Source organism: Micropepsis pineolensis, assembly GCF_055392125.1.
Map to the genome: position 1 here is coordinate 173,015 of NZ_AP042408.1, position 55,727 is coordinate 228,741.

Annotated in this window: 61 protein-coding genes (2 of these 61 running past the window's edge); 29 read left to right on the top strand and 32 right to left on the bottom strand. The window is 60.2% G+C overall.

Annotated elements, in window-relative coordinates; genetic code table 11:
• From ACZ5RI_RS00735 to ACZ5RI_RS00755, 5 genes are all read left to right on the top strand, one after another.
• Positions 1 to 41: the end of a BtaA family protein gene (locus ACZ5RI_RS00735; RefSeq protein WP_464514203.1), read on the top strand. It extends 1,174 nt beyond the left edge of the window; only the last 41 of its 1,215 coding nucleotides appear in the window; its start codon lies beyond the left edge, outside the window; the stop codon is at positions 39 to 41.
• Between the two features lie 10 nt (positions 42 to 51).
• Positions 52 to 732: a class I SAM-dependent methyltransferase gene (locus ACZ5RI_RS00740; RefSeq protein ID WP_464514204.1), complete on the top strand. Its 681-nt coding sequence runs from the start codon at positions 52 to 54 to the stop codon at positions 730 to 732.
• 159 nt (positions 733 to 891) lie between these two features.
• A complete protein-coding gene (locus ACZ5RI_RS00745; protein WP_464514205.1) occupies positions 892 to 1,989 on the top strand; it encodes an OmpA family protein in 1,098 nt (365 codons plus the stop codon).
• 113 nt (positions 1,990 to 2,102) lie between these two features.
• Entirely contained in the window at positions 2,103 to 3,128 is a 1,026-nt protein-coding gene (locus tag ACZ5RI_RS00750) for an aldo/keto reductase (RefSeq protein WP_464514206.1), read from the top strand.
• A gap of 28 nt (positions 3,129 to 3,156) precedes the next feature.
• The gene (locus ACZ5RI_RS00755; protein WP_464514207.1) at positions 3,157 to 3,543 is read left to right on the top strand and encodes a hypothetical protein; all 387 of its coding nucleotides are present in this window, start codon (positions 3,157 to 3,159) and stop codon (positions 3,541 to 3,543) included.
• Positions 3,544 to 3,583: 40 nt separating this feature from the next.
• Here ACZ5RI_RS00755 and ACZ5RI_RS00760 read toward each other — a convergent pair whose 3' ends face one another.
• Complete coding sequence (locus tag ACZ5RI_RS00760; RefSeq protein ID WP_464514208.1) at positions 3,584 to 3,916, bottom strand: DUF1491 family protein; 333 nt, start codon at positions 3,914 to 3,916, stop codon at positions 3,584 to 3,586.
• Between the two features lie 72 nt (positions 3,917 to 3,988).
• On the opposite strand from ACZ5RI_RS00760, the gene ACZ5RI_RS00765 reads away from it, so the two are divergent.
• The gene (locus tag ACZ5RI_RS00765; RefSeq protein ID WP_464514209.1) at positions 3,989 to 5,299 is read left to right on the top strand and encodes an ArsB/NhaD family transporter; all 1,311 of its coding nucleotides are present in this window, start codon (positions 3,989 to 3,991) and stop codon (positions 5,297 to 5,299) included.
• A 36-nt stretch (positions 5,300 to 5,335) separates the two neighbouring features.
• On the opposite strand, the gene motA is transcribed toward ACZ5RI_RS00765, so the two are convergent.
• On the bottom strand, positions 5,336 to 6,208 hold the full coding sequence (gene motA / locus ACZ5RI_RS00770; RefSeq protein ID WP_464514210.1) for a flagellar motor stator protein MotA: 873 nt from the start codon (positions 6,206 to 6,208) through the stop codon (positions 5,336 to 5,338).
• Positions 6,209 to 6,324: 116 nt separating this feature from the next.
• Entirely contained in the window at positions 6,325 to 6,837 is a 513-nt protein-coding gene (locus ACZ5RI_RS00775) for a response regulator (RefSeq protein ID WP_464514211.1), read from the bottom strand.
• Positions 6,838 to 7,166: 329 nt separating this feature from the next.
• On the opposite strand from ACZ5RI_RS00775, the gene ACZ5RI_RS00780 reads away from it, so the two are divergent.
• The 4 genes from ACZ5RI_RS00780 to ACZ5RI_RS00795 all read left to right on the top strand — a co-directional run bounded on the left by ACZ5RI_RS00780 (position 7,167) and on the right by ACZ5RI_RS00795 (position 9,469).
• Positions 7,167 to 7,646, top strand: coding sequence for an NUDIX domain-containing protein (locus tag ACZ5RI_RS00780; RefSeq protein WP_464514212.1), 480 nt, complete (start codon positions 7,167 to 7,169; stop codon positions 7,644 to 7,646).
• Positions 7,647 to 7,686: 40 nt separating this feature from the next.
• The gene (locus tag ACZ5RI_RS00785; protein WP_464514213.1) at positions 7,687 to 8,238 is read left to right on the top strand and encodes a GNAT family N-acetyltransferase; all 552 of its coding nucleotides are present in this window, start codon (positions 7,687 to 7,689) and stop codon (positions 8,236 to 8,238) included.
• Between the two features lie 4 nt (positions 8,239 to 8,242).
• On the top strand, positions 8,243 to 8,713 hold the full coding sequence (locus ACZ5RI_RS00790; RefSeq protein ID WP_464514214.1) for a tRNA (cytidine(34)-2'-O)-methyltransferase: 471 nt from the start codon (positions 8,243 to 8,245) through the stop codon (positions 8,711 to 8,713).
• 87 nt (positions 8,714 to 8,800) lie between these two features.
• A complete protein-coding gene (locus ACZ5RI_RS00795) occupies positions 8,801 to 9,469 on the top strand; it encodes a YjbE family putative metal transport protein (RefSeq protein WP_464514215.1) in 669 nt (222 codons plus the stop codon).
• A 46-nt stretch (positions 9,470 to 9,515) separates the two neighbouring features.
• Here the strand turns inward: ACZ5RI_RS00795 and ACZ5RI_RS00800 are convergent, their stop codons facing one another.
• Positions 9,516 to 10,070 carry a tRNA nucleotidyltransferase/poly(A) polymerase family protein gene (locus tag ACZ5RI_RS00800; RefSeq protein WP_464514216.1) on the bottom strand — a complete coding sequence of 185 codons (555 nt, stop codon included), beginning with the start codon at positions 10,068 to 10,070 and terminating at the stop codon, positions 9,516 to 9,518.
• Entirely contained in the window at positions 9,991 to 10,734 is a 744-nt protein-coding gene (locus ACZ5RI_RS00805) for a CCA tRNA nucleotidyltransferase (protein WP_464514217.1), read from the bottom strand. The genes ACZ5RI_RS00800 and ACZ5RI_RS00805 overlap by 80 nt, the downstream gene beginning before the upstream one ends.
• A gap of 295 nt (positions 10,735 to 11,029) precedes the next feature.
• On the opposite strand from ACZ5RI_RS00805, the gene ACZ5RI_RS00810 reads away from it, so the two are divergent.
• The 9 genes from ACZ5RI_RS00810 (at position 11,030) to ACZ5RI_RS00850 (ending at position 18,124) form a co-directional block, all read left to right on the top strand.
• Positions 11,030 to 12,049 carry an AAA family ATPase gene (locus ACZ5RI_RS00810; RefSeq protein WP_464514218.1) on the top strand — a complete coding sequence of 340 codons (1,020 nt, stop codon included), beginning with the start codon at positions 11,030 to 11,032 and terminating at the stop codon, positions 12,047 to 12,049.
• Entirely contained in the window at positions 12,049 to 13,005 is a 957-nt protein-coding gene (locus ACZ5RI_RS00815; protein WP_464515516.1) for a DUF58 domain-containing protein, read from the top strand. The genes ACZ5RI_RS00810 and ACZ5RI_RS00815 overlap by 1 nt, the downstream gene beginning before the upstream one ends.
• Positions 13,002 to 13,535: a BatA domain-containing protein gene (locus ACZ5RI_RS00820; protein WP_464514219.1), complete on the top strand. Its 534-nt coding sequence runs from the start codon at positions 13,002 to 13,004 to the stop codon at positions 13,533 to 13,535. The genes ACZ5RI_RS00815 and ACZ5RI_RS00820 overlap by 4 nt, the downstream gene beginning before the upstream one ends.
• A gap of 118 nt (positions 13,536 to 13,653) precedes the next feature.
• Positions 13,654 to 14,169 (top strand): hypothetical protein, encoded by a 516-nt coding sequence (locus ACZ5RI_RS00825; protein ID WP_464514220.1) that lies wholly within the window; start codon positions 13,654 to 13,656, stop codon positions 14,167 to 14,169.
• Between the two features lie 25 nt (positions 14,170 to 14,194).
• Entirely contained in the window at positions 14,195 to 14,659 is a 465-nt protein-coding gene (locus ACZ5RI_RS00830) for a hypothetical protein (protein ID WP_464514221.1), read from the top strand.
• A complete protein-coding gene (locus ACZ5RI_RS00835; protein WP_464514222.1) occupies positions 14,574 to 15,164 on the top strand; it encodes a hypothetical protein in 591 nt (196 codons plus the stop codon). Before ACZ5RI_RS00830 ends, ACZ5RI_RS00835 begins: the two co-directional genes overlap by 86 nt.
• Positions 15,109 to 15,690 (top strand): DUF4159 domain-containing protein, encoded by a 582-nt coding sequence (locus tag ACZ5RI_RS00840; protein WP_464514223.1) that lies wholly within the window; start codon positions 15,109 to 15,111, stop codon positions 15,688 to 15,690. Before ACZ5RI_RS00835 ends, ACZ5RI_RS00840 begins: the two co-directional genes overlap by 56 nt.
• A 2-nt stretch (positions 15,691 to 15,692) precedes the next feature.
• Positions 15,693 to 17,750 carry a hypothetical protein gene (locus ACZ5RI_RS00845; RefSeq protein WP_464514224.1) on the top strand — a complete coding sequence of 686 codons (2,058 nt, stop codon included), beginning with the start codon at positions 15,693 to 15,695 and terminating at the stop codon, positions 17,748 to 17,750.
• A gap of 170 nt (positions 17,751 to 17,920) precedes the next feature.
• The gene (locus ACZ5RI_RS00850) at positions 17,921 to 18,124 is read left to right on the top strand and encodes a hypothetical protein (protein WP_464514225.1); all 204 of its coding nucleotides are present in this window, start codon (positions 17,921 to 17,923) and stop codon (positions 18,122 to 18,124) included.
• Positions 18,125 to 18,134: 10 nt separating this feature from the next.
• Here the strand turns inward: ACZ5RI_RS00850 and ACZ5RI_RS00855 are convergent, their stop codons facing one another.
• The 4 genes from ACZ5RI_RS00855 to ACZ5RI_RS00870 form a co-directional block, all read right to left on the bottom strand.
• Complete coding sequence (locus tag ACZ5RI_RS00855) at positions 18,135 to 19,553, bottom strand: sensor histidine kinase (protein WP_464514226.1); 1,419 nt, start codon at positions 19,551 to 19,553, stop codon at positions 18,135 to 18,137.
• Positions 19,554 to 19,832: 279 nt separating this feature from the next.
• Entirely contained in the window at positions 19,833 to 20,630 is a 798-nt protein-coding gene (locus ACZ5RI_RS00860) for a DUF6456 domain-containing protein (protein ID WP_464514227.1), read from the bottom strand.
• Positions 20,627 to 20,989, bottom strand: a complete 363-nt coding sequence (locus tag ACZ5RI_RS00865; RefSeq protein WP_464514228.1) for a helix-turn-helix domain-containing protein — start codon at positions 20,987 to 20,989, stop codon at positions 20,627 to 20,629. Before ACZ5RI_RS00865 ends, ACZ5RI_RS00860 begins: the two co-directional genes overlap by 4 nt.
• A 283-nt stretch (positions 20,990 to 21,272) precedes the next feature.
• A complete protein-coding gene (locus ACZ5RI_RS00870) occupies positions 21,273 to 22,997 on the bottom strand; it encodes a tetratricopeptide repeat-containing sulfotransferase family protein (protein ID WP_464514229.1) in 1,725 nt (574 codons plus the stop codon).
• Between the two features lie 128 nt (positions 22,998 to 23,125).
• On the opposite strand from ACZ5RI_RS00870, the gene ACZ5RI_RS00875 reads away from it, so the two are divergent.
• The gene (locus tag ACZ5RI_RS00875; RefSeq protein WP_464514230.1) at positions 23,126 to 23,452 is read left to right on the top strand and encodes a hypothetical protein; all 327 of its coding nucleotides are present in this window, start codon (positions 23,126 to 23,128) and stop codon (positions 23,450 to 23,452) included.
• 23 nt (positions 23,453 to 23,475) lie between these two features.
• Here ACZ5RI_RS00875 and ACZ5RI_RS00880 read toward each other — a convergent pair whose 3' ends face one another.
• A complete protein-coding gene (locus ACZ5RI_RS00880) occupies positions 23,476 to 25,686 on the bottom strand; it encodes a tetratricopeptide repeat-containing sulfotransferase family protein (RefSeq protein WP_464514231.1) in 2,211 nt (736 codons plus the stop codon).
• A gap of 40 nt (positions 25,687 to 25,726) precedes the next feature.
• Positions 25,727 to 26,185: a MerR family transcriptional regulator gene (locus ACZ5RI_RS00885; RefSeq protein ID WP_464514232.1), complete on the bottom strand. Its 459-nt coding sequence runs from the start codon at positions 26,183 to 26,185 to the stop codon at positions 25,727 to 25,729.
• 257 nt (positions 26,186 to 26,442) lie between these two features.
• On the opposite strand from ACZ5RI_RS00885, the gene ACZ5RI_RS00890 reads away from it, so the two are divergent.
• From ACZ5RI_RS00890 to ACZ5RI_RS00910, 5 genes are all read left to right on the top strand, one after another.
• Positions 26,443 to 27,228: a DUF1499 domain-containing protein gene (locus ACZ5RI_RS00890; RefSeq protein ID WP_464514233.1), complete on the top strand. Its 786-nt coding sequence runs from the start codon at positions 26,443 to 26,445 to the stop codon at positions 27,226 to 27,228.
• 41 nt (positions 27,229 to 27,269) lie between these two features.
• A complete protein-coding gene (locus ACZ5RI_RS00895) occupies positions 27,270 to 27,896 on the top strand; it encodes a hypothetical protein (RefSeq protein WP_464514234.1) in 627 nt (208 codons plus the stop codon).
• Between the two features lie 321 nt (positions 27,897 to 28,217).
• A complete protein-coding gene (locus tag ACZ5RI_RS00900) occupies positions 28,218 to 28,415 on the top strand; it encodes a hypothetical protein (RefSeq protein WP_464514235.1) in 198 nt (65 codons plus the stop codon).
• A gap of 207 nt (positions 28,416 to 28,622) precedes the next feature.
• A complete protein-coding gene (locus ACZ5RI_RS00905; RefSeq protein WP_464514236.1) occupies positions 28,623 to 29,909 on the top strand; it encodes an adenylosuccinate synthase in 1,287 nt (428 codons plus the stop codon).
• 25 nt (positions 29,910 to 29,934) lie between these two features.
• Positions 29,935 to 30,318: a YkgJ family cysteine cluster protein gene (locus ACZ5RI_RS00910; RefSeq protein ID WP_464514237.1), complete on the top strand. Its 384-nt coding sequence runs from the start codon at positions 29,935 to 29,937 to the stop codon at positions 30,316 to 30,318.
• A 71-nt stretch (positions 30,319 to 30,389) separates the two neighbouring features.
• On the opposite strand, the gene ACZ5RI_RS00915 is transcribed toward ACZ5RI_RS00910, so the two are convergent.
• From ACZ5RI_RS00915 to ruvC, 18 genes are all read right to left on the bottom strand, one after another.
• Positions 30,390 to 31,106, bottom strand: a complete 717-nt coding sequence (locus tag ACZ5RI_RS00915) for a methyltransferase domain-containing protein (protein ID WP_464514238.1) — start codon at positions 31,104 to 31,106, stop codon at positions 30,390 to 30,392.
• Positions 31,099 to 31,770 (bottom strand): alpha/beta fold hydrolase, encoded by a 672-nt coding sequence (locus ACZ5RI_RS00920; RefSeq protein ID WP_464514239.1) that lies wholly within the window; start codon positions 31,768 to 31,770, stop codon positions 31,099 to 31,101. Before ACZ5RI_RS00920 ends, ACZ5RI_RS00915 begins: the two co-directional genes overlap by 8 nt.
• Positions 31,761 to 32,948, bottom strand: a complete 1,188-nt coding sequence (locus ACZ5RI_RS00925) for an aminotransferase class I/II-fold pyridoxal phosphate-dependent enzyme (RefSeq protein WP_464514240.1) — start codon at positions 32,946 to 32,948, stop codon at positions 31,761 to 31,763. The genes ACZ5RI_RS00920 and ACZ5RI_RS00925 overlap by 10 nt, the downstream gene beginning before the upstream one ends.
• Before the next feature lie 6 nt (positions 32,949 to 32,954).
• Complete coding sequence (gene thiD, locus ACZ5RI_RS00930; RefSeq protein WP_464514241.1) at positions 32,955 to 33,752, bottom strand: bifunctional hydroxymethylpyrimidine kinase/phosphomethylpyrimidine kinase; 798 nt, start codon at positions 33,750 to 33,752, stop codon at positions 32,955 to 32,957.
• Positions 33,749 to 35,098: a phosphoglucosamine mutase gene (gene glmM, locus ACZ5RI_RS00935; RefSeq protein WP_464514242.1), complete on the bottom strand. Its 1,350-nt coding sequence runs from the start codon at positions 35,096 to 35,098 to the stop codon at positions 33,749 to 33,751. Before glmM ends, thiD begins: the two co-directional genes overlap by 4 nt.
• Before the next feature lie 101 nt (positions 35,099 to 35,199).
• A complete protein-coding gene (gene folP / locus ACZ5RI_RS00940) occupies positions 35,200 to 36,003 on the bottom strand; it encodes a dihydropteroate synthase (RefSeq protein ID WP_464514243.1) in 804 nt (267 codons plus the stop codon).
• A gap of 27 nt (positions 36,004 to 36,030) precedes the next feature.
• On the bottom strand, positions 36,031 to 37,956 hold the full coding sequence (ftsH, locus tag ACZ5RI_RS00945) for an ATP-dependent zinc metalloprotease FtsH (protein WP_464514244.1): 1,926 nt from the start codon (positions 37,954 to 37,956) through the stop codon (positions 36,031 to 36,033).
• A 154-nt stretch (positions 37,957 to 38,110) separates the two neighbouring features.
• Positions 38,111 to 39,118 carry a tRNA lysidine(34) synthetase TilS gene (tilS, locus tag ACZ5RI_RS00950; protein WP_464514245.1) on the bottom strand — a complete coding sequence of 336 codons (1,008 nt, stop codon included), beginning with the start codon at positions 39,116 to 39,118 and terminating at the stop codon, positions 38,111 to 38,113.
• Between the two features lie 31 nt (positions 39,119 to 39,149).
• Positions 39,150 to 39,995 (bottom strand): tol-pal system protein YbgF, encoded by an 846-nt coding sequence (gene ybgF, locus ACZ5RI_RS00955; protein WP_464514246.1) that lies wholly within the window; start codon positions 39,993 to 39,995, stop codon positions 39,150 to 39,152.
• A 129-nt stretch (positions 39,996 to 40,124) separates the two neighbouring features.
• A complete protein-coding gene (gene pal, locus ACZ5RI_RS00960; protein ID WP_464514247.1) occupies positions 40,125 to 40,643 on the bottom strand; it encodes a peptidoglycan-associated lipoprotein Pal in 519 nt (172 codons plus the stop codon).
• Between the two features lie 139 nt (positions 40,644 to 40,782).
• Positions 40,783 to 42,108, bottom strand: coding sequence for a Tol-Pal system beta propeller repeat protein TolB (gene tolB, locus ACZ5RI_RS00965; protein ID WP_464514248.1), 1,326 nt, complete (start codon positions 42,106 to 42,108; stop codon positions 40,783 to 40,785).
• A 49-nt stretch (positions 42,109 to 42,157) separates the two neighbouring features.
• The gene (locus ACZ5RI_RS00970; RefSeq protein WP_464514249.1) at positions 42,158 to 43,051 is read right to left on the bottom strand and encodes a hypothetical protein; all 894 of its coding nucleotides are present in this window, start codon (positions 43,049 to 43,051) and stop codon (positions 42,158 to 42,160) included.
• Entirely contained in the window at positions 43,041 to 43,502 is a 462-nt protein-coding gene (gene tolR / locus ACZ5RI_RS00975) for a protein TolR (RefSeq protein ID WP_464514250.1), read from the bottom strand. Before tolR ends, ACZ5RI_RS00970 begins: the two co-directional genes overlap by 11 nt.
• The gene (tolQ, locus tag ACZ5RI_RS00980) at positions 43,502 to 44,386 is read right to left on the bottom strand and encodes a protein TolQ (RefSeq protein WP_464514251.1); all 885 of its coding nucleotides are present in this window, start codon (positions 44,384 to 44,386) and stop codon (positions 43,502 to 43,504) included. The genes tolR and tolQ overlap by 1 nt, the downstream gene beginning before the upstream one ends.
• 188 nt (positions 44,387 to 44,574) lie before the next feature.
• A complete protein-coding gene (locus ACZ5RI_RS00985) occupies positions 44,575 to 45,018 on the bottom strand; it encodes a YbgC/FadM family acyl-CoA thioesterase (protein ID WP_464514252.1) in 444 nt (147 codons plus the stop codon).
• A gap of 57 nt (positions 45,019 to 45,075) precedes the next feature.
• Positions 45,076 to 46,143 (bottom strand): Holliday junction branch migration DNA helicase RuvB, encoded by a 1,068-nt coding sequence (ruvB, locus tag ACZ5RI_RS00990; protein WP_464515517.1) that lies wholly within the window; start codon positions 46,141 to 46,143, stop codon positions 45,076 to 45,078.
• A gap of 42 nt (positions 46,144 to 46,185) precedes the next feature.
• Positions 46,186 to 46,803 carry a Holliday junction branch migration protein RuvA gene (gene ruvA, locus ACZ5RI_RS00995; protein WP_464514253.1) on the bottom strand — a complete coding sequence of 206 codons (618 nt, stop codon included), beginning with the start codon at positions 46,801 to 46,803 and terminating at the stop codon, positions 46,186 to 46,188.
• Positions 46,800 to 47,297, bottom strand: a complete 498-nt coding sequence (ruvC, locus tag ACZ5RI_RS01000) for a crossover junction endodeoxyribonuclease RuvC (protein ID WP_464514254.1) — start codon at positions 47,295 to 47,297, stop codon at positions 46,800 to 46,802. The genes ruvA and ruvC overlap by 4 nt, the downstream gene beginning before the upstream one ends.
• Before the next feature lie 201 nt (positions 47,298 to 47,498).
• Here ruvC and ACZ5RI_RS01005 point away from each other — a divergent pair, with 201 nt between their 5' ends.
• On the top strand, positions 47,499 to 47,807 hold the full coding sequence (locus tag ACZ5RI_RS01005; RefSeq protein WP_464514255.1) for a hypothetical protein: 309 nt from the start codon (positions 47,499 to 47,501) through the stop codon (positions 47,805 to 47,807).
• An 8-nt stretch (positions 47,808 to 47,815) separates the two neighbouring features.
• Here ACZ5RI_RS01005 and ACZ5RI_RS01010 read toward each other — a convergent pair whose 3' ends face one another.
• Complete coding sequence (locus ACZ5RI_RS01010) at positions 47,816 to 48,379, bottom strand: cob(I)yrinic acid a,c-diamide adenosyltransferase (protein WP_464514256.1); 564 nt, start codon at positions 48,377 to 48,379, stop codon at positions 47,816 to 47,818.
• Positions 48,380 to 48,483: 104 nt separating this feature from the next.
• Here ACZ5RI_RS01010 and ACZ5RI_RS01015 point away from each other — a divergent pair, with 104 nt between their 5' ends.
• Together ACZ5RI_RS01015 and polA are read left to right on the top strand one after the other, a co-directional pair.
• On the top strand, positions 48,484 to 48,666 hold the full coding sequence (locus ACZ5RI_RS01015) for a zinc-finger domain-containing protein (RefSeq protein ID WP_464514257.1): 183 nt from the start codon (positions 48,484 to 48,486) through the stop codon (positions 48,664 to 48,666).
• Entirely contained in the window at positions 48,666 to 51,497 is a 2,832-nt protein-coding gene (polA, locus tag ACZ5RI_RS01020) for a DNA polymerase I (RefSeq protein ID WP_464515518.1), read from the top strand. Before ACZ5RI_RS01015 ends, polA begins: the two co-directional genes overlap by 1 nt.
• A 72-nt stretch (positions 51,498 to 51,569) precedes the next feature.
• Here the strand turns inward: polA and ACZ5RI_RS01025 are convergent, their stop codons facing one another.
• Positions 51,570 to 53,108: a hypothetical protein gene (locus ACZ5RI_RS01025; RefSeq protein ID WP_464514258.1), complete on the bottom strand. Its 1,539-nt coding sequence runs from the start codon at positions 53,106 to 53,108 to the stop codon at positions 51,570 to 51,572.
• Positions 53,109 to 53,682: 574 nt separating this feature from the next.
• On the opposite strand from ACZ5RI_RS01025, the gene ACZ5RI_RS01030 reads away from it, so the two are divergent.
• A complete protein-coding gene (locus ACZ5RI_RS01030) occupies positions 53,683 to 55,281 on the top strand; it encodes a phosphoenolpyruvate carboxykinase (protein WP_464514259.1) in 1,599 nt (532 codons plus the stop codon).
• An 80-nt stretch (positions 55,282 to 55,361) separates the two neighbouring features.
• On the opposite strand, the gene lepA is transcribed toward ACZ5RI_RS01030, so the two are convergent.
• Positions 55,362 to 55,727 carry the end of a translation elongation factor 4 gene (gene lepA, locus ACZ5RI_RS01035; RefSeq protein WP_464514260.1) on the bottom strand. 1,437 nt of this gene lie beyond the right edge of the window, so the window shows 366 of its 1,803 coding nt (coding positions 1,438–1,803); the start codon falls outside the window, past its right edge; it ends in the stop codon at positions 55,362 to 55,364.

Genomic DNA, 55,727 nt, shown 5'->3' on the forward strand with positions numbered 1-55,727 from the left:
CGTCGATCTATGGCGGCTTCCACATCTATACCCGGGGCTGATCTTAAAGCCATGCATGACGCCGATCACGCCGCACTGATGGACCGCATCTATCGTCACCAGCGTTTCATCTACAATATGACCCGCAAATATTATCTGTTCGGGCGTGACAGCTTGATCCGTGAGCTGAATTTACCCGCCGGGGCAAAGCTGGTCGAAATTGGCTGTGGTACCGGGCGCAATCTGATCAAAATCGCCCGGCGCTACACCGAGGCCGAGCTGTTCGGCCTCGACGCCTCGGCCGAGATGCTCAAAACCGCCAGCGCCGCTATCCAGCATGCCGGTTTAAGCCACCGCATTCATCTGGCCCAGGGCTATGCTGAAGAAATGACGCCCGCGACCTTTGGCCTGACCAGCCCATTCGATCACGCGCTGTTTTCCTACAGCCTGTCGATGATCCCGGATTGGCGCGCCTCGGTTACCGCCGCACTGGCCGCCCTCGGCGAAAGTGGCATGCTGCATGCCGTCGATTTTGCCGACCTGACCGGTCTAGGCGCGGTGGGCCGCAGCGTGCTGATGGCATGGCTCAAACTGTTTCATGTTGCGCCCAGGGCCGAGCTTCTGACCGCCTTTGCCCCAGCCCCTGCCGGAACGCTGCGCCTGCTGCCGGGCCGCTACGCCTTTGTGCTCGACATTGACAAAGCTGAGGCAACAGAACTGTTTTCCGCTGTGGCAGGGCTGTCACAGCCTTAAGCCAAATACGCGCTAAAAGGCGTCACCGCTTTCAATAACAATCGGAAGTGGTAGGGTATTCCCCGTGAGCGGCTGGCGTTTGTCGGGCGTTATAAGGCGTATTTGTCGCCTGCCGTCGTGTGAATGCGTTCGTTTTGGAACCCAAGCACGAGGATAAACATGAAAATCCGTTCGACAGCATTAAGCTGCGCGGCCTTGCTGGCGCTTTCAGGTTTAGCCTGGACGGGTCAGGCATCGGCCGGTGAGGCCAGGGGCCCCTATGTCGGCATCGCGGCGGGCTGGGACGGCCTTGATACCGTCCGGATTGATGTTAGCGGCGCTCAATGGCAGCGCAAATATTTATCCACTGATGATAACGCCATCGCGCTTGTCGACGCCGGCTATCGCTTTGACAATCATTGGCGGCTCGAAGGCGAATTCAATTACACCTATCATAATGCCGGCAAGGGCGAGTTTTCCGGTCACGCCACCATCCTCGGTGGGATGGTCAACGCCCTGTACGAATTCGATTACAGCAAACGGCTTGGCCTGGCGCTGGGAGCCGGCATCGGCTTTGGTACGGGCAACATCAAGATTACCGGCAACGCCAATTCGTCCAGCACCAACAACCGGATCGACGATAAAAAGACCGCACCGCAATGGCAGTTGATCGCCGAAGCCAATTACACCCTGTCACCGCATTTCGAACTGTTCGGCAATTACCGCTTCCGCGGGCTGCAGGTCGATGACGATGAATATGGCACGCGCTATTATACCAGCAGCGGCTATGACACGGTGGGCAAGGTCCATGCGCTGCACGACCATGTCGTGCTGCTGGGCATCCGCTATTTCTTTAACAGCCCGGCCGAACCACCCAAGGCCACGCCGATAGCCGCAGCCCCACCACCGCCGCCACCGCCCCCAGTGGCCCCGCCGCCACCGCCGGTGACAAGCTATGTCGTGTTCTTCGACTTTGCCAAAGCCGATCTGACTGATCAGGCCCAACAAATCATTGCCGCGGCGGTTAAGACGGCCAAATCCAATGGCTTTGTCCGAATTCACGTGGTTGGCCACACCGATACAGTCGGCGGCGACCAATTCAATGTCACGCTGTCGCAGAAGCGCGCCGATGCGGTCAAAGCCGCCATGACCGAGCAAGGTCTGACGTCGGATTCCATCGCGGTGGAGGGCAAAGGCTTCCACGATTTGCTGGTCCCCACCGGTAAGGATGTGAAGGAACCACAAAACCGCCGTGCGGTGATCGATCTGGGCAAATAACCTCAACATAGCTTTTGACGCAAAAGGCGGGCTCAAGTGCCCGCCTTTTGTATTTGTGCCATCACCATCACGCCGTAAGATAGACGGCGAGGATTATCGATAAGGGTGACGGGATGCGCTATCGCAAGTTGGGTTCGACCGGGTTATTTGTCTCGGAGCTTTGCCTCGGTACCATGACGTTTGGCGGCGAAGGCTCGTTCTTCGGCCATGTCGGAAAATTGCAGCAAAGCGACGTGACCACCATCGTGGCGCAGGCGCTGGAAGCCGGCATCAATTTCATTGATACTGCAGATATCTATTCCTATGGCATCGCCGAAACCCTGCTGGGCACGGCGCTCAGGGAAATTGGCGTCAAACGCTCCGATGTTGTGATCGCCACCAAAGTCTATGGCCGCTTTGGCACCGGGCCGAACGATGTCGGCGCGTCACGCGGGCATATTCTGGATTCACTGCAACGCAGTCTGGAGCGGCTGCAGCTGGATTATATCGATCTCTATCAGATCCATGCTCAGGACCAGCAGACCCCGGTCGAAGAAACCATGCGCGCCCTGAACCATGTCGTGAACCAGGGCTGGGCACGCTATGTCGGCTGCTCCAACTGGCAGGCGTGGAAAATCATGCAGGCCGAAGCGATTGCAGAGAAACACGGCTGGGCACGGCTCGAAACCTTGCAGGCCTATTATTCACTGGCCGGGCGCGATGTCGAACGCGAGGTTATTCCCCTGCTGACCGATCAGAAGCTTGGCCTGATGGTATGGAGTCCGCTGGCCGGCGGCATCCTGTCGGGCCGCTTTGGTCCGGGGGCGAAAAATCCCGCCGATGCCCGCCGCAGCAACTTTGACTTCCCCCCTGTGGATAAAGAGCAGGTCTGGAAAATCGTCGAGGTTTTGCGCCCGATTGCAGCGCGCCACCACGCCAGCCCAGCGCGCATTGCACTGGCCTGGCTCTTGGCGCAGCCTGCCGTCACCTCGGTGCTGATCGGGGTCAAGACCGAAACGCAGCTGAAAGACAATCTGGCCGCCAGCGATATCGAACTGTCGGCGGCAGAACGAGATGCACTGGATGCCGTCAGCGCCTTGAAGCCGGAATATCCCGGCTGGATGGTGCAGCGCCAAACCCGTGACCGCATGCCCAAATAGGGCCGCGGGGATTTGTCAGGAGCCTGTCATGAAACATCGTCTGGTCTTCGCCATTACCGGGGTGGCACTGTCCACCTTCGGGATGGCGATCTCGGCCGCCGGGGCGACAAGCGCCGCCCCGTTCTGGAGCGCGATCTGCCGCGGGGACAAGGATGCCAACTACACCCAGACAGTCGGTGCCGATGGCGTCTTCAATCAGGGTATGGGCGACGGCACCTATCAAAGCTGGCCACTGAAACAAACCTTCTATAACGGCAAAATCGTCTGCGGTGCGGTGGCCAGCCCCGATCGGCTGGCACAGGTCTGCGCCGATAACGAACGCCAGATCCTGTTCTTTAAGATGCGTGATCCGAAAAAGCCCAAAGGCCTGCTGCAGGATGCCTTCTATTGCAAAGCGCTGGTGAAGATTCACTAGCCCCGCGCGTACCCGCAAGGAGTCCGACGATGGTTGCCCCTTAGACGATTTTTTCGTCAACGAAGGGGCGACCCTGACGATCCTCGATCTCGATAATCCACAGATCGGGATCAAAGCGCTTTTGCTTTTCAAAATAGCTGCTGGCCCGCTCTTCATCGCAGGATTCGCCCAAAGGCCGCATCCACACCAGCTCGCCTTCCCCGGCGCGCGCCTGGCTTAGTACCACGCAGGTGCCATCCAGCCGGTTGATTTTGATGAAAACCGCACCGGCTTCTTCGGTGCCTTTGCAGGCAACATAACCCTGTGCACCGGCCACTTCAGCGCGGCGGATCAGGGCACGGACGAATATTCCGGGTTTGAGACGCGGGATCATAGCGCAAAGTTTATCCGGTTTTGCTTGCCTGTGTCACGCCTCACCGGGAATAGTGCACCAGCAGGAGTGACTATGACCGGACCCGTCGCCTTTTACAGCGCAGCCGCCGTACTGATCGCCGTTTACGCGCTGATCATCAGCGAGAAGGTCAACCGCGCAGTGGCGGCGCTGCTCGGCGGCGCGCTCTTGGTGCTGATCGGCGTCTTAGACCAGGACGAGGCAATCCGGGCGATCGACTTCAACACCATAGGCTTTCTGGCTGGCATGATGATTGTGGTTGGTGTGGCCCGCAAAAGCGGCCTGTTCGAATATCTCGCCATCAAGGCCGCACAGACCGCGCGCGGCAATCCGGCGGGCATTCTGGTTAGCCTGGCACTGATTACCGCGCTGCTTTCTGCCGGGCTTGATAATGTCACCACAGTTCTGCTGGTGGTGCCGGTAACGATGGGAATCTGCCGCCACTTACGGGTGCCGCCCTACCCGTTTTTGTTCGCGGAAATCTTTGCCAGCAATATCGGCGGTGCCGCGACCGAAATCGGTGATCCGCCCAATATTCTGATCGGTTCAACCACGCATCTCAATTTCAACGATTTTCTGATCCACATGGCGCCGGTGGCGGTGATTGTGCTGGTGGTTCAGCTGATCATCAACCATTTGATCTGGGGCCGCAAACTCCAGGCGCGGGCTGCAGACAAAGCCGCCGTGATGGCGCTGGATGCCAGAAAAGAAATCACCGACCACCGCATGTTCGCCATTTCGGTGGTTATGCTGATGGCGATTATCGCAGCCTTTGCCGTGGGCGAGATGTTTAATCTGCACGCCGGAACCATCGCGCTGTTCGGGGCGGCGCTGATGCTGCTGATCGACAATTTGCCGTACAAGCCGCACCGCCAGAACGAGAACATCATCGGCGTGCTGAAAGATGTCGAATGGGTCACCATTTTCTTCTTCATCGGCCTGTTCATCGTGATCGGCGCGGTCGAGAAAACCGGCCTGATCGCCATGCTGGCGCGGGGGCTGACCCATGCCACCGGCGGCGACCTGAAACTGACGGCAACCGGGGTTCTGTGGCTGTCAGCGCTGGCCTCGGCCATCATCGACAACATTCCCTTTGTCGCCACCATGATCCCGCTGTTGAAAGATATGGCCCCAACCCTGGGCGATGTCACCCATATGGAGCCCGTATGGTGGTCACTGGCCCTGGGGGCCTGCCTGGGTGGCAACGGCACTCTGATCGGGGCAAGCGCCAATCTTGTGGTGGCGGGCGAGGCAGAAAAAGCCGGGGTGAATTTCCGCTTCAGCATCTTTACGCTGATGGCGCTGCCGATGATGCTGGTCAGCATCGCCATCTGTCAGGTCTATATCCTGTGGCGCTATTTCTAAAGCAGTGCCCCGCTTTTTTCGTGGCACTAAATAGTCTTAGCCATTTTCACGCGGGATATTGTTGAGTTCCTGCTCCAGCTCGGTGAAGCTGGGCTGCAGTTCCGACGGCACCGAACCACGGCCGATTTCGACCGAGATCTGCGCCGCGTTGCCATGCAGATGGGCGACCAGAATATCGCGGATCACATGATAGAAATGCGATTCTTCATCGACAATCGCGCGCAGGCGCACGCTCAACGGGCCGACCACACCATAGGCGAGGAACACGCCGAGGAAGGTGCCGACCAGCGCCGAGCCAATCATGCCACCAAGAATTTCCGGTGGCTCGGTAATGGCAGCCATGGTCTTGATCACGCCCATGACGGCGGCAACAATACCCAGCGCCGGCAAGGCGTCGGCCATGGTCTGCAGCGCATCGGCAATGGTCAGGGCTTCGTGATGGTGCTTTTCGAGCTGTTTCTCCATCGCCGCTTCGACCTGCAGCGGGTCTTCCAGGCTCATCGTCATCATGCGCAGCGTGTCGCAAATGAAATCGAGGGCGAAATGGTCTTTCAGCACACGGGGATAGTGCCGAAAAATCGGTGATTCCGACGGCTTTTCGATATGGCTTTCCAGCGCGATCAGCCCCTTGGTCTTCATCAGCTTGGTGAGCTGAAACAAAAGGCTGAGCAGGGCGTGATAATCCTTGGCCTTCCACTTCGGCCCGGAAAAGATCTTCGACAGGTCGCCGGCCAGTTTCTTGATCGAGGACATCGAGCCGCCGATCAGAAACCCCGCAACCGCGCCGCCGCCAATGGTCATCATTTCATGCGGCAAGGCTTCAAGAATGATCGAGATTTTGCCGCCGGAGATAATGAAACCGCCGAACACGCAAACGAGCAAGAATATAAATCCGCCAATCTGTAACATGTAAGCTAACGACGCCCCTACCTGAAATCATGGGGCGAATTATAGCGACAAGGCTTTAAAGACCGCCTAACGATTTACCATAACTTAGGCACACTGCGACGAAAAAGCATTAAGCATTACGCGGCAAAATTGTCTTTCCGGCACATATCGCCATACGGTACAACCTGTTCGCGAGGCGCGCGCCGCCGATCGGGGCCGAAATAGCTGCCCACCCGGATATAGGGGCGCGGGTTTTCGATAATCTCGATCAGATGCTCCTGCAGGTTCTGCGCGGTAATCGGGGCGGCCAGCACGGCATTCACCCCGGCATCACGGGCGGCAGGAATCCGGCACTGCTCTGCCGGATCGAGCACCATAATAATCGGAATATAGGGGTTGGGACTCATTTCATCATGCCGCAGATGGCGGGCAAAGCCGATGCCATCTTCGGGGCCAAGTCCCAGACTGACAATCATCACGTTCGGCCGGACCGTACGCACCAACGCACAGGCCTCATCGCTGTCAGCGGCCGAATAGAGCTGGGTCAAACCAAAAGCCGACAACAGCGACTGCAGCAAGGCCCGCCGCGGCGCATTTGTGCCGGCGATCAGCGCCCGTAAAGAACAAAGGGTGGGTACAGCTTCTAACATTTTAACTCACGAGTGACGGCCCCAATACGCCGTTCGAAGATAGATAGAAAATACATTTTACCGTACCAGACACCCGACATAGAAATCCTATGCCCCAGCGAACCGGCATGCTTGCTATACAAAAAGAAAAGACCGAAAACTGGCCCTGCGCATCTTTTAAAAGCGACGCAGAGAACACAGATTAATTAAAAAGTAACCGATCTGGCACACCGCGCCAAGCCCATTTTGCAACCGTAAAGCGGATAGATGGACCACCATAACCAGGCACCTGCACCACCCATGCTAGAAAACACACCTCGTGTCCCATTCCCCGTAAACGGTGGCGGCAAATGACAGCCCCCAAAAGCAACCTGTGGCATTGGCTTTGGCGCCGGGTACAACCGCTTTATCTGACCTGCCGGGCCATCAGCTGCCCGACCACCGTCGGGGTTAGCGCACTGGTCGAATGCGGGGGCAAGATTGTGCTGGTCCGTCACAGCTATCTGCCCGGCTGGCACCTGCCCGGCGGCGGTGTTGACCGCGGCGAGCCCCCGGCCGCAGCCGTATTGCGTGAGATGCACGAGGAAATCGGCCTGACCCATAGCGCCCCACCACGGCTGGTCGGGGTTCTGACCCAGCGCTCCGGCCTCACCACCAACCATGTGCTGCTCTATCGGCTGGCTGAAGCAGAGTTCACCTTCAAACCCAGCCTGGAAATTCGCGGCTGCCAGCTGGCCGACCCCGCCGCGCCCCCCACAGGCACCGGCGCGGCGACCCGCCGCCGCCTTACTGAGTATCTGACGCAAATGTCACCGCCGGCACACTGGTAATGGTCTTGCATTTGACGCGCCGCGCCGTTAGCAGGGCGCCATGACGAAACCTCCGCCGCCGGTCTGGCAGATCAGACCGGAACGTACTGCCGATGCAGCCGCCGTCGAAGCCCTCAACGCCAAGAGTTTCGGACCTGGACGCTTTGCCAAAGCGGCCTACCGATTGCGTGAAGGCGTCGACCCGGTTAGCGCGTTGAGCTTCGTCGCGGTGGAAGACGACAATCTCTATGCATCGATCCGCTTCTGGCCGGTAACCGTAGGCAAGGAAGCCTCTTTGCTGCTCGGTCCGCTGGCGGTGGAACCAGCCCTGCGCGGTCAGGGCATCGGCGTGGCGCTGATGCGCCATGGCATTGAAGAAGCCCGCCTTTTAGGCGCATCCAGTATTATTCTGGTCGGAGACGAGCTCTATTATGTTCGCGTCGGCTTTGCCCGCCTGCCCCCCGGCAAAATCCACTTTCCCGGCCCGGTTGATGAGGCCCGCGTGCTGGGCTTATCGCTCAAACCCAACGCCCGCCTGAGCCTGTCGGGCGAGGTGCGCCGCGCCCGCATTGATCACCCCTTCTGTGCCTGCGGCGCCGCAACGGTGGGATAAAATCATGCGTCTGGCGCTCTATCAGCCTGATATTCCGCAAAATACCGGCACGCTAATCCGCCTGGGGGCCTGCCTGGGGGTGCCGGTCGATATTATCGAACCGTGCGGTTTTTTGTTCACCGACAAAAAGCTCAAACGCGCCGGGATGGATTATGCCGAAATGGCCGAGGTCACCCGCCACTGCAATTGGGACGCTTTTCTGAGCGCCCGCACAGCCCCGGAACATAACGCCCGCATCGTACTGCTGACCACCAAGGCCAGCATTCCCCATACCGACTTTAGTTTTATCAACAACGACATCCTGCTACTGGGTCGCGAAAGTGCCGGGGTGCCGGATGATATCCATCATCGTGCCGATGCCCGTGTGCGGATTCCCATTTTAGGCCGCTCGCTCAATGTCGCCCTGGCGGGGGCCATGGTGCTGGGCGAAGCGCTGCGCCAGACCGGGACATTTCCGGCTACGGATAAAATTTAAAAGCTGTCCTCTGGTAAAGCTTCGGCCATCCCCCCATATGTATTAAATTCTTTTCAGGTTCCCTCCCCACCCCTGTGAGGCGTTCTGTTGCTTGACATATTTGCAAATGGCGGCTGGTTCGCGCTGATTCAGGTCATCCTGATTGATATTGTGCTGGCGGGCGACAATGCCCTGGTCATCGGCATGTCGGCGGCCCAGCTCAAGCCACAGGATCGCCACCGGGTGATATTCTGGGGCCTGGCCATTGCGGTACTGTTGCGCATCGTGCTGGCGATCTGCGCGGTCGAGCTGTTGCAATTCACCCCAGCCATGCTGGCAGGCGGTCTTTTACTGCTGTGGGTGTGCTGGCGGCTCTATCGTGATATCCGCCATCACGAATGTTGCTGCAAAAACGGCGAAGAAACCAAATCCATTCTCGACGATAGTCTGCCGCACGCCAAAGCGCTGCGCCGCGCGGTTGTCAGCATCGCGATTGCCGATCTTTCGATGTCGCTCGACAATGTGCTGGCAGTGGCTGGCGCGGCGATGCATCACTTACCGGTACTGGTAATCGGGCTGGCTTTGTCTATTGCGCTGATGGGCCTGGCCGCCAACGTCATCGCCAAACTACTCAATCGCTATTCCTGGATCAGTTATGCTGGCGTGATCATCGTATTGCTCGTGGCGCTGCGCATGATCTGGCATGGCATTGAACGGCTGATCGAAGATGGTTGGCTCGGCTGGCTTGAACCGGTGGTGCACGGCATCGGCGCGTAAAACGCTTCGTGCCCGAAAATCGCTGCCCACATTTCGGTAAAGCGCTCTAGTGACGCTTCTCAAGGCCTTCAGCGGTGCGATTTAATTCGCCGAGCAATTCCTGCGGACCGGGCAGGAAGTCGTGCTCCATCCACCAGGCCTCGACTTCGCGCAACGCCTGGCCAATCGCAGGACCGGCAGGCAACCCCGCCGCCAGCGCATCGCGACCCGAGAGGGGAAAATCCGGCGGTGCAAAAAATTCTGATAGCTCCAGCAGCGCCCACCACAGACCGTCACGACCGGGATTACCATCCACCGCCCAGCCGAGCAGTAACCGATCGTGAAACCGTGGAGCGCCCCACTGATAAAGCAGCTTACGCGCTTCGCGGTGGGTGATGGTCGCCAGAATCGGTGTGATACAGCGCGTTGCTTCCAGCCGACCATGCAACGCATTGCCGAGCTTCCAGCGGCCCGACAACAGCGGACCGGGGCGCAGCGCCGCCAGCCGCAGGCCTGCATCAATCGGCAAACCGTTGCGACGCTCAATCGACACCAGACCGGCCAGACGTTTGAGATCGGGTCTGTCGAGCGCAATTTCGTTGAGGATGCCACCATCGGCCATAGTCTGCAGCACACCAACGGGATTTTTTTGCCGACAACAGTTTCAGCATTTCCTTGGTGATACGTTCGCCCGATAAATGCTGCAGACTTTTACGCGCCGCCACCGCCGCCTGCAGCGCCCTGGGTTCAATTGCACCGCCGTACCAGGCGCTAAAACGAAACAGGCGCAAAATGCGCAAGACGTCTTCATCAATACGCTGCGATGGCTCGCCGATAAAACGCACCCGGCGCACCGCCAGATCGCTCATGCCATCAAGATAATCAAAAACCTCACCGTCCAGCGTTGCCGATAGCGCATTGATGGTAAAGTCACGGCGAAGCGCATCATCCTGCCAGCTTTGACCAAAAACCACCTTGGCATGGCGGCCATCGGTGGCGATATCGCGGCGCAACGTGGTGATCTCGAACGACTTGTGATCGACCACGGCGGTAATGGTGCCATGGGCCAGCCCGGTCGGCACCGTTTTGATGCCGACGTCACGCAAACGGCGAATGACCTCACGCGGAATAAGCGGGGTTGCAATATCAATGTCACCAACCGGCTCGCCCAGCAGTGCGTTGCGCACTGCACCGCCGACAAAGCGCGCATCCCCAAGCGTGTCCATCACCGCCACCGTAGCAGGGGCGCGCATCCAGGGATGTTGAACCGGATCAAGCATGGTCATGACTGCATTTTCCGTATGGCCCGCCTCAAAAGTATGCCGAGATCCTGCGATAATACTGTCATATACGGTCGTCACTCTAGCGCCACAAAGTTGAGATTTCTTTGCGATAAACTAGTAAACGTCGATAACGCACCGTAACCATCGTGTCACAGCTTTTACGCGACAGGTCTGTCATTTTGCTACTGTTCTTGCCTGTGCGGCCTGTAGCGCGGTAAAAACACATCGTGCCGATCCATATATTCCTGCTGCCGACCGATATGTTCGCGACGGCGCCAACCCTTTGGGACGAAACGCGATGAACGATATCCGCGGTGAAGCAGCGCTTGCCCCCGCAAACCTTTCGGCAGCGGTCCACGAGGCCGAAGTCATTGCCGAAAAAATGGTCAGCGTGCGTCGGCAAATCGAAAAAACCATATTCGGCCAACCAGATGTGATCGAGCAGAGCCTGATCCTTTTGCTGGCCGGGGGGCATGGCCTGATTATCGGCGTGCCGGGACTTGCCAAAACCAAACTGGTCGGTGCCATCGGCACCGTGTTGGGATTAGAATCCAAACGCATTCAATTCACCCCCGATCTGATGCCAGCAGACATTCTGGGCTCGGAAATTCTCGATGAGGGTGAAAATCATCATCGTGCTTTCCGTTTCGTTAAAGGCCCGGTGTTCACCCAGATGCTGATGGCCGACGAAATCAACCGCGCCAGCCCGCGCACACAGTCGGCGCTGTTGCAGGCGATGCAGGAACGCCAGGTCACCGTGGCAGGTGTGCGCTATGATCTGCCCAAGCCGTTTCATGTGCTGGCGACGCAAAATCCGCTCGAACAGGAAGGCACCTATCCGTTACCCGAAGCCCAGCTTGACCGCTTTTTATTGCAGATCGACATTGGCTATCCCGACCGCGACGCTGAGAAACAAATGCTGCTGGCCACCACCTTTGGGGACGAGGCGGCGCTGGAAGCCATTGCCGATCCGGCCACACTGATCGCGGCGCAAAATCTGGTGCGCCATATTCCGGTCGGCGATCAGGTCGTCGAAGGCATCCTGCGGCTGGTGCGTTCCGGTCGCCCGGAAAAAGACGGCGACAGCAGCTTGCGCGACACCATTGCCTGGGGGCCGGGGCCGCGCGCCAGTCAGGCATTCATGCTGGCGGTGCGGGCACGGGCGCTGTTGCAGGGCCGTTTTGCCCCGTCGGTCGATGATGTCGCCGCGCTGGCCGAACCGGTGCTACGCCACCGCATGGCGCTGACCTTTGCCGCCCGCGCCGAAGGGCAGACCATTTCCGCCGTTATTCAGCGTCTGTGCCGGAAAGCGCTTTGATGGCATCACCCCGGCCATCTCCCCCTCCCGTAAAACGATCGGTCATTGGGGCCGCCAAACTCTCCGGCGGCACCACCGCTGCATTGGCCGCCAGCAGCGCGGCGGAAGCCACGGCGCGGGGCTTACCGCCCCTGACGGTGCGGGCGGAACAGCTGGCGGCGGCGATCAGTTTGGGCGTCCATGGCCGGGGCAAGGCCGGATCCGGGCAGGATTTCTGGCAGTTTCACCGCTATCACGACGGCGACGATGCCGCCGGGATCGACTGGCGTCAGTCGGCCCGCAGTCAGCATCTGTTCGTGCGTGAACGCGAGGCAGAGGCGGCCCAAACCGTGTTGATCTGGCGCGAAGGCGCCCCAACGATGCGCTTTTCCTCACACACCGAAAGCAAGATTGACCGGGCCAGCCTGATCGGTCTGGCACTGGGGCTGCTGCTGGTGCGCGGCGGCGAACGGGTCGGGCTTTATGGCGGGGCCAGGCCGGGGGCCTCGCGGACGAGCTATTTTGCCATGGCCGAAGCGCTTGCCGCCCCCCCCACCGATGATGCCACCCCGCCGACAGCCCCGCTGCCGCGCCACGCCCAATTTGTCTGGATCGGTGACTTTCTAAGCCCGCTGGACGAGATCGAGGCGGCGATGCGCCGCCTGATCCAGCACGGGGCCCATGGCCGTCTGGTCCATATCATCGACCCGGCCGAGGAAGATTTTCCCTATAGCGGCCGCACCAAATTTGAAGCCGCCGATGGCAGTGAAAGCCGCCTGCTTGGCCGGGCTGAATCGCTGCGCACCGCCTATCGCCAGCGTTTTGCCGCCCGCAGCGAAGCCTTAAGCACGCTGGCCCGCTCGCTGGGCTGGAGCTATCTGGCCCACCGCACCGACCGTTCAGCCAAGACGGCGCTGGTGGCGCTGTTTGCCGATTTGAGCGGCCAGCTCGATGCCGGGGTGGGCATGCGCCGATGAACTGGGCCGCAATCAGCTTTACCAGCCCATGGATTTTGACGGCACTGATCCTGTTGCCGGCGATCTGGTTTTTGCTGCGCGTCATACCGCCTTTGCCCAAGCGCGCGGTGTTCCCGCCGATCAAGTTGTTGGCGGGCTTAAACAGTGCCGAGGAAACCCCGGCGGGTACCCCCTGGTGGCTGATGCTACTGCGCCTGCTGCTCGCCGCCGCCGTAATTGTTGCCCTGGCCGGACCACAGATCGGCCGCAGCCTGACACTGAAGGGCCAAGGCCCCCTGGTTCTGATTATCGACAATGGCTGGACCGCCGCCGCCAATTGGGACACCCATCAAGGACTGGCGCGCGAAGCGGTGCGGCTGGCCGAAGATCAGAACCGTCCGGTAATGATATTACCCACAGCCGAAGCCCCTGATACCAGCCTGGTGGATGCCGGCCGCGCCCGGCGCCGTATCGAAGCCCTCAAACCGCAGGCCTGGCTGGCCGACCGCAGCGGCGTCATCGCAGCGCTCAAAAAGACCCAGCTGCCATAACGCCGAAATTCTGTGGCTGTCTGATGGCGTTGATGACGGCGTAGCCCGCACGCTGGCCCGACTGCTAAAGGCAAACGGCCACAGCCACATTTTCCGCGATCCACCAACCGCTGTGTCGATGGCGATCACCGGGCTTGCCGCCGGTTCCGATGGCTGGCAGGCCAGCCTGCTGCGCGCCGGAACCGATGGAAAACGCCGGGGCCTGATTGCGCTTTATGGCCATGACGGCGAACAACTCACCACCGCCCCCTATGCCTTTGCCGATGGTGCCAACCGCACGACAGTGCGGCTGAATCTGCCGCTGGCGATGCGCAGCCGTGCCGCCCGGCTGCAGATCGAGGGCTATCAAAGCACCGGCGGTGTCTATCTGTTTGATCGTGGCGCGCCACGTCGGGCGGTCGGCATTGCCGTCAGTTCGGCAGCCAATGACGAGCCCTTGCTGTCCGGGCAATATTATCTTGAGCGCGCCTTGCACCCCTATGCCGACACGGTTTCCGGTGCCCTTGGCACCGTGCTGCACCAGAAACCCTCGGTGCTGATTTTGGCCGACGGCCGCCGCCTGACCGGCAGCGAGCAGAGCGAGGTTCAGGATTTTTGTCACATCCGGCGGACTGCTGATCCGTTTTGCCGGTGACCGGCTGGCCGAGGGTGGCGATGATATGACCCCCGTGCCGCTGCGCAGTGGCGGACGTTTTTTAAGCGGTTCGCTCAGTTGGACTGCGCCGCAGCATCTGGCCCCCTTTGCCGCGTCGAGCCCCTTTGCCGGTCTGGCGCTGCCAGTCGAAGTCACGGTTTCGCGTCAGATTCTGGCCGAACCCTCGGTCGATCTGGCCAGCCACAGCTGGGCCCAGCTGGCCGACGGCACCCCGATGGTCACCGCCCGCCCCGCGTGGCAAGGGCTGGATTGTCCTGTTCCACGTCACCGCCGGACCAAGCTGGTCGAACCTGCCCTTGTCGGGGCTATATGTCGACATGCTGCGCCGCCTGCTGCCGCTGGCAACCGGCGTCCACCCCGCGGCCATGGCCGGGGCTGCGGCCTTGAATCCGGTGCAGACACTGAACGGTTTCGGCCATCTGCATCATGCCGGGGCCGAAGTGCAGCCGGTCAAAGCGCTCGACATTGACCATATCGAACCCGACCGTCATCACCCGCCGGGGCTCTACGGGCCCAGCGGGGCCGAACGCGCGCTGAACCCGACCCGCGAAAATACCGCCCTGTTGCCGATCGGCCGTATCGGCATTGGCCAGAGCGCCTATGCCGAACGCGCCAGTATGGATCTGGCCCCGCCCTTACTGCTGGCCGCCGCCGCATTGCTGCTGATCGACATGCTGGCCGGGCTGTGGCTGCGGGGCCTGTTTGAACCGCGCAGGCTGGTTAGCGCCGTCAAAGCCCTGCTGCCGCTTATACTGATCGCCGCGCTGTTGCCGCCACCGGCCCATGGTGCCGGACGGGGTGACAGCTTTGCCCAGAAGGCAGCGCTGGATACCCGACTGGGCTATATCGTCACCGGCGCTGGCGATACCGACGCCATGAGTAAAGCCGGGCTGATTTGGTCTGGATCATGCGCTGACCATGCGTACCGCCTACAGCCCGCCCGAACCGATGGCGGTCAATCCCGAGACCGATGATCTCAGCTTCTTTCCGCTGCTCTATTGGCCGATGGACCCGCGCGAACGCGACTTAAGCCCCAAGGCGCTGGCCAGACTGGCCGACTATATGCGCAATGGCGGCACCCTGCTGATCGACACCCGCGATCAGACCCTGCCGCCCGGCGTCGGTCAGCAGACCCTGCGCCGCCTGCTCGGGCGCATTGATCTGCCACCGCTGCGCCCGGTCGGCGGTAACCATGTGCTGATGCGCACCTTTTATCTGCTCAGCGAATTTCCCGGCCGCTGGGCCGGTGGCAAGGTCTGGGTTGCGGAAAACAGCGGCGGGGACGGGGTTTCACCAGTCATCATCGGCAGCGCCGACTGGGCCGCAGCCTGGGCGGTGGATCACAATAGCAGACCCGTGGCCGATGTCGCTCCCGGTGGCGAGCGCCAGCGCGAAATGGCCATCCGTTTTGGCATCAATGTGGCGATGTATGCCCTGACAGGCAATTACAAGACCGATCAGATTCATGTGCCGACCATCTTAAAACGTTTGGGGCACTGAAGATGAACCTGCACAGCATTGTATTTGCCCCGCTGGTCAGCCCCACCATTATAGGGGGGATTGCTGTTGCCGCCGCACTGTTCTGTGCCTATGGATTTTACCGCCGGGCCCGCGGCACCTGGGCCCGCACACTGGCCTTTGCTGCGCTGCTGCTCACCCTGTCGGGCCCATCCCTGGTGCGCGAGGCGCGCGAACCGCTGGCCGATATTGCGGTGATCCTGCTGGACCGCAGCCAGAGCATGCAGATCGGCGACCGGCTTGAACAGGCCGATAAGGCCCTGCGCGCCATCAAGGCCAAACTGGGCAATTCACGGGATCTGGAGCTGCGCACCATCGGCGTCAACAGCGACAGCAACGAAGATCGGGGCACTGAAGCCTTTGCCGCGCTGGATGCCGCGCTGGCCGATATTCCACCGTCACGTTTTGCCGGGGCGATCTTCATCAGCGATGGCGAGGTTCACGATGCCCCGGCCAAACCGCAATACCGCGCCCCGCTCAACGCGCTGATTATCGGCGAGCATAACGAGGCCGACCGCAAGCTGGCCATTGTTGATGCCGCCCGCTATGGCATTGTCGGCAAGACGGCCAAAATCGTTGTCCGTGTTGATGATCTGGGCCGCACCAATCAGGGCAGCGCGCAGGTCAATCTCAGACTGGATGGCACCGACTTCGGCACCCGTACGGTTAAACTGGGCCAGCCCACAGCAATCGATATCCCCGTCCACCATGAAGGCGAAAGCGTCGTCGAAATTGAAGCGGATGCCGGCCCGGCAGAACTGACCCTGCAAAACAACCGCGCGGTTGCCACCATCACCGGCGTTCGTGACCGGCTGCATGTGCTGTTGGTTTCGGGCGAACCCAATGCCGGCGAGCGGGTGTGGCGCGCGCTGCTCAAAGGTGATCCGTCGGTCGATCTGGTCCACTTCACCATTCTGCGCCCGCCGGGCAAGCAGCTGACCGATCCGACCCCGGCATCGGAACTGGCGCTGATCGTCTTTCCCACCCAGGAACTGTTCGCCGACAAGCTCAGCGGTTTTGATCTGGTGATCTTCGACCGCTTCAGCAATCAGGGTATTCTGCCAGCGGCCTATTACGCCAATCTGGCCGAGTATGTTGAAAAGGGCGGCGCGCTGCTGGTTTCCGCCGGACCGGAAATGGCTGGCGAGGAAAGTATCTATCGCACGCCGCTGTCGCTGGTGCTGCCGGTGCGCCCCTCGGGTCGGGTATTGAGCCAACCCTTCAAGCCCAGCCTGACCAGTGACGGCACGGCCCACCCGGTTACGCGGGGCCTTCCCGGTGCAGGCGGGGATGGCGCAGTCCCGAGCTGGGGACACTGGTTCCGCCAGACCGGCGGTGAAAAACTCTCAGGCGAAACGCTGATGTCCGGCATTGGCGGGTCGCCGCTGCTGGTGCTCGACCGCGTCGGCAAGGGGCGGGTAGCCCAACTGATGTCGGATCAGGGCTGGTTATGGGCGCGTGGCTATGATGGCGGCGGCCCCCAGGCAGAACTGTTACGGCGCATCGCTCACTGGCTGATGAAAGAGCCCGAGCTGGAGGAAGAGGCTTTAAGCGCCAAGATCTCGGGCAGCGATCTGATTATCGAACGGCGCAGCATGGCCAAAACCGCACCGCAGGTCAGCATCACCGATCCGTCAGGGCAAAGCGAAACCGTCCCCCTGCAAAGCGCGGGGCCAGGGCTCTGGCGGGCCCAGCGGCCTGCCGATGCGCTGGGGCTATATCATGTGCGTGATGGCAAATGGTCGGCAGTCGCCGCTGCCGGCCCCTTGAATCCTAAAGAGGTCGCCGACATGCGGTCCACCGACGCGATTTTATCACCGGTTGCCGCCACCACCGGGGGGGCCACCCGCTGGTTCAGTGATGGTCTGCCCGATATTCAGCGCATCGACGCCGCAGGCGATGCCGATGGTCAGTTTACCTTGCGCCGCAATGCCGCCACACGAACCTTAAGTGTCGAGGAAACCCCGCTGCTGCCGCCATGGCTTGGCCTGTTGCTGCTGCTTGGAACGCTGGCGCTGGCCTGGCGCGAAGAGGGGCGCTAAGCCGAATAGCCCTTCACCGACTTTGGTAAGCTGTTCTGAAGCGACGGCCCTGACATACATTTCACCGCCGGACAGATTATGCGTTTTATCGCAAGCTTACGTGCAAAACCGTCTACACATTTACGCGCGTTGCTCTAGGCTAGCCCCGGTGTTCCGGTAGTTGTGTGTTCATGCGTCGGCTTGTGTGCAACCTGACTTTTGTAGCCCTGTTCATCATCGCCACCTTACTGGTGGGGCTGGCCTCGCGCGGGACCTTGCCGAATTTAAGCTGGCCACAGCAGTTTGGGCTGTATCTGGTATTGATCGGGGCGATGGTCGGCATCGCGCTGGTTGCGGGTACGATTGCCATCATCCAGAACTGGCTGGAAAAATAACCTGAAAGTATCAGGCCACCGTGCGCAAAGCGGGCACGGCGTGGGGGGGATAGACGCTGGATTTCACCACGCCATGGGGAAAGACCAGCCGCACCGTGGTGCCAACACCAAGCGCCGATTGCAGGATGACATCACCGCCATGCATCGCAGCATAGGCTTTGACCAGTGCCAGCCCCAGACCGGTGCCTTCTTTACCAGCGGCATCACGGGTTTGCTCAAACGGGCGACCCAGACGCTTAAGATCGGCCGGCGCAATACCTGAACCGGTATCGCTGACCGCAATCTCGATCCCCGTATCGCGACGACGTGCGGTCAGACAGACCTCGCCGCCGGTGGGGGTGAATTTGACCGCGTTGGAAAACAGATTGATCAGCATCTGGCCAAGCGCGCGCCGGTCGGCGCGGATTTCCGCCGCCGCCGGATCAATATCGGTCACCAGCCGCACCCCGGCCCGTTCGGCCGCCAGACGGATAAAGCGCAGCGCCGATTCCACCACCGGGGCCAGATCAAACTCTTCTTCGAGGATTTCGAGCTTACCCGCTTCGATTTTCGACAAATCGAGCACGCTGTTGATCAGTTCGAGCAGGTGCGAACCCGATTCATGGATCAGCCGCGAATATTCCATGTAACGCGAAGCGCCCAGCGGCCCGAACATCTCCTGAACCATGACGTCGGAGAAGCCCAGAATGGCATTCAGCGGCGTACGCAGTTCGTGGCTCATATGGGCAAAGAACAGGGTCTTGGCCTGATTGGCCGCCTCGGCCTGACCGCAGGCCGCGATCAACTGGCTTTCACGTTCTTTCACCGCGGTAATATCGCGGCACACCGCGACAGTGCCGGCGTGATTGCGGCGGCGGCCCGGCACCGGACAGACATGTGCGGCGACCCAGACATAGCTGGCGTCAGCCCGACGCAAACGCATCTCGAGCTCGGCGGTCTGACCAGCCACCAGCGCATTTCGCATAGTCTGAAACGCCGCCAGATCTTCCGCATGCACCAGATCGGTCGGGGCGCGGCCGACCAACGCTTCGGGCGCATAGCCAAGAAGCGCCGCGGTTGCCGGACTGGCATAGCGTATCCGGCCATCGGCATCGTGGCGCGTGATCATATCGGGGGAAATATCACACAGCGCCCGGTAGCGTGCCGCCAGCTGTAACGAAAGGCCGGGGCGCTTGCGGCGCTGGTGCATCATCAGGCCGATCAGTCCGCCCTGTAGAAATACAATAAAGAACAATAGGGCAATGACGGCCCAGACTGGCCCGGGCAATTGCAACGCCGGTATCAGATTGAACGCATATTGGCTGAAAGCCAGCACCGCCCCCGCCGCCGATACAGGCACAATGATGCCATAGACCGCGCCGCCCACCCAACGGGATGGCAGCGCTGTCTGAATCTCTCTGTCAGAAGTGGCAACACGTTTGCCGGACAAATGCATCAACCCAGCCGATTGGACGACGAATCATTTATCGCGCGAGTATACTTAACAAATGTTGAACACTACAAGTAACGTTATACAGTATAAAGAAAATAACCCTATTAATTACCCAATAAGGGAAAAAATGCATAAAACAACGGCAAATAAAATAAAAGCAATACTGTGCAAAGAATACATGAAGGACAATCTAGCCGTGAGATATTTTACGCCGCCTTGATTGTATACCGTATGTCAACTCTAAGTCTGCGCCACACATATACTTTACTTTAAATTTTAATATTGTTCCTTTTCGGGACACCAGCCTTCTATTGGCGCAGATTGCCGCCCCATACCCAGACCATAGTGGCGCGCCAGCCGTGCAAGCGCCAGTCGAAGCACCACCTTGGCACTGGCCCGCGGCCAGCCGAGACGCTTTTCCGTTGCTTCCAGCCCCTGCTCCAGACAGCACAGATCCATCAGAACACCAGAAAGCTCGGGCCCCACGGCAACAAGAGCCTCGCGCAGGCGCTGCTTGGCGGCCAGCACCGCTTCGGGCAGGGGCGATGCTGCACTGCGCCGCGAACGTGTCAGGGGGGCCTGCCAGTCAACAGTAAGTCGGCCGGACAGCTGCGCCAGATAAAAATCGCGGGCCAGCTTTTCACCCGCCATCCGCTCGGTGGCATCAATCAGACCGCGTTGACACAGAAAGGTCAGCGGGGCCGCGTGGGCGTTGATGCTGTGGCGCACCGCTCCGCTGGCTGGCTCGACAATGTCGGCCTCGATCATATTGCGATGCTGGGCGGCATACCCCTGCTGCACCGTTCCAGCCCAAACTTGGCGTTGCAACCACGCCCCACCGGCCGGACTGATGCGGTAGCCCCCCGCAGCATCGGCCTGCAATAAGCCGCGGGCAGCGCAATGGATGACCAGTTCAGCTTCAATCCGCCGGAGAGATTGCCCTGATTTGGGCTTATGCGCCCCCAGCACCAGAACAAAGTCGGCCCCCTCGATACGCTGCAACACCGCCCCACCCAGCATCTGGCGTAACAGCCGCCGGGCTTCACGCTGCAGCGCCTGCCCACCCAGGCTCATAGCCGCCCCCAGCTGTCGAGCAGAAACCCCTCGATCCCGGCGAGCTCGCGGTCGAATTCGGGCGCGTCACGCAAATCCTCGACCCGGCGCAGGGCATGGACCACGGTCGAGGGGTCCCGCCCAAACGCCCGCGCCACATTCGACACCCCGATAGAAAACACCACATGGCAGAGATACATCGCCATCTGGCGGCTGAGGGCAGCGCGCGGCGTGCGCCGTGTCGGGGCACACAAATCCCCAAGCGTCACCCCAGTGATATGGGCCACCGTTGCCTGGACCAGCCAGACCTGCTTATGGACCGGGGCGGTTTCCGCTTTAAACGCCCCCAGAATTCCGCACGGCACGCTATCGACAATCATCGCCATACTCCCGCTGCACATATGCCCGCCTCGCCATTAGTGACAAGGAACATTATCCTATACATTGCGCGCATTTGGATAAGCCTCAACCGCGGCGTGGAGCGCTACCACGAATCTGCCAGCGAACACCTAGGCTTAACGATGCTATATTTTTGGCTTTATGTTCGGGATAAGCCGTACCGCGATCCTGTGCGACAGCGCAGCTGTGCACAGCCCTGGAAATAAGATTATTATCCTATTTATACAAGAAACGCCCGTGCACGTGCAGACCGGGCGGCCCGACTTACCGGCCAGCTAAAGCCACCGAGAGCGGGGACAGCCAGGGCGCATAAGCTGCGGCGCGCCCAATAGCGCGGGTATAGACCGGCTGGCGCACCTGCACCGCACTGGCGGTGCTCACCACACGGGGGGTGTGAAAAAAGTCGAGACAGCGCGCATCCCATTGCAGATCGCAGAAGGCAACGATTCGCTTAGCCCAGAGGGGAAAATCCTGGACCAGCGCTTCATACGGCACTTCCAGCATCTGGCCGGGCGGTAAAACCGCGCGCCAATGCGCCATCAGCTGCTCATAGGCGCGGAAATAGCGGCCAAGCTCGCCCAGATCATAGGCATAGCGATGGCCCGCCGCGAACAAGGTGGCATAACAGGAAAAACAGCAATCCTGGGCATTACGGTGAATATGAATGAGCTTAGCCTGTGGCAGGGCGCGCGCCATCAGCCCGGCATAGAGAAAATTACCCGGCATCTTATCAACAATGCGCCGCGCCGCCGGGAATTTGGCCGTCAGCGCACATGCATAAGCCGCCCCGATAGCCGCCGCCTGATCATCATCAACCCGTGGTGCAGCCAGCCCGCGATCCCCGCAAACGCCCCGCACGGCATCGCGCAAAGTCCGCACTTCGCCGGCACCCATAACATCCGGGTGGCTGGCCAGCATCTGCTCGACCAGTGTCGAACCACTGCGCGGCATACCAAAGACCAGTACCGGCACATCACTGGCAGCACCGGAACATGGCCGGGCAAAAACGTCGGCACCATAATGGGTGGCGGTTTGCGCCAGTGCACCCAGCTGCCCGGCCTCGTCATAAGCAACCATCGACCGCTTCAGCGTGTTGCCACGAGCCAACGCAGCGAACACGTCGGCGGGGCGGCCCAAGTCTTCATAGGCCTGAGCCAGGGCAAAATGCAGATCCACCCGCGCCGCCGGGGCCAGAGCTTCCTCGTGCCGGACCATGTCTTCCAACGCACCCAGCCGGGCATCATCTGGGGTAAAGCGCTTCACCCCGGCCAATATGCGATGATGGAGCGGCTGCCCATCGAGCTGAACGGCTTGGCTCAGTGCAGCTTCCGCCGCTGCAATCCGCCCCAGCGACCGCAGGGTGCAGCCCGCGCTGAAGGCCGCTTCGGCACAGGCCGGAACGGCCTGACGGATGGCATCAAACACGCACAGCGCCGCTTCGGCGGCACCAGCCCGACCGAACGCCGCCCCGATCTGTAAGCCCAGCGCCACCGCACCGGGATGGACCCCATACAGCCCGGCGAGCTGGGCGGCGGCTTCCACCAGACGGTTCAGCACCAACAGAGCCTCGGCCACGGCAAAGCGCAGGGCGATGTTATCGGGTTGCAGGCACTGAACGGCGCGAAAGGCCACCAGCGCCTGATCGGCCTGGCCCAGCGCCAGCAAAGCACGGCCCCGGCCAAAACCAGCAGGCACCAGATCGGGTGCAAAGCCGAGCGCCGCCGTAAAGGCCGCCAAAGCCTCGTCCGCCCGACGCAGAGCCAGCAGGGCATCTCCACGCTGCACCAGCAGCACGGCATCATGGGGGATCAGGGCCAGGGCCGTGTCGGCGGCCACCAGCGCCCCGGCAGGCTGGCCCACCAGATTGCGTAAACAAGCCAGACTGCCCCAAACCCCGGCATTCGCCGGTGCGGCAACCGCCGCCCGGGCAAACAGCGCCTCGGCCCCGATCAAATCGCCCGTGGCCGCCGCATCCGCTGCACGGGCCATAAGGGACGCAACATTTTCCGGCATACGCGACTGCCCTCTGTCCGACGGCGACGACCTTACGGCGGCTTGGGCCGGGATACGAGAATTTCATTTTGGCAACAACGCATTGGCCTGCTAGCATGGCGGCCATGAAAAAGCCCCTGCTGATCGCCGTAACCGTGCTTGCCGCCCTGTCTCTGACCGGTTGCGGCATCCTGTTCCCCAGCGCCAAGATGCGCGCCACCAAGAACACGCCCGGCTTCAAGGCCGGGTTTGCCGACGGCTGTTCGGCCGCCACCGCCCCCAGTGCAGACTACAGCGCTGACAAATTCCGCGATAAGGCGCTCTACGACAGCGACGCCAACTATCGCTTTGGCTGGGGTAATGGCATGGCCAACTGCCGCCCGTCGAATGAGCGCGTCAATCCCAATGCCGGCCCGGTACCCGATATCAGCCCCGGCGCTATGCCGCACTGATCCGCTGCACGGATCTGACGGGGTTACCCGGCGGACATTCCGAGGGCGTTAAGTAGTGGCGTAAGCTCGTCTGCATACACTTTCCAGCGGCCGATCGAGCCGGTGTAGAGCGGCTGGCGCACCTGCGTGGCGCTGGCCGTGCGCACGGTGCGTTCGGTGTTGTAAAAGTTACGGCAATGCTCGTCCCAGTCCAGACCGCAGAAGGCGATCAGGCGCCGGGCCTCGGCCTCGAAATTGGTCACCAGATCTTCGTACTGTACTTCGAGCATCACGCCGGGTGGCAATACCGCACGCCAGTGATCCATCAGCTTTTCGTAAGCCTTGTAGCGCCGCCCAAGCTCGCCCAGATCGTAGGTGTAGTTGAGCTTGCCCTTGAACAGAATCGAATAGCAGGAAAAGCAGATATCACGCGGATCACGCCGCACATGAATGATCCGGGCCCCCGGCAGCGCCAGACGGATCAGACCGATGAAGCGAAAATTGCCCGGCATCTTGTCGGTGATATGGCGTACAGCTTTAGTGGGGGCGTAAGCCGCCAGCCGTTTGACATAGGCGGCACCGATCTCTTTCAGCCGTTCGGGGGTAAGCCGCTCCGGACTTAAAGGAAAATCATCGTCCATCCCGACCGAGCTGCCACCGGAGACGATCTGAGCCAGATCGTTAAGCTCGCCTGCACCGAAAACATTCGGGTGACTGGCGATAATCTGTTCGACCAGTGTGGTACCCGAACGCGGCATACCGAGTACGAAAATCGGCAGATCGGACGGATCACCGCCACCAGCCCGTGCGGCCATAAATTCCGGTGTAAATGTCTCGGCCAGCCGGGCCAGATTGGCCATTGCCTGCGCCTCGTCATAAACTACGTCACGGCGCTTGGCGGCGTTCCCGCGATGCAGTGCCGCCATGGCCTCTGCAGGCTGGTTTAAATCGATATAGGCCTTGGCCAATGCGAAAAATATGCTGGCCTGATCCTGATCACCGAAACCATCGGCCTTGTCCGCCAGCGCGGTCAGGCCGGGCAGACGCGTATCATCAGCCGAAAAACGATCCACCAGCGCCAAGGCCAGCTGCAGCCCCGGCATGTTGGGGCGAAGCGCCACGGCCTTTTCATAGGCGGTGCGGGCTTCGGCAAAACGGCCCTGATATTTGCGGGCATTGGCGATGCCGGAATAAGCCAACGCCTCGTCAGGGGCCACCGCGAGCGCCTTTTCAAACCACCGCACGGCGTCCTCGGGACGGCCCAGGTCGTTAAGGGCATTGCCGCCATTACACAGTGCCGACAGCATGTGCGGCTCCAGCTCGACCGCGCGGGTAAAATGCGCCAGCGCTTCGTCATGGCGGCCCAGCTCTGCCAGCGACAAGCCGTAATTGTTATGGGCCTCGGCATAATCGGGCACTAGGGCAAGTGCCCGCTGATAGCCCACCAGCGCTTCGTCGTGATAACCGAGGCGCGCCAGCATTAGCCCGCAATAAAAATGCGCCAGCATGGCATCGGGCTGCAGCGCCGCACCATGGCGATAGCATTCCAGCGCCGCAGAATAGTCTCCGAGCTTGTGATACAGATTGCCCAGATTATCGAGCGCGGGCACAAAATCGGGATCAAGCCGTAGCGCTTCGCGTAAGGGGGCAACCGCATCAGCCTCCCGCCCCAGCGCCATCAGGCTCAGCGCCATATTGTTATGGGCATCGGGCAACGCATCGTTCAGCGCCACGATCTGTTCGTGACAGACCAGCGCTTCTTCGTGCCGTTCGAGCGCCATCAGCGCCAGCGAAAGATTAACCTGCACTTCGAGCGACTGCGGCGCCAGTGCGGCAGCCTCCTGCAAATAACCCAGCGCTTCCGCAGGCAGTCCCTGCACCATCAGCAGATGGCCCAGATTGCCCAGCACCGGCACCGCCTTGGGCGCCACCCCAAGCAGCGTCTTGTAGACTTCAATCGCTTCGTCGGTGCGCCCCGCCACCGCCAGCGCCACGCCCCAGGCATGCAGGACCGACGGATTGGTCGGATCGATCCGATGCGTCGCCTCGAAATACCCGGCGGCCTCGTCGGCCCGCTCGGTCTGCAGCATCAGCATGCCGAGACCATAGAGCGCCGCCGGGCTTTGGCCGTCCATCCCCAGCGCCACACGATAGCCGCCTTCGGCACTGGCGATATCTCCGCGCTGATGGGCTGCCTTGGCGGCTTGCAGGGTGGCGTCGAATTCCCCGGCCGGGGCGTCATTGCGTGGAGACATCGGCTGGCCCTCCCGGGCGGAATATAAAATACTATAAAATTCAGGCGAATTTTTTATCCACAACCAAACCTATTTTGGCCTGACCGGCAGGATCGGGATCGGGGGGCACCATTTCAGGCGCGTCCTTGCGCAGCACCAGCTGGGCATCCACCTCGGCCAATACCGCCTTCAGCTCGTTCACCGTGGCATCAATATCGGCCATCTGCCGTTCAAAAGCGGCAATCCGCTCCTCAAACCGCTGTTTGGCGAGCAAAAGCTGCTTCAGATCGCTTTCGGGATTGTAGAAATCGAGAAACTCGCGGATTTCGCTGAGCGAAAAGCCCATGCGCCGCCCGCGCAGGATCAGAATGATTCGGGCCCGGTCACGCGCCGAATAAATCCTTGTCTGGCCACGGCGGGCCGGGGCGATCAGGTTTTCTTCTTCGTAAAACCGTAAGGTGCGGGCGCTGACGGCAAATTCCTTGGTCAGCTGGCGGATCGTGTACGTACGGCTATCCATCGTTTTCACATCATATGGCGGCACCAGCGGCTGTTTTACCGCCTTTAGCGCCACATCTCATCCCTTTTCGGGCATTATGTTAACGCTTACGTCAGCGTCAAGCACCAAAGGACCATCTGGCAAAATGCCCACCGCCCACGCCTGGCGCGAGGTCGATGGAAATAGCCGCTTTTTTGCCCCGGCCTTTACTTTGCCTGTGCTATGCTTTTATCCGACAAGCAACCAATTTCATCTTGCCAGCAGGAAACGGAAACTCCGTGCGGTATCAATCCCTTTGGGCCTGGATTTCACTGATCGGCTTTGCCACGGGCACGGCTGTCGCGCTCACCGCTGCCACCGGCACCCATTATGGTGCCTGGGACTATGGCCACGGCATCGGCCTGCTTAAGCCCGGCATCGGCATCGGTATGGTGGCACTGGCTTCGGGCGGCATCTGGCTGGCCCGGGCGCTGAACGCCAACGATGGCCGCCACGCCGGAATCGGGATGAGCGGCGTTATCGGGGCGCTGCTGCTGGTCGGTATTCCGGCCCATTATCTGTGGCTGTCCTATGCCCGCCCGCCGATTCACGATGTTTCGACCGATATTGGTGAGGCCCCGGCCTTCCACACCCTGCTGGCGGCACGCAAAGGGGCGCCCAATCCGCCCGACTATGACGGCCCGCACGAGATTCACTATGGCGGCGAAAGGCTGACCGTCGCCCTGGCGCAGAAATACGCCTATCAGGACATCAAGCCGCTGGAGCGGCTGGCTGGCACCATGCCGCAACAGGAATTTGTCGCCAAATATTTCTGGCGCTCGCTCAATGCGGTGCAGGCGCTGGGCTGGCAGGTGGCCAGTTATGACACCAAAACCGGTGCGATCGAAGCAACCGATGCCAGCTTCTGGTTTGGCGTGGTGTCAGATATCGTCATTCGTGTCCGCCCTGCCGGAGCTATCGGCGTGCGGGTCGATATCCGGGCCAAAAGCCGCGTCGGGGTGGCCGATTGCGGCCGCAATGCCCGGCTGATCCGGGCCTTTATCAGTAAGGTCAAAGGCGGCTAAACCACTGTTTTGAACAAGGGCCGAGTTTCGGTTAAGGGGCCATGATGAAAATCACGGGTGAGGGGCTGAAAGCCTGGGCGATAGAACATGCCGCGGCGATCGTATGGTGGGTTTGTGTGGTGCTGCTGATTGCACCGCCGCTGCTGGCTTGGCTGATGCGCGGGGTAGCCTTTGCCGCATCGTGCCAGCCGGGGCCAGAGCCTTGCGCCAGTGAAGCCGTCAGCCTGATCTTACGCAGCACACTCAGCCTGTCCTGGGCACTGACCGGCAGCATTTTCTGGCTGTTGTTCATCAGCGTCATTGCCACACTGGCGGCATTTTTCCAGCGCCGCCCCTTTACCGGCACGCTGACCTTATTCCTGTTGCCGATCTTCGCCCTGACCCTGCCGATGTTGGCAGTCTATGTCTCAAAATATGACGGCTGTGCCATTAACCCTGATGGCGTCGGCAATTGCGTACTGTGGGGCACCCGCATGGGCCGCAGCTTCCATGATGCTGCCATGGTGCAGGACCGCCTGTTCGATCTGATGCCGACGCTGGCCAGTCTGACCGTAATGTTGGGTATTCTGGGCTGGTTCTTTGCCCACCCCAATAAACGCCGGGCCAAGCCGAATGAAAAAATGGCCATGGAAATGCGCCAATTTATTCAGAGCCCGGAAGATAATTAAAAAGCGACATAAGCGTTAAAACCCGTCCGCCCGCGGACCGATCTAAATTATTCGTAACAGACATATTATAACCCGCCATCACATTTTTTGTGATGGCGTGGCGATAGTCCCTGTACGGATTGATACCCAAACATCCCCGATGCCGTCCATATAATGCAGATATGACGCCACTTTTCGCAACATGTCAGACATTAGATATATTCTGTGTCAACATGTATCGCTGATGAACGGCTGCAAGGAACAGAAACGTTTTGTCATTCGACATTTGATCGGTGAGACCCCATCTTACACTCTGGAAGGGGCGGGTCACTGGAGGATCCCATGCCGAGTTATGACATCCTGTATCTGAATGCGCAGGGCAAAGTGGAAAGCAAGGTCGTTGCCGAATGCACCGATGACCGCGAAGCCAAGATCCTTGCCCACGCGCTTAAGGATAAAGGTTTCAAGCGCATCAAGGTCCTTGGCGGCCTCGAACAGCGCCACCTGATCTATCAGCGCCCCATGGTACCGTGTAACTGAATGTTGCTGCGCCGCCCGCATTTGCGCAAGCGCGGCGCAGTTCCCTGAAATATTATTTCAGGATTTTATTGAAACACCCCCTAATTTACGCCCGCTGCCAGCGTTTTTGGTGCGCCGTGACGATCCGCCGGTGTTTATCTGTCAAAAAAACGAGACGAAGCTGTCATCGCGGTCTATAAAACGCCGTAACGAATCCGGGACATCATCATGGCGAACGTAGCGGTCATCGGCGCCCAGTGGGGCGACGAGGGTAAGGGTAAAATTGTGGACTGGCTGTCGGCCCGCGCCGACGTGGTGGTGCGCTTTCAGGGCGGCCACAATGCAGGCCATACCCTGGTGATCGATGGTGTCACCTATAAACTGTCGCTGCTGCCTTCGGGCGTGGTGCGCCCCGGCAAACTTTCGGTCATCGGCAACGGCGTGGTGGTTGACCCTTACGCGCTGGTCGCCGAAATCGACCGCTTAAAGGCACTGGGCGTTACGGTTACCCCCGACAGCCTGATCGTGGCCGAGAATGCGCCGCTGATCCTGTCGATTCATCGCGAACTGGACGGTATGCGCGAACAGGGTGCGCAGGCACTGGGCACCACCAAGCGCGGTATCGGCCCGGCCTATGAAGACAAGGTCGGCCGCCGCGCCATCCGCGCCATCGACTTAAAGAACTTCGCCACCCTGCCGGAAAAGATCGAGCGCCTGCTCGCCCACCACAACACCTTGCGCCGTGGCGCGGGCCTGCCGGAATATACAGTAGACGCCATTGTCAAAGAGCTGGCCGAGATTGCGCCCAAAGTGGTGCCCTTCGTCGGCCCGGTATGGCGCAAGCTGGAAGAAGTGCGCCGCGCCGGCAAAAAGATTCTGTTCGAGGGCGCGCAAGCCGTGCTGCTCGATATCGACCACGGCACCTATCCGTTTGTGACCTCGTCCAACACGGTTGCGGGTAATGCCGCCGCCGGTTCGGGTGTCGGCCCGCATCAGATCGGTTATGTGCTGGGCATTGTGAAAGCCTATACCACCCGCGTCGGTTCCGGCCCCTTCCCGACCGAGCTGACCGACGCCACCGGCGAACAGATTGGCGAACGCGGTAAGGAATTCGGCACCGTGACCGGGCGCAAGCGTCGCTGCGGCTGGTTCGATGCGGTGCTGGTGCGCCAGACCGCACTGACCGGTGGCGTTGATGGCATCGCGCTGACCAAGCTCGACGTGCTCGATGGTCTGGACGAGATCAAGATCTGCGTCGGCTATATGCTGAACGGCAGCAAAATTGACTATCTGCCGACCGATGCGGTTGAGCAGGCGGCGATCACCCCGATCTATGAGACCATTCCGGGCTGGAAAGAATCCACCCAAGGGGCCCGCACCTGGGCCGAGCTGCCCGCCGGTGCGATCAAATATGTCCGCCGCATCGAAGAACTGATCGGCTGCACCGTGGCGCTGCTGTCGACCAGCCCGGAGCGCGAGGACACCATTTTGGTCCACGACCCGTTCTTAAGCTGAGCCCACTTTCAAACTGAGAAAAAAATTGGCGAAACAACATTTCGATTGTTCCAAGTGCCCGGGCTATTGCTGCTCGTATCACATCATTCCGGTGAACAAGACCGACCTGAAACGGCTGGCCAAACATTTTGGCATTTCTGTCGAAGCGGCCGAGAAGAAGTTCGTCAACAAGGGCGACAAAAAGGACGGCGGCGAGTTTAAGATCAAGCGCAAGACGGATGTGCATTTTGGCAAGATCTGCCGCTTCTTCGATACCGACGAGCGGCGCTGCACCATCTATGAGGCGCGGATGAAGATCTGCCGGGCCTATCCCACCGGGCGCTGCGGCTATTACGAGTTCCTGAAGATCGAACGCGACACGCAGGAAGATCAGGACATGGTCGCCTCGACCTGGAACGTCGATCCGTAAGAGGATTACCCAACGCCCACCTCATCCTGAGCCTGTCGAAGGATGAGGGCGGCCATGGTGGTGATGTGGGGTTACGTCCCCACCCGCAGATACAGCACCTGATACGATACCTCGAACGGGGTCGGGGCGGCGAGCAGCGTCTTCATCTGTCCCGGTTTGAAGGCCAATGTTCCGGGGCGGGCACTGTGGGCGCCGGTCTGTTTCAGATAGCGCAGGAAATCCCGCACCGTCTCAAAGCGTAGCGGGCAAGCCTCCACAGCACCGACGCCCAGCCCGGCAAAGACAGCCGCATCGGCAAAGGGCCACAGCCGGTCGGTCAGACCATGGCGCTGGCACAAATTTCGCCATTCGACAAAACTGCCTGCCACCGGCAGCGCCACCGCCAGCAGGCCGCCGGGATTGAGCAGCCCTTTCCAGCGGCGCAGGATATCCACAGGCCGTTCAAGCCAATGCAGCGCCATGGAGGAGACAATGAGGTCGAACCGCTCCGTCAGCATCATCGCCGCCGCGTCCTGACAGATCAGACGGGCCTGTGGACATTTCGCCTGCGCCACGTCCAGCATCGCCGGGGCGGCATCGAGACCTGTCAACAGGCTCTGGGGATATTTCTGCCCCGCCTGCGCCAGCAAAGTGCCGGTGCCACAGCCAATATCAAGGATGTTCCGTGGGCGGATAGTACCGCAAAAATCCAAGAGCCGCGCGCCAATCTGGCGCTGTGCCGCGGCCGCCCCGTCATAGCGCCCGGCAGCGGCATCGAAGGCGGCGATGACATCCGCCCCCTTACCCACAGCGCACCATCCATGTGTGGATATGCTGTGCACAGTCTGCGGCATGGGTCAGGGGTAAAAGATGCCCGCCCCCGGCCCAGACCAGATCGGCATGGGGGGCGATGGCCGCCAGATGTTCGCTTGCCGCCACCGGCACCAGCGGGTCAGCCCGCCCGGCGAGGATCAGCCCCGGTAAACCGGTCTGTGGCAGATCGCCCGTTACCAACAGATCCAGCCCTGTGGACAAGCGCGCCGCATCCAAACCTGTGGGTATCGGGGCGCTATGGCCAAGGGCACGATAAAAATCCGCCACCACGGTATCTGCCCGGCGCCGCAAGCCGATCTTCATCGCCTTGACGGCGGCCAGCGCCGCGCAAGCCCCATCGTCAGCAGGATTTTCCTTACGGCGGGCAAAGCGGGCAAAGCCATTGATGGCAACAAAACCACCCCAGCCGGAGAACCGGGTCAGCCCCCACATCAACCCGAGCGAATGGCCGACCAGAATATCATCCACAGTCGGCGCAAAATCCTTCACAGGCAGTGCACAGGCCCCATCCACAGACTGTGCAAAAAAACCAAGATCGAGCCGCACAGTCTCAACCCCGGTCAATTCTGTACACAGAGCATCCCATACCGCCGGGCCAAAACCCCAGCCATGGATCAGCACAAGGCGCTTCAGGCGCATGGCAGCGTTCCGCGTAAATCCGCCATCACAGTCAGAAAAGCATCCACATCTGCCCGGTCATGCGCTGCCGATAAGGACAGGCGTAAGCGGCTCTGCCCGGCGGGCACGGTGGGCGGACGAATGGCCGGAACCCAGAACCCGGCCGTTCGCAAAGCTGCGGCAAGGGACAATGCCGCGTCCTCGGCCCCGACCAGAATGGGGATGATGTGGGTGGAAGAGGCCCCGCAATCCCAGCCCTGTGCCGCCAGCGTGGCGCGGACATGGGCCGCGGTTTCGGTAAGCTTGCCGCGCTCCGCCGCCATGTAGGGGATGAGATAGAGCGCGCCCGCAATCGCCCCCAGCACCGGCGGCGGCAGCGCGGTGGAATAGATCAGACCGCTGCAGCGCTGCACAAGGTAGTCACGCAACACCGCCGAACAGGCGATATAGGAGCCGAAACTGCCCAGCGCCTTGCCACAGGTGCCCATGGCGATATCGACCGCACCCGGATAATCGGCGGCAAGGCCAAAACCAGACCGGCCCATGACGCCGGTGGCGTGGGCCTCATCGACATAGACCAGCGCCTGATGGCGGTGGGCCAGCGTACCGATGGCGGCAAGGTCGGCCACATCGCCATCCATACCGAAGACGCTTTCGGTGACGACGATCAGCTGTTTATCCGCATCGGCCTCGCGCGCCAGCGTCCGGGCCAGATGATCCATATCGTTATGGGCAAAACGCACCAGCTTGGCCCCCGACAGCAGCGCCCCGGCCAACAGTGAGTTATGCACAAGCTTGTCGGCGATAATCACGCCGTCACGTTTCAGTGCCGCCTTGTCGGCCAGTGCCGCCAGCACCGTCATGTTGGTCTGATAGCCTGCGGCCAGCAGCAGGGCGCTTTCCTGCCCCTTGGCCTTAGCAAGCTTAGCTTCAATGTCGCTGACGGCCGGAGGATTGCCTGATATCAGGCGCGACGCGGTGGCGCCGACACCGAAACGTTCGGCATACTCCATCGCCATCAGCTTCAGCGTCGGATGTTGCGACAGGCCAAGATAATCATTGCTGGCAAAATTGATCAGGCAGCGGCCATCACGCAGCACCTTGCCGCCGGGCAGGATGGTGCAGTCTTCGATGTGGCGAAAGCGCTGTGCGCTGTGGCGCGCATCGATATAGGCCTGATAGGGATCTGCGGCGACCATGGCGTTTCAGTCTGCCGCAACCATGTGGTTGAGCGGCCCGTGCCCGGCCCCGAAACCGGGGGCATTTTCAATGGCACGCTGGACATAGGCGCGCGCCTTTTCGACCGCCACCATCAGCGGCACGCCCTTGGCGACGGAGGATGCAATGGCGGAAGCCAGGGTGCAGCCGGTGCCGTGGGTATGGCGGGTTTCAAGCCGCGGATAGGACAAAATCTGTTCGCCATCGGGGGCGATCAACAGATCCGCAATCACGCCGCCCGCGCGATGGCCGCCTTTGATCAGCACCGCCTTGGCCCCCATCTTTTGCAGGGCGGCGGCGGCGGCGCGCGCACCATCCTTGCTGTCGGCATCAATGCCGGTCAGCCGCCGGGCTTCGGGCAGGTTCGGGGTAATCAGCGTGGCCCGTGGCAGCAGCCTGTGGATAAGCGTATCAACCGCCGCATCATCGATCAGCGCCGCACCGGAGGTGGCCACCATCACCGGATCAAGGATCAGCGGCACATCCGGCGCGCAATCGCTAAGGGCGTCCGCGACCGCCTCGATAATCCGCGCATCGACCAGCATGCCGGTCTTAATCGCATCAACACCGATATCCTCGATGCAAACCCTGATCTGGCCATAGACATTTTCAGGCGTGATCGCCTGCACCGCCGTCACACCGGTGGTGTTCTGCACCGTGATCGCGGTGATCGCGGTCATGGCAAACACCCCAAAAGCCGTGGCCGATTTGATGTCGGCCTGAATGCCCGCCCCGCCGGAACAATCCGACCCGGCAATAATCAACAGGCGGGCAGGCATTGTCATGCGCCGGCCTTTTCCACCGCGGTGGCGATATCGTCAATAACGCCCTGCACTTCCTTGGCGTTCTCACCTTCGGCCATGATACGGATCAACGGCTCGGTGCCCGATTTGCGCACCAGCACGCGGCCCTTACCGGCCAGCCGCTTGGTGCAATCCTCGATGCAGGCTTTGACCTTGTCGTTATCAAGCGGGGCCGCACCCTTGGGGAAGCGGATGTTTTTCAGGATCTGCGGCAGCGGCTCAAACAAATGGGCCGCTTCGGAAACCGGCTTATTTTCCTGTTTCAGCACCGCCAGCACCTGCAGCGCTGAAATCAGGCCATCGCCCGTGGTGCAGAAGTCGGACATGATGATGTGGCCCGACTGTTCGCCACCGACATTATAGCCGCCCTTACGCATCTCCTCGATGACGTAACGGTCGCCAACCTGCGCCCGTACCAGCTTGACGCCCTGCGCGCCCAGAAACCGTTCCAGCCCGGCATTCGACATCACCGTGCCGACCACACCGCCATTTTTCAACGCGCCCGACTTGTTCCAGCTGTTGGCGATCAGCGCCAGAATCTGGTCGCCATCGACGATGCGGCCGTTTTCATCAGCCATCACCACGCGGTCGGCATCGCCATCCAGCGCAATGCCGAAATCGGCCCGCACTTCACGCACCTTGTTACACATGGCGTGGGTGGCGGTGGAGCCACATTCGAGATTTTCGTTGGTACCGTTGGGTTCAACACCCAGACTGATGACCTCGGCCCCGAGCTCCCACAACACCGCCGGGGCAACCTTGTAGGACGCGCCATGGGCGCAATCGACCACCACCCTTAAGCCATCCAGCCGCAAATGGCGCGGGAAGGTATGCTTGGCGACTTCGATATAGCGGGCCTGCGCATCGTCGATGCGTTTGGCGCGACCGATTTTGGAGGATGCCGCCAGCCCCTGCTCAAGGCCGTTTTCCATCAGCGCTTCGATTTCCAGCTCACGCGCATCGGACAGCTTGTAGCCATCAGGGCCAAACAGCTTGATGCCGTTATCGCAATAGGGGTTGTGCGAGGCGGAAATCATCACACCGAGATCGGCGCGCAAACTGCGGGTCAGAATCGCCACCGCCGGGGTGGGCAGCGGACCGAACAAAAATACGTCCATGCCGACCGCCGTGAACCCGGCCACCAGGGCCGATTCGATCATATAGCCGGACAGGCGGGTATCCTTGCCAATCACCACGCGATGGCGATATTCGCCCCGGGTAAACAGCCGGCCAGCGGCCATGCCAACCTTCATGGCAATCTCGGGCGTCATCGGGAATGTATTGGCCTGCCCGCGAATGCCGTCGGTACCGAAAAGCTTGCGATTCATACTGCTAACCCTTGCGTTCCTGCGTGTGCCGGTTTTGTGCGTCATCATAAGGCCTATGTAGCGTGGCCTGACAAACTTGGCCCATCACACCATGTTGCGGCTTATTGCGGCCCCGCCGCAGCCTGCCAGAATTTCAATCCGTCGGCGAGGCATGCCGCGTCGTGGGTGCGGATATAGTCGGCTCCGGCACTGGCGGCAAACAATTCTGCCGCCAGAGTAACCGCACCGCTGTCCAAAGTTTGCCGATTTGTAATCTTGCGTAAGAAGGATTTGCGCGACACCCCAACCAGAACCGGCAGCCCGAAATGCGCCTTCAGATCCGGCAGGCGGCGCAACATCTCGAGCGAGGTTTCCGGATTGCTGCTTAAGAAAAACCCCATGCCGGGATCGAGGATCAGCCGCGCACGCGCCACCCCGGCCATCGTCAGCGCGGCGATGCGCTGTTCAAAAAAGCGAACCACCCGGTCATAGATTTCTGCCGGTGTCACATCGGTTTCGGTCGCCTTACCGCGGCCCTGTACCGAATGCATCAGGATCAGTCTGGCCGGGCTGCGGGCCAGATCGGGATAGAGCGCCGGATCGGCAAAGCCCTGAATATCGTTAAGATAGGCCACGTCCTGCTGCAGCGCCCAGCGCTGCACCGGGGTGGAAAAGCTGTCGATCGACAGCACCCGGCCATCTTTGTGCAAGGCCTCGACCAGCGGTGCAAGGCGGGCGATCTCGACCTCGGGCGGCACCGGTGCAGAATCGACATTGCTGGAGGCCGCGCCCAGATCCAGCACATCGGCCCCGGCCATCGCCAGTTCGTGCGCATGATCAATGGCCGCTATCGTTTCCAGATAGCGGCCACCGTCGGAAAAAGAATCTTCGGTGATGTTGACGATGCCGAGGATGGTCGAAGCCATCTTACCCCCTTAAAACCATCGCCCCGGTTAGCTGCCCGGCTGCGGTTCAGGGGTGGGCAGCACCGGCGCCGTGGTGGTCGGGCGACCGGCCAGCGGCACGCTTGGCCCCGGGGCCCGCACCGGTTCCGGTTCCGGTTCGGGCAGACGCACCGGCAAAATGCCTTTGAGCAAGCCGTTAATCTCGTCACCCGACAGGGTTTCGTATTCCAGAAGGCCCTTGGCCAACCCATGCAGATCGTCGAGGTGGGACTTCAGAATATCCTCAGCCTTTTTATAGCTCTCGTCGATGATGCGGCGGATTTCGGAATCGATCTTCTGCGCCGTGGCTTCCGAGATATTCTGGGTGCGTGCCACACTGTGACCCAGGAAGACCTCTTCCTGATTTTCAGCATAGGCAATCGGGCCCAGATCGTCGGACAGGCCATAGCGGGTGACCATGGCACGGGCCATCCGGGTCGCCATTTCGATATCGCTCATCGCGCCGGTGGTGACATGGTCGTGACCAAACACCAGCTCTTCAGCGATACGCCCGCCAAAAGCCACCGCCAGATCGGCGTTCATTTTCTGCCGCGACATCGACAGCTGATCATGATCGGGCAGGCGCATGACCATGCCCAGCGCCCGGCCACGCGGAATGATGGTGGCCTTGTGGATCGGATCGGAGCCGATGACATGCATGGCGACGATGGCATGGCCACCTTCGTGATAGGCGGTGAGTTTCTTTTCCTCTTCCGTCATCGCCATCGAGCGCCGCTCGGCACCCATCATGACCTTATCCTTGGCCTCTTCCAGCTCGCGCATACTGACCGTGCGGCGCCCACGGCGGGCGGCCAGCAGGGCCGCTTCGTTGACCAGATTGGACAGATCGGCGCCCGAGAACCCCGGGGTACCACGTGCGATAACACGCGGATCAACATCGCCATCAAGCGGCACTTTGCGCATATGGACGCGCAAAATTTTCTCACGCCCGCCCAGATCGGGGTTCGGCACCACGACATGGCGGTCAAAACGACCGGGGCGCAGCAAGGCGGGGTCGAGCACGTCGGGCCGGTTGGTGGCGGCGATCATGATGACGCCTTCGGTCGATTCGAAGCCGTCCATCTCGACCAGCAACTGGTTCAGGGTCTGCTCGCGTTCGTCGTTACCGCCGCCGATACCGGTGCCGCGATGGCGGCCAACGGCATCGATTTCGTCGATGAACACGATGCAGGGGGCGTTTTTCTTGGCCTGTTCAAACATGTCGCGCACACGGGATGCACCGACACCGACGAACATTTCGACGAAATCCGAACCGGAAATGGTGAAGAAGGGCACATTGGCTTCGCCGGCAATGGCGCGCGCCAACAAAGTTTTACCGGTGCCCGGCGGGCCAATCAGCAAAACACCCTTTGGAATACGCCCGCCCAGACGGGTGAATTTCTGCGGATCTTTCAGGAAGTCGACGATTTCCTTGAGGTCATCCTTGGCCTCGTCGACACCGGCGACATCCTCAAAGGTGATACGGCCGGTCTTTTCGGTCAGCAGTTTGGCGCGGCTTTTACCAAAGCCCATCGCCTTGCCCGAACCGCCCTGCATCTGGCGGAACAAAAAGACCCACACGCCGATGAACAGCAGCATCGGAATACAGTTGATCAGAATATTGACCAGACTGAACGAGCCATCATCGACCGGTTTGACCTCGAACGAGACGTTATGGTCGACCATCTTCTGCACCAGACCGGGATCGTCCGGGCTGTAGGTCGCAAACGACTGGCCACCGACGAACTCGCCTTTGACCTGTTTGCCCTGAATGACGACAGACTTAACCGCCCCTTGCGAGACTTTCTGGAGGAATTCGGAATAATAAATCTGCTTGGCCTCGGCTTTTTGCGAGGAGCCGCTGAACATATTGAAGGCAAAAATCAGCAGCACTACGAGGAGAAACCACAGGGCCAAATTGCGAAGGTTGTTCAAGGGCGGTCTTTCCTTACGGTTCGTGAACGGCTGCAGACTGTTAGATAAGTGTAAGGCGCGTTCTTTACCAGAAGCTTGAGGTTATGAGATTTGTCTGTTTCGGGCAACGCTCATCACGGTGCAGGGATAATTGTTTGTTTCTTAACCGCTTTTTTCAAGAGGGGAAACGGCGGCGATCCCCCGGCTCTGCACTAATCTGCAGGAAATTCGTAGCATTTTTTGACAGGCGCCGTGGTGCCGGAGCGATTTTGCAACCATGAAGCGTTCTGCCGGTCTGCAAATCACCCGAGACGATGGCCTGATACAGCCGGGTAAGCCGTTCAAAGCGCGGCCGGTAGTCCTGTGCGGAGACTCGCATCAAAAGCCGCGCCAACAGTCGCAGACCCAATTCGGCCGGAGCCGCCGCCAATTGCGCCCGATCCAGCAGTAACCGGTCGGCCAAAGGCTGTACCGCCGCAGCTTCCAACGCATTGGTGGCCGCTTCCAGCGCATCGCGGGCACGGGCGAGATGATCAGCAGCGTCGGCCAGCCGCTCCCGCTGAAAGCCCAGCGCCGCCAGGGCGGGCCAGGCCTGACGCAATTTCACCCGGGTAAAGCGGTCATCTTCATTCATCGGATCGTCGTGCCAGACTTGGCCACAGCCGGTCAGAAAGCCGCGTAAAGCCTCCCGCGTCTGGCGTAACAGCGGGCGTGCCACCTGCAAACCGCCATAGCCAGCCAGCGGAAAAGCCGAAACCGGTCGCATCGCCGACAGCCCATCGACGCCGGAGCCACGCAACAGCCGGATCAGAAAGGTTTCGGCCTGATCGTCGAGGGTGTGGGCCAGAAAGACCGTCGCCACATGATGGCGCCCGGCCCAATCACCGATCAGCTGATAGCGGGCCTGACGGGCCACCGCTTCGATATCGGCGGCGGGCGGAGGCCCTTTGCGGGTCAGAATATGGCACACAAGACCTGCCGCTTTGGCCCAACGGGCCGTGGCGAGGGCTTCGCGGCGGGATTCTGGACGCAAAGCGTGATCGACCGTCAGCACCACGGGGGCATCAAGGCCCAGATCCCGGGCATAATCGCGCAACAGCAACATCAGGGCGAGGGAATCGCCCCCGCCCGACACCGCCACAACGGCGGGCCACAACGACGCGGCAGGTGCCAGCGCCGACATGGCGGCCGCAAACGCCGCCGCCAGATCGCGGTTACTTGCAGGACTTGGCGCGCAGCTGGGTGGCCTGGGCAAGGATGCTTGCCGGGGCTTTGAGGGTTTTGTTCTTGATGGCGGCAAGCGTCAGACAGCCTTCTTTTTGCTGGCCCAGTGCGATCAGAGTTTCGCCCAGTTTCAGCATATTGTCGGGCACACGCGGACTTTTGGGATATTTCTTGATCCCGGCGGCAAAGGCGGTGGCCGCGCCAGCATAATCTTTTTTCAGATAAGAGATATTGCCGACCCAATAGAGCGCCTGGGGGGCCAAATCATCCTTGGGGTTGGCGTCGATGAAGCTGTTAAACGCGGCCAGGGCTTCATCATATTGCGACTTGGCCAGCAGCTTCATTGCCGCGTCGTAATCCTTGTGTGCGGCAGGCACCACAATGCCGCCGGTGTCGCCCAGCGCGGCGCCGGTATTGCTGCCGTCGCAGGAAAGCCCGCCATTATCGGTCGAAATGCCCACGCCCATCAGCTGGGCCGACATCGAGCAAAGCTTATAATTCCAGTCCTTCTGCATCTTGTCCGTCGCCGCCTTCATTTCCTGAATGCGGTGGGTCAAAAGCTCGTTCTGGGCGGTGAATTGCTGCAACGAGGATTCCAGATCGGAAACCCGTTGCTTCAGATCGGCAATGGCGGCGTCCTGATCATCCTCGCGCTTTTCGCGGGCAAGCCGGGCGGCTTTTTCTTCGTCGCTTTCGCCAAACAGGCCGGCATATTGGACATAGCCGTCGCTATTACGTGCGTGATGCGCCGTAGCCGGAGCATCACTGGCCCCCGCTCCACCGAAAGTGCAGAGCAACGCCAGCATCGCGGCAGAAGCCATCAGTGTGATTTTCATCGTTCCATGCTCACATCATGCCTCGCGGCCTTATTAGCGTAAAACGCGGGCGGGATAAAACAAAAGGGCGCCCCAAAGGGACGCCCTTTCATAAGATTTTGCGTGAATGTTACATACACGCAAGCAATCTTACTTCGCACCAGCGGTGATCACCGTGACGCCACGGCGGTTCTGCGCCCAGCAATCATCGGTCGATTCGGTGCAAATCGGCTTCTCTTTGCCGAAGGAGATCGTGTCGATGCGCGCGGCCGAGATGCCGAGGCTGACCAGATATTCCTTGACGGCATTGGCGCGGCGGGCACCCAGCGCGAGGTTGTATTCACGGGTGCCGCGTTCGTCAGCATTACCCTGAATCTGGACCTTCACTTCCGGATACTTCGACAGCCAATCACTCTGCTTCTTCAGATTATCCTTTTCGGAATCGGCAACATTGTACTTGTCGAGATCGAAATGGACCGTATCAGCGGTACCAACGGTCTGCTGGAAGTCAGCAAGGCTGCCGGGCACGATGCTCGGGGCAGCAGGAGCCGGGGCCGGGGCCGGAGCCGCAGGCGGCGGCGGGGGCGGCGGCTTCGGCGTCTCGCAGCCAGCGAGCGCAAACGCTAATGCGACAGCGGCCACTTTCAGGCCAGTTGAGAATTTAGACATTCATCTAACTCCAAAGTCTCACGCCTCAAATTCCGGGTGCGACGGAACCGCGTGCGATTATAAGTTACGCACCCAAACTTCCTTGCCCGCCGACTTAAGGTTTACGCAGCGGGTAAGGACTATAATAAAGAATAAGTACCTATTGGATCAAGGGTGACCACGCCGGATCAGACGCATCTCCCGGAGTTGTGACCCTTCTTTCGTTCCGACCTGTGACATCTACGGACCATATTTGCGACCCACGACCACCTTTAATGGTCCGTGAGAACATCAAAACGCGGCCATTCGGGGCCCAGGTCGGCCCCTCATCTTCCCAACCGCTCGAGAGGATTCTTTCCCCCGAGCCATCGACATGCATGACACCGATGCCAAAGGCGCCAGCACCTTGTTTTGTAAAGGCAATCAGGTCACCACGCGGGCTCCACACCGGGGTTGCATAGCGCCCGTTGCCAAAGCTGATGCGATGCTGATTCGAACCATCGGCATTCATGATGTAAACCTGCTGACCGCCGCCGCGATCCGATTCAAACACGATTTGTTTACCGTCGGGCGAAAAAGACGGCGCGGTGTCGATCCCGGGGCTGGTGGTGAGCCGAACGGAGGCACGCGTGCGCAGATCCATCACATAAATATCGGTGTTGCCGTTCTTCTCCAGGCTCATCGCCACTTTGTTGCCATCGGGCGAAAAGCGCGGCGAGAAGGTCATATTGGGGAAATCGCCCAGCTTTTCCTGACGGCCGCTTTCGAGATCGAACAGATAGACCCGCGGCTTGCCATAGATATAGGACATATAGGCGATCATCTGCGCCGACGGATTAAAGCGCGGCGTCAGCACCATATAGGAGCCGGTGGTCAAAAAGCTGGGATTGGCACCATCTTCATCCATGATCGCCAGCCGCTTGATACGATTGAGGGCCGGGCCGGTCTCGGAAATAAACACGATGCGGGTATCGAAATAGCCTTTTTCGCCGGTAATCCGTTCGTAAATCTGATCCGAGATGATGTGGGCAATGCGGCGCCAGTTTGATGGCTGGGTATAATATTTCAAACCCAGCATCTGACTTTCGCCGTACACGTCCCACAGCCGGAAATCGACACGCAAGCGACCATCCGGCTCGCTCGACGCCTGCCCCGTGACCAATGCCTGCGCATTGATAATGCGCCAGTTGGCGAAGGACGGCGCGGCGTTGACGTTGATCGACTTTTCAATAAATGCATGCGGATCGATCGACCGAAAGATGCCGGAGCGTTCCAGATCGGCGCGCACCACCTTGGCAATATTCTCACCGGCGGCAACATCGGCCGGGGCCGAAGCAACGAAATCCGGAATGGCGATCGGCAGCGGCTGGACATTGCCCTGATTGACATCAACGGTCAGACCGGCCGCGGCCACCGGCGCGCACAAACCGGCCAAGGCCAGCATGACAGCCCCAAACATCGCCGGTAACCATGCGTTTTTTTGCATCATCCTCTCCAGGACTCCATCCGTAGCCACTTAATCTACCATATAAGGCTTATTGGCCGATCATATCACGCGGATTGAATATAAAAGTGACGTCTTTCCACTGCGCATAGCGATCTGCCGGCAATTTGTAGGGCGAGCAGACATAAATCGCCCGCCGTGCCGCTTCGATGGCCGCCCGCATATACGGGTCCGAGGCCGAGATCCCCGTGGCCAGCAATTGTGGCGCACCGGAAACCGAACCATCCTTACCGAGCAGAATACGGAACTGCACAATCAATTGATCTGCATGGGGCGAGCCAACCGGCGGATTCCAGCATTTGTAAATCTGGCTCTGCAGATAGCTGCGCAAATCGGCCGTCATGGCATCCTGCGCGCCAAAACCCTTGATATTCTGGGGGCCAACCTTGCCGCGCTTGGTCGAACCGGCGGCCGACTGACGCTTGTCGAGCAGCGCCATGATATTGTTGATGTCGAAGTTTTCTTTCGACTTGGCCTTATCCTGCGCCTTGGCCGGGGCCGCGTTAGGCTGTGGCTTATCCTCGGACGTCTGCTTTGGTGTGGGCTGCTTAGGCGCAGGCTGCGGCTTGACCGCCGGGGCAGGTTCGGCCTTGGGCGGGGCCGGTTGCGGCTTAACCTGGGGCGGGGCGGGCTCGGCTTTGGGCGGCGGCGGCGGCGTTGGATTGGGGGCCGGATTGGGCGTCGGGGTTTGATCCGGCGACGGATTATCTTCCGGCTTGGGCGCCGCCGTAGTCATCGGCGCGATATTGGTCTTGTCCGACAGTGTCACCAGATCAACCGGCACCACCGGCAGATTTTCCTGCTGGATGTCGAGCTTGTGTGGCCAGGAAAACAGCACGACCACAATGATACAGGCATGCAATCCCACCGAAATGGGCAGGCCCGCATAGCGCATACCGTTCTTGGTTGTTGGTCTATTGCGCATTCTCGTCCGGCCCCGCCGCCTTGGGGGGAGCAATGTCGGTAACCAGGCCGATATGGGTAAAGCCAGCGGCGCTCAAAAGCCCCATCACCTGCATCACCCGGCCATAATCGACGGATTTATCGCCGCGCACAAAAATGCGCTGATCATACCCGTTATTGGAAATCGCGGTCAGCTTGGGCACCAGCTCATCTTCCGTCACCGGAATGTTCTGCAGATAGATATGCCCGTCGCGCTTGACCGAAACCGAAAGCGGTTCGCGATCCTTGCCCAGCGCCATCGCCCGCGTCTTGGGCAGATCGACCGGCACCCCAACGGTGAGCATCGGTGCCGTGACCATGAACACAATCAACAGCACCAACATCACGTCGACGAACGGCGTGACGTTGATCTCGGCCATAGCACCATGGCGTACCCGCCGGCCACTGCGTCCGCGCTTGACGACCCCAACCATCAGAGGACCTTTTCGTCGAGCTGCCGCGAGAGGATGTTGCTCATTTCATCGGCGTAGGTGTCGAGACGGTTGCTGTAACGACCGATCTCACCAACAAAATAATTATAGAAGAACGCCGCCGGAATGGCCGCCACCAGGCCCATCGCCGTGGCAAACAGCGCTTCGGCAATGCCGGGGGCCACCACCGCCAGCGTGGTGTCGTGGCGCGCGGCGATGTTGGTAAAGGCGTTCATGATGCCCCACACCGTGCCGAACAGACCGACGAACGGGCCGGTAGAGGCCACCGAGGCGAGGAAGCCGAGCTGGCTTTCAATGACATCAACCTCGCGCGCGATGGTCACGCTCATCGCCTTGAGTACACGTTCATTGATGCCGGAAATCTGACTTTCCTTCGGGCTGCCATGCTCGAAGGCGCGGCGCCATTCGCGCAGGCCCGCCACGTAAACCGCAGTGAAGGGGTGGTTATTCTGGGCATTGAATTTGACATAGAGATCGTCGAAGGACTGGCCCGACCAGAACACCTTCTCGAAGCTGGCGGCTTTCTTGCGCAGACGGTTCATCAACAGCCACTTGCTGAAGATGATCATCCACGAGCACAGCGAGGCGATGAACAACACGCCCATCACCGTCTTGACCAGAGGATCGGCGCGCAGGAACAGACCGGAGACCGAAACATTCCCGGTCCCCGCCGAGGAAGACGGCGCAACCGCCGTGGCATCCACCGCCCCGGTTGGCGCGGCCAAAGGCGCACTTTGTCCGGCATCACTGGTGGGGGCCGCATCGGGAGTGCTTTGCGCCAGCGCCGGCACACCAGCCGCCAGGGCCAGCGCCACAATCAGCACGAGCGCCGGTAAGCAGGCGGCGAACCATTTAATCTTATGCATTCCTCGTAACCCTTTTACGGTCATCGGCAGGCACTTTTCAAAAGCGCACCACCTGCAATCCGTCTTCTTATCTGTCGGCGCCGGGCGCCATACAACCCTTGGTTATAACCCGCAACCTGTCCTTGGAATTATGCCGGGCGAGACTGCAGAAAGCATGTAAAAAATCCCTGAAGATTCCTACACGCCGTTCATACTGCCGTCTCGGCACATAAATAAGGCAACAATTTATCGCGGACATCCTGAGGAATCCGGCGCGGTTTGCCGGTCAGTGTGATCAGGCAAGCCTGCACCCGGCCACGGACCAGCAGCTGATCTTTACAATAGGTGGTCTGGATCACATCCACACGCACCCCGGTCATCGCCCCGATGGTGGTGTGCACCTCGATCACATCATCGAAACGCGCCGGACGGATATATTCCAGTTCGGCCTTGCGCAAAGCCCAGGCCGTCGGCTCGCCGCCATCAAGATCGGCCAGCTTGGTGATGCCGACCGCCCGAAAAAAATCCGACCGCGCCCGTTCCATATAGTTGAGGTAATTGGCGTGATAGACCACACCGGACAGATCGGTATCGGCGTAATAGATCCGGATCGGCAGGATGAATACCTTGTCCTGGAAATACCCGTCCAACATGTATCGTTACCCTTTCGACGCGGCCATACCTAACGCGGTGCCCGGATCAGGGAAAGCTTAATCCTGCTCACTATCGGGTGAAGCGGTGGAAAACAGGTCTGCCCCGCCAGCCCCCCGTGGCCGGGCCAGCCCGAGATGGCCATAGGCGCGATCTGTCAGCACCCGCCCGCGCGGCGTGCGCATGACAAAACCCTGCTGCAACAAATAGGGCTCGATAATTTCCTCGATTGCATCGCGGGCCTCGCCCAGCGCGGCGGCAATGGTTTCAATACCGACCGGACCACCGGCAAAATTCTCGGCAATCAGCCGCAAATAGCGCGCATCGAAGGCATCAAAGCCCCGCTTATCGACCTCAAGCCGGTTTAGCGCCGCATCGGCAATGTCGGCATCGACCATGGTGCGGCCCGCCACGGCGGCAAAATCACGCACGCGCTTGAGTAGTCTGCCCGCGATACGCGGCGTGCCACGGGCGCGGGCGGCAATTTCCTCGGCACCGTTCTCGGTCAGGTCGAGCCCGATGACCCGCGCGCCACGGGCGACAATTTTGACCAGTTCCGGGACACTGTAGAAATCGAGCCGCAGCGGAATGCCAAACCGGTCACGTAAGGGGGTGGTAATCAGCCCCGAACGCGTCGTTGCCCCCACCAAAGTGAAGGGGTTGAGCGCAATCTTGACCGTGCGGGCCGAGGGGCCCTCGCCGATGATGAGATCGAGCTCGCAATCTTCCATCGCCGGATAGAGAATTTCCTCCACCGCCGGATTGAGGCGATGGATTTCGTCGATGAACAGCACATCGCGCGGTTCCAGATTGGTCAGAATGGCGGCCAGATCCCCCGCCTTGGCCAGCACCGGGCCCGAGGTCGAGCGAAAATTCACCCCCAGTTCATGGGCGACAATCTGGGCCAGCGTGGTTTTGCCCAGCCCCGGCGGCCCGGCCAGCAGCACATGATCAAGCGCCTCGCCACGGGCTTTGGCCGCTTCGATAAACACCTTCAGATTGGCACATACCTGCGGCTGACCGGTAAAATCGGACAGCGATTGCGGCCGCAGCTTGCCCTCGACACTGTCTTCTTCGGCCCGCGCGCCGGAGACCAGACGGTCACCCTGCGCCACCGGCGGCTCCATTGCGGCGGATCTGGGCGGGAAATTGGTTTTCTTAGCCATAGCTTACCGCCCCATGCCCTTTAACGCTTCGCGGATGATGTCGCCCACTTTGGCACCGTCGCCCAGATGAAGGGCGGCGCGCGCCACCGCCTCGGCGGCATCGGCCTCGCCATAGCCCAGATTGATCAGGGCCGCGCGGGCATCAGACTCGGCGGCGCGGGCCCCGCCGTCAGCCGGGCTGGCCAGAGCCTTGGTCAGATCGGCCCCGGTGGCAACAAAGCTTTTGGGGGCCTTGCCCTTTAGTTCGGTAACGATGCGCAGGGCGAGTTTAGGCCCCACCCCTTGCGCCCGGCCCACCATCGCCTTGTCGCCCAGCGCCAGCGCACGTTGCAGCTCGGTCGGTGCCAGTACGGTCAGAATAGCCAGCGCCACCTTGGCCCCCACCCCCTGCACGCTTTGCAACAGACGGAACCATTCGCGTTCGTCATGGGTCAGGAAGCCGTAAAGCCGGATCGCCTCCTCGCTCATTTTGGTTTCGATCAACAGGGCGACATGCATGCCGGGGCCCAGCTTGGCCAGCGTCGCCGCGGCACAAAAAACCACATAGCCCACCCCGTTCACATCGATCAGCGCATAATCATCGCCAAGACTGTCGATAATGCCGGTCAGTTTTCCAATCATGCTAACGCCACCCGGATTTTTGCCTGTGTCCCGGCCAGCGAGGCATGGGCAATCGCCGCCGCCAGCGCATCGGCGGCATCGGCCTGTGTCACCTTACAGGTTGGCAGCAGCCGCCGCACCATGGCCTGTACCTGCACCTTATCGGCGTGGCCGACGCCGACCACCGATTTTTTGATGTGGTTAGGCGAATATTCGGCAATTTCCAGCCCGGCCTGCGCCGCAGCGAGCAGCGCGACAGCGCGGGCGTGGCCCAGCTTCAGCGCCGCGGAAGGATCCTTGTAGACAAAGGCCTGTTCGATCGAAAACGCATCAGGGTTCAGTTCGGCAATAATCCGCGCCACCTCGGCGTGCAGATGCATCAGGCGCACCCCCAGCACATCTGCCGTGGTGGTCGAGATGACGCCATGGCCGACATGAGTGAGGCGCGAGCCTGCCATGTCGATTACCCCCCAGCCCATATGGTTAAGGCCGGGATCCAAACCCATAATGCGCATCTTTACTGCCTGTTCTGTCCGTCGGGTTGCGCCAGTGTTCCCATAACAAGCCCGCGTTCCCATGACGATTCTGTCAAAACCATCATACCCTGATGCGGCGGAAGACCGAAACCGCCCCCATTTCAGCTCAGCACCAAAACAGGACTTCGCAAGTAGGCGCCCGCCGCGCTACTGTCCCGCCCCTTGAAGGGTGGTTGTTTTATGCATATGCGCCAAACCGCTGGAATTTTCGGCCTTCTGCTGGTGGGTCTGTCACTGGTGCTACTGTCGGCAGATCTGATTGCGTCGCTGGAGGCGGGCGGCCATCTGGTTGCCCACACGATTGCCGATGTCTGGGCCTGGGGCGATGCGGGCGGTCCGGCCCGGCTGACCGGCTGGTCCGAGGCCCATTTGCCCGCCCCCCTCAGCACCACACTGGCCGCCACGCTAAACCTTTACGCCTGGCTCGCCAGCGGGCTGATCGGCGTGTTTCTGGGCTTTTTATCGGCCCCACATCATCACAAAGCATAACGCGCCGATTACCGCGTTGCCCCCGGCTGCCACAGCACATCACTGGCTCCCTTGTCGTTGGCCCAGCGCGCCGCAACAAACAGATGATCCGACAATCGGTTGAGATACTGCAATGCGTCGCGGTTTACCGGGGCCTTTTTGGCAAGCTGAAACAGCCCACGTTCGGCCCGGCGCACCACCGTGCGGGCCAGATGTAGCTGGGCCGACGCCACCGAACCGCCCGGCAGCACGAACGAGGTCAGCGGCGCAAGTTTTTCATTCATCGCGTCAATTTCCTGCTCCAGCCGTTTGACCTGTGCCGGGATGATACGCAACCGGCCATCTTCGCCTTTGGCTTTGTGCGGCACGGAAACATCGGCCCCCAGATCGAACAGATCATTCTGGATCGCTGCCAGCAGGCCATCGAGCTTGCCTTTGGCGGTAAGCCGGGCCACACCGATCACCGCGTTGGCTTCGTCGATATCGCCCAGCACGGCAATGCGTGTGGAGGTCTTTTCCACCCGTTTACCGTCACCCAGCGAGGTTTTTCCGCCGTCGCCGGTCTTGGTGTAAATCCGATTGAGTTTAACCATGGCCGTTCCTTCAACATCTGGGGATACGCGAAGACACCAGCAACCGGCTTTCAGGACCGGCTCCGGGCCGCTATGATCGCCGCCACGATTCAAGAGGTAAAGACGTGGAACAGCAAAATCTGCCGCCGGTGGAAACCGTCGAAACCAGCCAGAGCCGCGTGGCGTGCGATGGCGGCCCACTTGGTCACCCCAAGATCTATCTCGAATTCGCCGAGGCCGATAGTGTGACCTGCCCCTATTGCGGGCGCCGTTTCATCCACCCCGCCTCTGGCAAGTCACCGGTATGATCAAGGCCGGTGATCGCCTGACCCTGATCGACGGATCGGGGTTCCTGTTCCGTGCCTATCACGCATTACCGCCGCTGACCCGTAAATCCGACGGGCTGCCGGTCGGCGCGGTGTCCGGCTATTGTAACATGCTGTTCAAGCTGATCGCCGACACCGCCGCAGCCGATGCCCCCACGCATATTGCGGTTGTTTTCGATGCCGGTCACAAAACCTTTCGCAACGATATTTATCCGGCCTACAAAGCCAACCGCCCCGAAACGCCCGAAGATCTGGTGCCGCAGTTTCCGCTGGTGCGTGATGCGACGCGGGCCTTTTCGGTCGCCTGTGTCGAACAGCCCGGCTTTGAAGCCGATGATCTGATCGCCACCTATGCGCGGCTGGCCGCCGAAGCCGGCGCGATGGTCACCATCATCTCGTCCGACAAGGATCTGATGCAGCTGGTACAGGATGGTTCGGTCCGCCTGTATGACAGCATGAAGAGCAAACAAATTGGCACCGCCGAGGTAATCGACAAATTCGGCGTGCCCCCGGCCAAGGTGATTGATGTGCAATCCCTGGCGGGCGATTCCGTCGATAACGTTCCCGGCGTGCCGGGGATCGGCATCAAAACCGCCGCCGAGCTGATCAACAAATATGGCGATCTGGAAAATCTGCTCGCCCATGCGGGTGAGATCAAGCAGCCTAAACGGCGCGAGAATCTCATTGCCCATGCCGAGGAAGCGCGGCTGTCACAAAAGCTGGTCCGGCTCGATACCGCAGTCCCGGTCGAGGTGAGCCTAGACGCGTTTGCCGCCACACCGCTCGACAAGAACAAGCTGGGAGAGTTCCTCAGCGAGATGGAATTTACCGGGCTGGCCAAACGTATCGCCTTTGGCACCGTATCAAACGGCCAGACCGGTGGTGGCCTGGGCGGCGTTGAACAGAAAAACACCGATGCCGCCGGGGCAATTTCGGAAAATCCGCAGGCGGATGAAAACCGCGAAACCGTCGATTACGCCGCCTATGAATGCGTCACCGATCTGGCGCGGCTGGAACACTGGATCGCCGAAGCCCGCGCCCAGGGCTATGTTGCGGTCGATACCGAGACCACCTCGCTTGATCCGTTACAGGCGGGCCTGTGCGGTGTCTCGCTGGCACTGAAACCCAATAAGGCCTGCTACATCCCCTGCGGTCACAACCAGGGTGAAGGCGGGTTGGTGTTTGAAAGCGGGCCGGTCCAGATTGCCGAAAGCGATCTGATCGCCGCCCTGAAGCCGCTGCTGGAAGATGATGCCGTTCTCAAGATCGGACAGAATCTGAAATATGATTTTCAGATTTTCCGTCAGCGCGGTATTCGCCTGGCCGCCATCGACGATACCATGCTGCTGTCCTATGTATTGGATGCCGGTCTGCATGGCCACGGCATGGACGAGCTGTCGGAGCTGCATCTGGGCCATAAGCCGATTGCGTTTTCCGATGTGGCGGGCAAAGGCAAGGACAAAGTCACCTTCGACCGCGTCGCACTGGCCGAGGCCACGCGCTATGCCGCCGAGGATGCCGACATTACCTTACGACTGTGGCAGGTGCTGAAAGCCCGGCTGGTGGCCGATAAAAAGACCACCGTTTATGAAACGCTGGAACGGCCGCTGATCACCGTGCTGGCGGATATGGAGGCGGCAGGTATCGCCGTTGACCTTAATCTGCTGCACAAACTGTCGAACGATTTCGCGCTGGAACAGGCGGGGCTGGAGCAGGAAATTCACGCCCTGGCGCAATCCGATTTCAATGTCGCCTCGCCTAAGCAGCTCGGGGAAATTTTATTCGACAAGCTGAAGCTGCCCGGCGGTTCGCGCACCAAGACCGGGGCGTGGTCTACCGATGCCGATGCGCTGGACACGCTGGCCAGCGCCGGTCATGTCCTGCCGCAAAAGGTACTCGACTGGCGGGGCCTGGCCAAGCTGCGCGGCACCTATACCGACGCACTGCCCGGCCATATCAATCCGAAAACCGGGCGGGTGCACACCAGCTTTGCCATGTCAGCGGCAGCGACGGGGCGGCTGGCTTCGACCGACCCCAACCTGCAGAACATTCCGGTGCGCAACGCTGCCGGGCGGCGTATCCGTCAGGCTTTCATTGCGCCCAAGGGTATGAAACTGGTCAGTGCCGATTACAGCCAGATTGAACTGCGTCTGCTGGCCCATATCGCAGGGATCGACGCACTGAAAAAAGCCTTTGCCGAGGGGATTGATATTCATGCCATGACCGCATCGGAGATTTTCGGTGTTCCGGTCGAGGGCATGCCATCGGATGTGCGCCGCCGTGCCAAGGCGATTAATTTCGGCATTGTCTATGGCATCTCGGCCTTCGGGCTGGCGGCCCAGCTTGGCATCGGGCGCATGGAAGCCGACGATTATATCAAGCGCTATTTCGCCCGTTTCCCCGGTATCCGCGCCTATATGGAAGAGACCAAAAGCTTCGCCCGCGCACATGGCTATGTCGAAACCCTGTTCGGGCGGCGCATTCATATACGCGAGATCGACGCCAAAAATGCCGCCTTCCGCGCCGGGGCCGAACGCGCGGCGATCAACGCCCCGATTCAGGGTGCAGCCGCCGACATCATCAAACGCGCCATGATCCGGATGCCGAGCGTTTTGGCCGCGGCGGATCTGCCCGCACGGATGCTGCTGCAGGTGCATGACGAACTTGTGTTCGAAGTGCCCGAAGCCGAGGCCGAACGGACCTGCACCGTGGTTGCCGCCGCGATGGAACAGGCCGCACTGCCGGCACAGACCCTGTCGGTCAAGCTGACGGTCGAGGCCCGCGCCGCCGACAACTGGGATGCCGCACACTAAATATCCGCGGGTTTCACGCGTACTGTTACGACAAAATAAAAGCCCCGCTGCCAGACCGGTAGCGGGGCTTTTTTACGCCGCCATGGCGTTGAAGAAGGTATCCGGCGGCAGACCGATTTTTTTTAAGCCCTGCGCCAGCTCGAGCAGAGACGCCATTTTATCCAGCTTGCCGCCATGGCTTTGCGCCCAGGCCTGCAGATAACCGGTCAGAAATCCCGGCTGGGCCAGATAGTCGAGCACCCGTTTATGCGCCTCGGCCGACAATTTACCTTCGGTGATCTGCCCCGCAGCAAACAGCTTGAGCATAGCCTGCACTTTCAGCGCGGGCGTGATTGGCAGCGCATCGATATTCTCAAACAGCCGCGATTTCTGGGCGATGTCATAGGCCAGACCATCATACAGTTTGGCCATCCGCACACGCTGGTCGGGATCAAAACCGCTTTTGAGTGCCGAGCTGCAAAGACCCGACAAAATATGCAGCCGTTTGGAAATCGGAATCTGGGTCGACTGCACCCGGTTACGGAAATTGCTCGACGTCGCGATGCGGAAAATTTGATCGGCAACCTTATAGCGGCTGCGCGCCCCAACAATGCAGCTTTCGGTAAAATACAGCCAGGCGATCTTTTCATCGGGGATCGTGGTGGCATCAAGGCATTTGGTCAGGGTGTCATGCGCCACAAAGCGGGCGGCGCGCAGTTCCAGCGCAGGCATCATCTCCTCGCGCTTCATATAAGGGCCGACGCCATGGCGGATCAGCAGCGCCAGTTCCTTGAACACCCGCATTTCGGCTTCGATGCTATCCTCGCGCAGGCGTTTGAGACTTTGGACATCGGCCACCAGGCGGGCACCCAGCGCCGCACGCGACAGCGGCAAACCACCGGCGGCGAAATGCCGGGCCAGACTGTTGAGGGCAACATCCTCGGTATAGGCGCTTTTCTGCTGCTGGCCGAGGAACAGCCGCGTGGCCGCGATCAAGCCTTCACCAAAGGTGGCCTGAGGACCGATCAGATCGGTCAGCGCCACCGGCACCGGCAGAATTTCGGCGATGATCTCGTCAACGGCACTGTGCAGCATCGCAGCGCCGGGGCCGCTGTTGGCCGCGACGGCACCGGGGGCTTCCAGCACCTGCAACAAGCGGTCGATTTTCTCGCTCCAGCGGGTGGTATGGCGCAGATAGTGCACCAAAGTCCCGTTCAGCAGGTACAAGCCGTTCGGTGTATCCACCATGCTGTCGGCCAGAGAGACGAAGTTATCCACCGTCCCGGTCGGAAAGACATGCTTGCGGTGATCGACGGTGACGCGGTCAACCACCCCGGAAATCAACCGATTGTAGTGATTAAGCGCATCCCGAACCGGAATGTTCATCGCAGACGAATAGGCCGAGGACTGAATCTGCACCGCATGCAGCATGGCGGTACCTGCATTCTCAAGCTTGTTGAGCAGGTCAGCACTGTGCAGCAGCTCGGTCGCAGTGGCCCGATTCTGTAGACAAAATTCGGATGTCAGACGGAAAATAAGCCTGCGCGCATCGCGTGCATAAAACTCATCAATGGTCTGACAGAAATTCGGTTGCTCCGCCTCCGACAAGGCGCCCGCATACTGTGAACTCATATCGGCCACATGGACTTAAGGAAGTATCCCCCGAGCTCCCCCCACCACAGGTCTGGCGCTCAAAGAGACCATCACAGTCTCTTCAAAATCAGCATCTATCATAAAACGTCAAAGCCTTGCGCAGTATTTTGCGACTTCCTGTGGCTTTACGGTGGTACAACCCCGAATAGGCCCCCCATTACAGGGGCCATACTGCGCCCAGGCAGCGGTCAACCTGTGGTTCCGCGGCTCCGGGGCGGGCTTTAAATACCGTGTCACGAATATGAAACAGGACTGAAAGCGTTGGCAAATATTCTTATGTGCCGACATCTCGCCTAGCACTGCGAAAACGGTCCCAGTCAGGACAAAGCGATAAAACACAACTTTGGATGAGCGACGGAAAGTCGCGCCCCGCCACCGATAGGGCATACCCCATTTGCCATCATGGATTTCTGATGGAAAATATATTGGAACAAAAGCTTAAGTCCTCGCGTAAGAAAAATTCACGCCTTGCCGCAAAAAAAGTCGCAGTTTGCAGTCGGTCGCGGAAGCGCTAAACCTATGCGTGGGTCAACACAAAAAAAACGAGGATAATTTGACTAACGCTTTTGGATTGGAAACGCTTGGGTTTCGTAACCTCAAGACTGTGAACTGGAACCTTAAACCGTCTGTGCTCGTTGAAGAGGCGATCAAACGCGGAGAGGGCCATTTGGCCAAAGACGGCGGCTTCGTCGTTCTGACTGGCAAACATACTGGCCGTTCCGCCAACGACAAATTCTTTGTTCGCGATGCGAACAACGAAAAGGAAATCTGGTGGGACAACAACAAGTCGATCACGCCGGAACAGGGGGAGCTGCTCTATCAGGACATGCTCGCCTATGCCGAGGGCAAAGAACTTTTTGCCCGCGATCTGTTCGGTGGCGCTGACCTGACCTATCGCCTGCCGGTGCGCGTTGTGACCGAATATGCCTGGCACAACCTGTTCATCGACAATCTGCTGATCCGCCCGACGGCGGAACAGCTCAAGGGCTTCACGCCGGAATTCACCATCATCGACCTGGCAAATTTCCAGGCCGACCCGGCCAAGCACGGCACCAAGACCGGCACGGTGATCTGCGTTGATCTGACCAAGAAGCGGGTTCTGATCGGCGGCACGTCCTATGCCGGTGAAATGAAGAAGTCGGTCTTCACGATCCTGAACTATTTCCTGCCGCTGAAGGGCGTCATGCCGATGCATTGCTCGGCCAATGTCGGCTCTGAAGGCAAGTCGGCGATCTTCTTTGGTCTGTCGGGCACCGGCAAGACCACGCTATCGGCCGATGCCAGCCGGACCCTGATCGGGGACGACGAGCATGGCTGGAGCGAAGCGGGCGTCTTCAACTTCGAAGGCGGTTGCTATGCCAAGGTGATCAAGCTGTCGGCAGAGGCAGAACCGGAAATCTATTCGACCACCAAACGCTTCGGCACCGTGCTGGAGAATGTGGTGTGCGATCCGGTCACGCGCGAACTCGATCTCGATGATGACCGCTATACGGAAAACACCCGTGCGGCCTATCCGATCGACTTTATCGACAACGCCTCGGATACCGGTCGTGCGCCGCATCCGACCAACATCATCATGCTGACCGCAGATGCTTTCGGCGTACTGCCGCCGATCGCCAAGCTGTCCCCGAGCCAGATGATGTACCACTTCCTGTCGGGCTTCACCGCGAAGCTGGCTGGCACGGAAAAGGGTGTGACCGAGCCGGAACCAACCTTCTCGACCTGCTTCGGTGCCCCGTTCATGCCGCGCCATCCGTCGGTATACGGCAATCTGCTGCGCGCCCTGAAGGACAAGTACCATTGCGACTGCTGGCTGGTGAACACCGGCTGGTCGGGCGGCCCGGTTTCGGCCGGCGGCAAGCGCATGGCGATCAAGCTGACCCGTACGCTGCTCAATGCCGCGCTCGACGGCTCGCTCGCCAAGGCTGAGTTCCGTATTGACCCCGTCTTCGGCTTCCGTGTTCCGGTTGCCGTGGCTGGCGTCGACGCTGCGGTGCTCAACCCGCGCAACACCTGGGCGGACAAAGACGCCTATGATGCGATGTCGAAGAAACTGGCCGGGATGTTCGTCAAGAACTTCAAGAAGTACGAATCCTATGTCGATGAACGCGTCATGAAGAATGCCGCGATTGTCGCCAAGGCGGCGGAATAAACCTGCCAATACCTCCTAAAACAGCGAACCCCGCACCACCGGTGCGGGGTTTTTGCTTTTAAGGTGTGGGCCCCTGCCGCTCAGTCGTCGTCCATTTTCAGAGCGGCGATGAAGGCTTCCTGCGGAATCTCGACCCGGCCAAACTGCCGCATCTTCTTCTTACCCTCTTTCTGCTTATCGAGCAGCTTGCGCTTACGGCTGATGTCGCCGCCATAACATTTGGCGGTCACGTCCTTGCGCAGGGCAGACAGGGTTTCGCGGGCAATGACCTTGCCACCGCTCGCCGCCTGAATCGGAATCTTGAACAGATGGCGCGGAATAAGGTCTTTGAGCTTTTCGCACATCGAGCGGCCACGCGATTCCGCGCGCCCCTTATGCACGATCATCGACAGGGCATCGACCGGCTCGTCATTGACCAGAACCGACATCTTGACCAGATCGCCCTC

Coding starts and splice junctions, on each gene's coding strand:
- ACZ5RI_RS00740 (WP_464514204.1), top strand. CDS start 52: ATGCATGACGCCGATCACGCCGCACTGATGGACCGCATCTATCGTCAC.
- ACZ5RI_RS00745 (WP_464514205.1), top strand. CDS start 892: ATGAAAATCCGTTCGACAGCATTAAGCTGCGCGGCCTTGCTGGCGCTT.
- ACZ5RI_RS00750 (WP_464514206.1), top strand. CDS start 2,103: ATGCGCTATCGCAAGTTGGGTTCGACCGGGTTATTTGTCTCGGAGCTT.
- ACZ5RI_RS00755 (WP_464514207.1), top strand. CDS start 3,157: ATGAAACATCGTCTGGTCTTCGCCATTACCGGGGTGGCACTGTCCACC.
- ACZ5RI_RS00760 (WP_464514208.1), bottom strand. CDS start 3,916: ATGATCCCGCGTCTCAAACCCGGAATATTCGTCCGTGCCCTGATCCGC.
- ACZ5RI_RS00765 (WP_464514209.1), top strand. CDS start 3,989: ATGACCGGACCCGTCGCCTTTTACAGCGCAGCCGCCGTACTGATCGCC.
- motA (WP_464514210.1), bottom strand. CDS start 6,208: ATGTTACAGATTGGCGGATTTATATTCTTGCTCGTTTGCGTGTTCGGC.
- ACZ5RI_RS00775 (WP_464514211.1), bottom strand. CDS start 6,837: ATGTTAGAAGCTGTACCCACCCTTTGTTCTTTACGGGCGCTGATCGCC.
- ACZ5RI_RS00780 (WP_464514212.1), top strand. CDS start 7,167: ATGACAGCCCCCAAAAGCAACCTGTGGCATTGGCTTTGGCGCCGGGTA.
- ACZ5RI_RS00785 (WP_464514213.1), top strand. CDS start 7,687: ATGACGAAACCTCCGCCGCCGGTCTGGCAGATCAGACCGGAACGTACT.
- ACZ5RI_RS00790 (WP_464514214.1), top strand. CDS start 8,243: ATGCGTCTGGCGCTCTATCAGCCTGATATTCCGCAAAATACCGGCACG.
- ACZ5RI_RS00800 (WP_464514216.1), bottom strand. CDS start 10,070: ATGGCCGATGGTGGCATCCTCAACGAAATTGCGCTCGACAGACCCGAT.
- ACZ5RI_RS00805 (WP_464514217.1), bottom strand. CDS start 10,734: ATGACCATGCTTGATCCGGTTCAACATCCCTGGATGCGCGCCCCTGCT.
- ACZ5RI_RS00810 (WP_464514218.1), top strand. CDS start 11,030: ATGAACGATATCCGCGGTGAAGCAGCGCTTGCCCCCGCAAACCTTTCG.
- ACZ5RI_RS00815 (WP_464515516.1), top strand. CDS start 12,049: ATGGCATCACCCCGGCCATCTCCCCCTCCCGTAAAACGATCGGTCATT.
- ACZ5RI_RS00820 (WP_464514219.1), top strand. CDS start 13,002: ATGAACTGGGCCGCAATCAGCTTTACCAGCCCATGGATTTTGACGGCA.
- ACZ5RI_RS00825 (WP_464514220.1), top strand. CDS start 13,654: ATGGCGATCACCGGGCTTGCCGCCGGTTCCGATGGCTGGCAGGCCAGC.
- ACZ5RI_RS00830 (WP_464514221.1), top strand. CDS start 14,195: ATGACCCCCGTGCCGCTGCGCAGTGGCGGACGTTTTTTAAGCGGTTCG.
- ACZ5RI_RS00840 (WP_464514223.1), top strand. CDS start 15,109: ATGCGTACCGCCTACAGCCCGCCCGAACCGATGGCGGTCAATCCCGAG.
- ACZ5RI_RS00845 (WP_464514224.1), top strand. CDS start 15,693: ATGAACCTGCACAGCATTGTATTTGCCCCGCTGGTCAGCCCCACCATT.
- ACZ5RI_RS00850 (WP_464514225.1), top strand. CDS start 17,921: ATGCGTCGGCTTGTGTGCAACCTGACTTTTGTAGCCCTGTTCATCATC.
- ACZ5RI_RS00860 (WP_464514227.1), bottom strand. CDS start 20,630: ATGAGCCTGGGTGGGCAGGCGCTGCAGCGTGAAGCCCGGCGGCTGTTA.
- ACZ5RI_RS00865 (WP_464514228.1), bottom strand. CDS start 20,989: ATGATTGTCGATAGCGTGCCGTGCGGAATTCTGGGGGCGTTTAAAGCG.
- ACZ5RI_RS00870 (WP_464514229.1), bottom strand. CDS start 22,997: ATGGCCCGTGCAGCGGATGCGGCGGCCACGGGCGATTTGATCGGGGCC.
- ACZ5RI_RS00875 (WP_464514230.1), top strand. CDS start 23,126: ATGAAAAAGCCCCTGCTGATCGCCGTAACCGTGCTTGCCGCCCTGTCT.
- ACZ5RI_RS00880 (WP_464514231.1), bottom strand. CDS start 25,686: ATGTCTCCACGCAATGACGCCCCGGCCGGGGAATTCGACGCCACCCTG.
- ACZ5RI_RS00885 (WP_464514232.1), bottom strand. CDS start 26,185: ATGGATAGCCGTACGTACACGATCCGCCAGCTGACCAAGGAATTTGCC.
- ACZ5RI_RS00895 (WP_464514234.1), top strand. CDS start 27,270: ATGATGAAAATCACGGGTGAGGGGCTGAAAGCCTGGGCGATAGAACAT.
- ACZ5RI_RS00900 (WP_464514235.1), top strand. CDS start 28,218: ATGCCGAGTTATGACATCCTGTATCTGAATGCGCAGGGCAAAGTGGAA.
- ACZ5RI_RS00905 (WP_464514236.1), top strand. CDS start 28,623: ATGGCGAACGTAGCGGTCATCGGCGCCCAGTGGGGCGACGAGGGTAAG.
- ACZ5RI_RS00920 (WP_464514239.1), bottom strand. CDS start 31,770: ATGCGCCTGAAGCGCCTTGTGCTGATCCATGGCTGGGGTTTTGGCCCG.
- ACZ5RI_RS00925 (WP_464514240.1), bottom strand. CDS start 32,948: ATGGTCGCCGCAGATCCCTATCAGGCCTATATCGATGCGCGCCACAGC.
- thiD (WP_464514241.1), bottom strand. CDS start 33,752: ATGACAATGCCTGCCCGCCTGTTGATTATTGCCGGGTCGGATTGTTCC.
- glmM (WP_464514242.1), bottom strand. CDS start 35,098: ATGAATCGCAAGCTTTTCGGTACCGACGGCATTCGCGGGCAGGCCAAT.
- folP (WP_464514243.1), bottom strand. CDS start 36,003: ATGGCTTCGACCATCCTCGGCATCGTCAACATCACCGAAGATTCTTTT.
- tilS (WP_464514245.1), bottom strand. CDS start 39,118: ATGTCGGCGCTGGCACCTGCCGCGTCGTTGTGGCCCGCCGTTGTGGCG.
- ybgF (WP_464514246.1), bottom strand. CDS start 39,995: ATGAAAATCACACTGATGGCTTCTGCCGCGATGCTGGCGTTGCTCTGC.
- pal (WP_464514247.1), bottom strand. CDS start 40,643: ATGTCTAAATTCTCAACTGGCCTGAAAGTGGCCGCTGTCGCATTAGCG.
- tolB (WP_464514248.1), bottom strand. CDS start 42,108: ATGCAAAAAAACGCATGGTTACCGGCGATGTTTGGGGCTGTCATGCTG.
- ACZ5RI_RS00970 (WP_464514249.1), bottom strand. CDS start 43,051: ATGCGCAATAGACCAACAACCAAGAACGGTATGCGCTATGCGGGCCTG.
- tolR (WP_464514250.1), bottom strand. CDS start 43,502: ATGGTTGGGGTCGTCAAGCGCGGACGCAGTGGCCGGCGGGTACGCCAT.
- tolQ (WP_464514251.1), bottom strand. CDS start 44,386: ATGCATAAGATTAAATGGTTCGCCGCCTGCTTACCGGCGCTCGTGCTG.
- ACZ5RI_RS00985 (WP_464514252.1), bottom strand. CDS start 45,018: ATGTTGGACGGGTATTTCCAGGACAAGGTATTCATCCTGCCGATCCGG.
- ruvB (WP_464515517.1), bottom strand. CDS start 46,143: ATGGAGCCGCCGGTGGCGCAGGGTGACCGTCTGGTCTCCGGCGCGCGG.
- ruvA (WP_464514253.1), bottom strand. CDS start 46,803: ATGATTGGAAAACTGACCGGCATTATCGACAGTCTTGGCGATGATTAT.
- ruvC (WP_464514254.1), bottom strand. CDS start 47,297: ATGCGCATTATGGGTTTGGATCCCGGCCTTAACCATATGGGCTGGGGG.
- ACZ5RI_RS01005 (WP_464514255.1), top strand. CDS start 47,499: ATGCATATGCGCCAAACCGCTGGAATTTTCGGCCTTCTGCTGGTGGGT.
- ACZ5RI_RS01010 (WP_464514256.1), bottom strand. CDS start 48,379: ATGGTTAAACTCAATCGGATTTACACCAAGACCGGCGACGGCGGAAAA.
- ACZ5RI_RS01025 (WP_464514258.1), bottom strand. CDS start 53,108: ATGAGTTCACAGTATGCGGGCGCCTTGTCGGAGGCGGAGCAACCGAAT.